This is a genomic window from Micromonospora sp. ATLC20, from assembly GCF_057196585.1.
The window spans coordinates 1-57671 of the sequence record NZ_JBXUOV010000014.1; the positions used below are offsets into that span (position 1 = coordinate 1).

Here is a 57671-nt window from a genome sequence, read left to right on the forward strand (position 1 = left end):
CGCGCAGGCCCAGCAGGACGGCGGCGAGCGCCGCCAGCCCGGCGAGCGCCAGCAACGCCGCCCGCCGGCCGATCCCAGCGGTGGAGCCGGACGTCTGCTCGGCCGCCTCCGCCCGGGGTGCCTCCTCGGGCAGCACGGCGGTGACGGAGGCGGTCAGGTCGATCTCCGGCGCGAGGCCGCCGGTGGTCTTCGCCGTCTTCAGCACCCGGTTGCGGACCTGCGCCGGGTCGAGGTCCGGGTACGCCGACCGGATCAGCGCCGCCTGCCCCGCCACGTACGCGACGGCGTGGTGCGTGCCGGTGCCGGTCACCGGCCGGGTGCCGGTGATGCCGAGGCTTGTCACGTCGACGCCCGGCGCGACCACGTCCACGCCGCCGGACCGGTAGCTGCCGGCGGTACCCCCGTCCGGCCCGATCCCGCCCACGCGCAGCACCGCATCGCGCAGCGGTACCTCCGGATCCGCCGGCTCCTGCTCGCCGGCGGCGCCCACCACGACCACCACGCCCGCGTCGACCGCCTCGTTGACGGCGGTCACCACCTCGGCCTGTCCGAGGTCCACCTGCGGCCCGACCGCGATGACGGAGGCGCCGGAGCCGACCGCCGCCCGGATGCCGGCCGCGCTGGCCGCGGCGGAGGCGCCGGCAGTCCTGCCCGCCACGCGGACGGGCATGACCGCCGCGTCCGGCGCGACGCCGGCGACCGCCGACCCCTTCACCGGCTGCGCCACGATCAGCCCGGCCATCGCCGTACCGGTGCCGAGACAGTCGGTGTCACCGCGGGTGCCGCCGGTCGCCCGGTCGACGCCGGTCGTCACCCGGCCGGCGAGCGGGGCCAGGCTGCCGGCGACGCCGGAGTCGACGACTGCCACGAGCTGGTCCCGGCCCCGGCTGTGCGCCCACGCCTGGTCGGCGGCGACGCGCGGGCCGGCCCACGACGAGGTGGCGCGCGACGTCGCGACGGTGCGGCACCCCTTCGGCGGGCGGGCGGCCGCGTCACCGTCGGCGGTGCGCTGCCCTTTGTCCGGTGTGGATGTACCCGGTGCCGGCTTCGGGGCCGGCGGGACGCCCTGGCGGACCTCGCTGCCGTACGCGTCCCACGGCAGCACGAGCACCCAGCCGGCCCGGAGCCGGGCGCCGTCGGTGAGGGTGCCGCCGTCCGGCTGGATCCGCCCGCTGTTGAGCGCGAACAGTTCGGCCGCTCGCGCGCCGTCCCCGAGGAACCGCTCCGCGATCTCGGTGAGGTTCTCCGGCTCGCCCTGGTGGGCCGCCTCGACCGTGTAGAACTTGACGGGCTCACCGTCAGGGCGGGCCGCCGACGCCGGAAGTGGCGTCAGCGCGAGCACCGCCGACGCGACGACGGCGGCGAGCGCGGCCCGGACGACGGCCGGTGCGGTACGCGTCATCCGCGGCCACCTCGGGTGCCGGTCACGGGCGTGGTCCCGGACGTCGCGTGGTGCCGCGGACGCCGGGCGTCCGAACCATCCGTCATCGATCCACTCTTGAACCCGGTCGAGAAGACTGTCCATACCAGACGGGCAGGCTAGCATCGCGGATCCCCGATGCACGAAGCGCCGCCGGACGATCCGGGCCGGCATCCCCGCGGCCCGCATCCGCCGCGAGACGCAGACCTCCTCCACCAACGTGCTGCCGTCGCGGCCGACACATCCTCTCGACCGTCCTAGGACATCAGCCCGGTCCGGGCAGGCTGTTCACGAGGGCGTGCAGGTAGGCGGCGTCCCCCGGCACGCTGCGCAGCGGGTTCGCGACGGCGGCGGAGTTGCGTAGGTCTGCGGTCAGACGACCGCGGGAACGCGGTCGCGGGTGGCGCCGTTTAGGCGGGCGGCGTCCTCGCGGGGAGGCGCCCCGAACTGGCGGCGGTACTCACGGCTGAACTGCGACGGGCTCTCGTATCCCACCCGCGCGCTCACGCCGGTGACGTCGCGGGGATGCGTGGCGAGCAGGAGCCGCGCCTCCTGCAACCGGATCTGCTTCTGGAAACGGATCGGGCTCATCGCCGTCACGGCCTGGAAGTTGCGGTAGAAGGCCGACACGCTCATTCCGGACAGCCGGGCCAGCTCCTCCACCCGGAACGACTGCGCATAGTGGTCGCGGATCCACCGCACCGCCCTGGCGACGTGGCTGAGGCTGCTGTCGGCCAGGCCGAGCTGCCGGACGGCCCCGGTCTGTTCCCCGGTGAGCAGATGCCACAGGATCTCCCGCTTGACCAGGGGCGCGAGCACGGCGACGTCCCGGGGCCGGTCCAGCAGCCGCAGTAACCGGATCACCGCGTCGACGAGTTCGTCCGGCGCGTCGCTGACCACCAGGCCCGAGGGCGTTGCGCCGGGCACGGGCGGGAGGTCGCCCGGCGCCGCCTGCAACAGCAACTCCGCGACCGTGGGCGGGTGCAGCACCAGGCCGAACCCCAGTGCCGGCGAGTCGGCGCCGGCCCGGGTGAAGCGGCCGGTGACCGGCAGATCGACCGACGCGACGAGGTACTGACCGGCGCGGTACTCGTACACGCGGTCGCCCAGCGCCATCTGCTTCGCCCCCTGGGCGACGAGTGCCATGACGGTGCCCGACATCGACGTGGCCGGCGGACTCTGCCGCTCGACCTTCGAGATCAGCACACCGTCGATGGCGGTGCTCATGTCCGGCCGCGCGTGACGGGCCAGCAGCGCTCGCAACTCAGCCAGATCCACCCACCGATTAAAGCACGACCGATCCTCGCAAGCTGAGTAGGATCAGGCAAGTCTTCGCGAGCATGCTTCTAACGTTTCACCTGCTCAAGCTGCTTCCATTGAGTCGTCGGATTTCCGGGACGAGCCCGGATATGACAATTCAGGAGGCACTGCGATGACCGTCCGCCACGGGTTCCACGCCACCATGACCGCCCGGCCGGGAAGGGCTGACGACCTGGTCGGCCTGCTGCTCGGCGCGCCGTCCCTGCCCCATCCGGACTGCCTCGTCTTCCTCGTGTCCCGCTCGGCCTCCGACCCCGATGTCGTGCACGTCGTCGAGGGCTGGACCAGCGCCGAGGCACACCGCCGGTTCTTCGCCGGGGCGCAGGCCCAGGATCTCGTCGCCAGGCTCCAGCCGCTGCTGGCCGGCGAGTCGACGTACACGGACGCGGTTCCGGTCGGCGGGAAGGCGCGTTTCTGAACCGGCTGCCGCCGCCGGCCCGCCCCGATCCCCGCCACCGGAAGGACCCTCTGATGAACTCCCCTCGACCGGGCCTCGACCCCGAGTTCCTGGCAGCCCTGGCCGAACTGCCGTCCATGCCACCCCTGGGCCCCCAGGTGATCGAATTCGTACGCCGGCTCCCTGAGCCACCGATCGAGACCCACCTGCGCGACCGCGCGGTGCGACGGCGTGAGGTCACCGTCCCCGCCGCGGACGGAACGCCGATCCCGCTGTCCGTCCTCAGCCCGGCCGAGCAGGCGGCCGGAGCGCCCTGCGTCTACTGGATCCACGGCGGCGGGATGATGTGGGGAGACCGTTTCTCGAACATCGACATCCCGCTGGAGTGGCTCGACCGGTTCGGCGCGGTCGTGGTCACCGTCGACTACCGGCTGGCCCCGGAGGCCACCGGCACGACCCTGGTCGACGACTGTTACCACGGCCTCCGCTGGGTGGCCGACAACGCCGCCGCCCTCGGCATCGACCCCGACCGTGTCGTCGTGGCCGGCGCCAGCGCCGGTGGCGGCCTGGCGGCCGGGGTCACGCTGATGGCACGCGACCTCGGTGGACCGGCAGTCGCCGCCCAACTGCTGTCGTGCCCGATGCTCGACCACCGCAACGACACCACGTCCAGCCGGCAGTTCACCGGCCCGGACGGCGTGTGGACCCGGGAGATGAACGAGTTCGGGTGGCGCAGCGTCCTCGGCGACCGGACCGGCGCGGAGGTCTCCCCCTACATCTCCCCCGCGCTCGCCGGGGACCTGTCCGGCCTGCCGGCCACGTACATCGACGCCGGGACGGCGGAGGTCTTCCGCGACGAGGACGTCACCTACGCGAGCCGGATCTGGGCCGCCGGAGGCCAGGCCGAACTGCACATGTGGGCCGGCGGCTTCCACGGTTTCGCGGCGCTGTTCCCGCACGTGCGCGTCTCGGCCGCGGCCCGGCGGGCCCAGGCCGACTGGCTGGCCCGGATCCTGGAGCCCGGCCCCGGGCACCGGGACTGACACCCGGGACGCACGGCCGGCGCGAACCGCTCGCGCCGGCCGTGCCCCGGTGGGGCCACGTCACGGACAGGGGCCGCCCGCGCAGACGTCGATCACCTTGCCGGTGAGCAGGAACACCGCCTTCTGCCGCTGTGCCCCGGGCTGGGCGCGCGGGAACTCGTGCGAGTCCTCCCCGTACTCCGGTCCGGCGGGCGCCAGGTTGGTCGGCGGCGGCGCGTACGCGGCGCCGCTGTTCCACACCACCATCGCCGAACCGGCGTACGGGTACCGGCGGATCGGCGCGATGCCCCAGAACGGCCGCACGTCCGGTGACCAGCCGTCGGCGAGCGCCGGGGTGTGCAGCCGGGCGCCGACGGTGCGCGCCTGCACCTCCGCCGCGACGGTCGACACCTGGTGGTCGCCGAACGCCACGTGCATCAGCACCCGGTGCGCCGGGGTACGCGGCAGCGGCCGGTCGGTCATGTGCTGGGCGTACCCGTTGGCCTCGGACCGGTCCCACAGCATCTGCAGCAGGCCGAAGACGATCTGCTGGTCGATCCGGTCCGGGTAGTAGCCGTCCATGACGGTCTGGAACGGGGCGAAGTCGACGCTGCGTTGCAGCAGCGTGGAGTAGTTCATCGCGGGCACCCCGAGGACCGAGCGGGTCCAGTCCTGGGCGATGGCGGTGAGCGCGCCGCCGTTGATGCCGCCCTGGCTGTTGCCGTCGTAGTGCAGCCCGCCGGCCACGTCGATCAACGGCCGACCGGCGGCGTCGCGGAACGCCGGGTGGGCCGCGAACCCGTTGCGGTGGATCATCGTCCGGCCCAGGAACAGGAAGTTCAGGAAGCTCTGCTGGAGCCGGTCGGCCACCGCGGGGAAGGCGCTGAGGTCGGTGAACGCGCCCGCCACGTACGGGACGTCGGCGGCGGCCATGCCGATCCAGCTCGTCGCGCAGAAGGTGAAGTCGTACGTCTGCGACATGGTCTTGACGTTGCCGGCGTTGATCTCGGTCGGCCGGCCGAGCAGGCCGTGGCCGTAGAGCGAGAGGTGCGCGGGCCTCGTGGCGGACGCGCTGCGCGGGATGTTGCAGACGAAGTCGGCCGCCACCGTCGTGCCGGACGGTGTGGGCAGCGCGTTCGGCGTCGGCGGGGTGCCGTCGCCGCCGGGCGGCCCGTAGTGCAGCCGGGAGCCCGGTCCGCCGTCGCCGGTCAGGTAGGACGGTACGGCGACGGTGCCGGTGACCTGCCGGGCGATCAGCGGGTCCTGCTCAGGCGTGTAGTCGGTGACCTGGGTGACGGTGAACGAGGGCGCGCGGCGGCCGAGCGCGGCGAACGCGCCGTCCCGGACCGCCAGCATCCGCCCGGTCAGCCCCTGCCGGCTGGCGACGGTGAAGTCCCAGGCCAGGTAGAGGCTGTGCCGCTTGACGCCGGCCCGGCTCAGGTCGGCGAGGATCCGCTTCATCTGCGGCGCGCGCGGGTCACGCCGGTCCAGGCCGGCACCGGTCACATACGCGCGGAACTCCTTCGGGGCCGGGATCAGCGCGCCGTCGCCGTCGCGCATGCCGCGCAGGCCGACGACGTACCGGGCGCCCTCGGTCAACGCCACCGCCGGCCGGATGATCAGCGCCTGCCGGTCCGGGTTGCCGGCGGCGTGCGCGTCCAGCTCGGCCCAGTACGGCGTACGCCGCCCGGTGCGGGCGTCGAGCAGCACGATCGGCGCGTCCGGCGCCAGCGAGCGCGCGACGTCGGTGACCGGCGCGATCCGGGTCCGCGTGACGTCGAGGCCGGGTACGCGCGCCAGGATCGGCGAGCCGGGGCTGAAGCCGTCCTGCCGGTTCCACTCGGCCGGGTCGATCGGCACGCCGAGCACGTTCGCCGGCATCGCGGAGGCCGCGAACCGCACCCGCTTGCCGGTCGGCGTGCTGCGGTCCGGCACGGTGAAGTAGTCGTTGGGGAACGGCAGCAGGCAGGCCGCCGGGTCGATCGGGTCGCAGGACCGCTGCCCGGCCGGCGCCGGGGGCGCGGACGGCGCCGCGGCGGCCCCGGAGCCGAGCAGCACGGCCGATGCGGTCACCAGCGCGGACACGGCGAGACGGAGCCGTCTGGGGGTGGGCACGCGTGTCTCCTTCGACATCGGACGGTGGTGTTCTTCCTACGCCCGTGAACTGATCTCGGCAAGGCCCCGCACATCGACACTGCCGGATCAACGACGAAGAATCCGCAGGTCAGGCGCGCAGTCCTACGGTGGGTCGCGAAGCACTCACGTCCAGTGGAGGACGTCATGACCACTCCCGCCCCCACCCCACCGCCTCAGCTCCAGGTCGCCCTCGGCACCCCCGGGGACCCCGGCTCGGTGCACGCCGTCACGGACACCGGCACGACGCTGCTCGTCGCCCACTACCCCGCGTCCGGCGCCGGCCGGCTGCACGTCCTCGATCCCCGTACCCTCGCCCCGGTCCGCCCGTCCCTCGCGGTCGGCCATGAGCCCCGCGCGGTGGCCTGGCACCCCGGACGCGGGCAGGCGTACGTGATGAACCGGGGGGTGCAGAGCTACAGCGTCTCCCGGTGCGACCTGGCCACCGGGACGGTCACCGACATCCCGATCGGCTTCGGGCTGATCGCGATCGCCGTGGACCCGGTGGCCGACCTGCTGTACGTCGCCGACTGGGCGCACCGGCGGCTGCACGTCATCGAACTGGCCGACACCACACAGCGGAGCGTGGTGCCGCTGCCGTCGGCGCCGAACCGCCTCGCGGTGGCCCCGGACGGCACCGTCTACGCGGCGCTGTACGTCAAGGGCCTCGTGCCGGCCGACGACGCGCTCGCCGTGCTGCGCCCGGACGGCACGCTCACCGTGGCGCCGGTCGAGCCCGCCCACCTCCAGCCGGGCGGGGTGGCGGTCGCGCACGACGGGATGATCTACCTCGGCTCGCTCGGCGGCGGCACCGTGCACCCGCTGTTCGGCGTGCACGACCCGGACACCGGCGCACGGCTGGGCGCGGTGGTGAGCGCCGCAGGCGTCCGTGACCTCGCGGCCGTGCCGGGACTGTCCCGGGCCTGGCTGGCGACCGACAAGGGCGCTCAGCTCGTCGACACCACCAACCCGTACGCGCCGCGCACGCTCGATCCGATCACCACCGGTCACGCCCCGTACGCGGTGGCGGTCACCGCCGACGGCACGGCGTACGTGGGTGACGTGGTGGACGGCACGGTGTCGCTGATCCGGCCGGACGTGGCGGACCTGCCCCTGGACGCCGTCGCCACGCTGCTCACCGAGGCGGGCTTCGCCCCCACCACCGGGCTCGGCGCGGCGATCCGGGCGTACCAGACGTTCCACGAGCTGCCGGTGACCGGGCGGCCCGACGCCGTCACCGCCGCCCACCTGACCGCACCGGGCTGCGGCACCCCGGACCGGACGACCACCACCGGTTTCGTCCTCCAGGGTGGGCACTTCCGGCACACGAACCTGACCTACCACCTCGGTGACATGACGATGCCGTACGCCCGCGACGAGTTCACCGACGCGCTGAAGCACGAGCTGATCCAGGTGTCGTTCGACGTGTGGCGCGAGGTGCTGGGCGAGAACTGGTACGGGCCGTTCGAGTTCACCCGCGTCTTCGACCCGGCGCAGGCGGACATCGTCTTCTCCGTCGGCGACGACCCGGTCTTCCACGACACCGGCTGGTTCCGGACCGTCTACGCGGTGACCAAGTGGGGGGCCGCTCCCGGCTGGCCCGACGCGGGCGGCCAGCTTCCGGTCATCTTCAACCGGAAGATCAACTGGGACGCGCACGGGTACTTCGACGTCGACCTGCACGGGCCCGACTTCCGGCACGTCGCCACGCACGAGATCGGCCACGCGTTCGGGCTCAACCACGGCAAGAGCGGCAACGTGATGCACCGCAACGCGAGCTGGTACCGGGTGCCCAAGTCCGACGACCGCAACGGCCTGTTCGCCATGTACGGGCGGCTGCCGTTCACCGACGGCGTCGGCATCCGGGTGCTGCCCGGCGTGGACCACGTCGCGTACTCCGACTGCGAGCGGCACCTCGTGGTGCACTACCCCGAGGGCGACGGGTGGACGTGGACGCGGCTCACCGCGGACGTGGGTGCGCCCCGGATGGCCCGCGGCAGCGCCCCGTCGCCGTTCTTCGCCCACGACGGCGTGCCGTCGTACGTCTACGCCGCAGACGGCGGCCACGTCCACCAGATCTGGTACGACCAGGGCCAGTGGTGGTGGGGTGACCTGACGCAGGACAGCGGCGGCCCGCCCGCCATGCGGTACGGCCCGCACGCCTACCGCAACGGCGACACCCAGCGGGTCGTCTACAGCGCCACGGACGGCCGGACGATCCGGCTGTCGCAGGCGCCCGGGCAGGGATGGGTCTGGCAGGACGTGTCGGTGGAGGGCGCGGTCGCGGCCGACGGCACGCCCTACGGGTACGTCGACGGCGTCACCGGCCTCGACGTGATCGTCTACCGGGACGCCGAGGAGCACCTGCGGATGCTGTGGGAGGGCCCCGAGGGCTGGGGGCAGATCTCGCTGACCTGGGCCACCCAGGCGGAGAACCCGCTGCCGCTGACCATGATGCCGGTGTGGGGCGAACACCGGGCCGGCGAGCGGCACCGGGTGTTCGGCCTCGACCACCGGCAGGACATCCGGATGTACGCCGTCGGCGACGACGGCGCCTGGCACACCCGGTCGCTGACCGCGGAACTCGGCCTGCCCGAGTGCAGCGCGTCGGCGGTGCAGCGGCTGCCCGGCGTGGACGGCGCGCCCGACGGCTGGCTGCTGGTCTTCGCCGACTTCGACGGCGGCCTGTGGGAGCTGACCGGGGACGGTGACACGTGGCAGGCCGAGCGGGTGCAGATCGACGGGATGCCGCCGGTGGGGCGCAGCCTGCTGTCGGTGTGGCTGGGCGGCGACCGGCTCCAGGTCACCTACACGGCCGCGAACGGCAACATCCAGTTGCTGTCCCGTTCTCTCGGCGACCACGACTGGCAGCGCACCAACCTGACCCGGGTGTCCGACGTGGTGTGACGGGCGCCCCCTCCCGCCGTCCGCCCTTTGCCGGTGGCGGACGGCGGGAGGGACACCGGGCTAGCCGACGACCACGACGCGGCCCTGGTTCAGCGGTTGCAGGTGAGACGGGTCGAGATCGTCCGGTGCGCCCCGGCCGCTGTCGTAGACGACACGCCCTCCGTCGCTCTCCCAGATCCTGATCCGGAACCGGTCCACGTCCCGTCCGTCCGGGGCGTCAGCGACCGTGAGCTGGTACGCGTACCCCGGCCGGCCGTTCACCGTGCCCTCACCGCCGTACCGTCCCACCGATCCGGCGACGGTCAGGCGCTCGTGTGTCGTACCGGCGAACGTGAACTCGCGTCCCGGCAGCCGGAAGGTGGTCGCGCCGAACGGCGTGGGCGAGCCCTTCACCAGGCCCGCGACGAAGGCGAACTCCCCCGGCCCGGTGGCGGCCACGTCGGCGCTGAGCGCGCCCGCCGGTGAGACGATCGCGCCGGCGCCGGCGACCGTCACGTCCGACGGGTCGTAGACCACGATCCGTACCGTCTGCTGCCCGGTTCCGCCGTCGTCACCGGTCACTGTGAGGCGCGCGACGTGCACGCCGGGCCGCAGATCGCCGGTGGCGACGCAGCCGCCCTCGTTGCGGTCCTCGCTGACCACGCCGGGCGTGGCCGGGGCCGGACCCTCGCCGTCCCAGTCGACAGCGCACCGGTGGGTGTCCGGCACGCCCGGGTCGGTGAACGTGGCCCGCACGGTGACCGGACCGGCCACCCGCAGCTCCTCGTCGAGCGCGATCGGGCTCACCTCGACCGGCCGGTTCGCCACGGTGACGGTCACCGTGTCGGTCGTGGTGCCGTGGCGGGCGTCGGTGGCGACCAGTTCCAGCCGGTACGTACCGGCCCGGTCGGCGCGGAACGACGGCGTGCGGGCCGGGCCCTCCAGCCGCAGGCCGCCGCCGAGCCCGCCACCGTCCGGCTGGGCGAGCACCGCCCAGGAGAGGGTCACCGGGTCGCCGTCCGGATCCGTGGTCCGGGTCGCGTCGAGGGTGACGGTGTCGCCCTCGACGGCGGCCCGGTCCGGCCCGGCGTCGGCGGTGGGCGGGCCACCGGGCGGCAGGACCCGGCCCACGGTCACCTCGGTACGCGCGGTGGCCCGCAGGCCGTCGGCGTCGGTGACGGTGACGGTGACGACGTGCCGCCCCTCGCTGAGCTGACCCGGGGTACGGGTGGCGCCGGTGCCGAGGTCGCCGTCGCGGTCGGAGGTCCAGCGCACCGCCGACCCGTCCAGGTCGCCCTGTTCCGGGTCGGTGACCGACGCGGCCAGCGTGACCGTCTGCCCGGTGGCGAAGAACGTGCCGCCCAGCGGAGCGGTGATCCGCACCGCCGGGTTCTTGCCGGCGACGGTGAGCGGGCCGCTCGTCGCGTCGGCGGTGTTCACCCCGTCGGTGACCCGCACCCGCAGCCGGCCGGTGGCCGCGCCGCCGGTGCCCGCGAGCTGCGCAGCGTCCACTGTGTACGACGACCCGGTGAGCCCGGAGGCCAGCACCCGCCAGTCGTCACCGCCGTCCGGGCTGTACAGGATGCTCGCGGTGACCGGGCCGCCGTCGGCGTCGTCGGCGCTCCAGCCCACCGTGACCGGCCCGGTGGCCGGTACCGACGCGGGTGGCGCCTCACCCGCCAGCGCCACGACGGGCGGGTTCGCCGACACCGCGAGGGTGGCGAGGTTCCGCCCGGCGCGGGTGTCCACGAGCGTCACCCGGCGGGTGCCGGGGACGAAGTCGACGACCTCGTGGAAGGGACGTGTCGCGGCGTGCTCGGTGGCCGCCCCCGGGGTGAACGGGTGCTCGGCGAGCGTCGTCCCGGCGGCGTCGAGCAGCCGCAGCGCGTACGGGCCGGGCGTGGTGGCCGGACGCTCGGTGGTGCGGGTCAGCCGCTGCCCGGTGAGGGTGGCGTCACCGTCGCCGACGGCGCCGGACAGCGCCAGCAGGTCACCCGTCGCGCCCTGCTGGGCGGGCGGGTTCTGGACGCGGCTGCGCCACAGCCGCCACAGGTCGTCGGAGATCCACTTGTTCCGGCAGTAGCTCATCATGTCGGCGACCGGCGGGCTGGTGTCCGGCGCCCAGACGACCCGGCGCGGAGCCCCGACCGAGTAGTCGCCGATGTCGTAGCCGGCGAAGCGGGGATCAGCCGGGTCCGGCCCGCCGATGGTGCCGCGCGGGTACGGGTAGGTTCGCCGCCCGGTCTCGTCGTCGGGGTCGTCGGTGCACTCCACGTGCTGCGCGCCGAGCAGGTGCCCCAGTTCGTGCAGGATGATCGTGGGATCGTGCGACCCGCCGACGGCCACCCATCCGGGGATGCCCTCGGCCCGGCCGCCCATCTGGGGCCGGTTCACCATGACCAGGTGGTAGACGCCGGGTTCCCGCGTCCCCGCCGTCGCGGTCAGGTAGTTGTTCAGCACCGGGAGCGTGTCCGAGGCGTCGCGGTAGTAGCTGTCGTCGCCGATCCAGCGGAACGGCTCGTCGGTGCGGTAGTCGGCGCGGGTGACCTCCAGCCGGCTCGTCGGCAGCGTTCGCCGCAGCAGCGACTCGGCCCGGTCCAGGTCGGACTCGGGAGGCAGCACGGTCTGCCCGTCGCGCTGGTAACCGATCCGGATCAGCTTGACGCGTACCGGTTCGGACGCCTGGAAGCGCACCGTGCGCTCGGCCACGTTGTCCAGGTAGTCGGGTTCGGTGACGCGGCGGTCCGGGTTGATCTCGACCCGCAGCCTGACCTCTCCCTCGCTCGTCCACGTGGTGGGCAGCTCGAACAAGAACCCCCCGCCCAGCTGTCCGCGCCGTACCGTCCGGTCCGGCACCAGCAGGCGGCCCGGGTTCGCCGGGGCGAGCGGCGGGCCCAGCGACGTACCGTCGGCCCGGAACCCGTGCAGGGCGGCCGTCACCGCGGGCGTCGCCGCGTCGGTGCCGACGTACGCCCGCACGACGGTGCGGCGGTCGGCGACCAGGTCGACGGAGTTGCCCAGGTCCTGGATGACCTGGGTGGCCTCCAACCCGTGCACCGTCAGGTTCGGCCCGGGCGCGGTGCAGGTGTTCAGGTAGACGCGCAGGGTGTTGTCGACCTCGTCCAGGACGGCCACGTCGAGGGACTGGTTGTTGTCGAACCGGCCCACTGCCGCCTGTACCGGCCGGCTGCCCGCCGCGAGCACCGCCGGGCTGCCGAACGTGCCGTCACCGTTGCCGGGGAAGACGTAGACCGCCCGGCTGGCGTAGCCGACCACCACCAGGTCCGGACGGCCGTCCCGGTTGACGTCGGCGACGTCCACGTCGTGCGGGCCCTCGCGGCCCGGGGTCAGCGGCCCCAGGTCCAGCGACGGCAGCTCCCGGGGAGCCGGCGGGAAGCCGCCGGCCGGTGGGTCGCGGAAGTCGCTCCACAACCGGATCCGGTCCTCGCCGAGGATCGCGACGGCCGCGTCGAGCCGGCCGTCGAGGTCGAAGTCGGCGATCGCCGGCTGCAACGCCTCGCCCAGCCCTTCGAGCCGGGGCGCGGGGCTGTTCTTGCCGTCACGGATCACCGAGACCGTGCCCTGCCCGTAGCTGCTGAGCAGCACGTCGGGCACGCCGTTACCGGTCAGGTCGCCGGCGGCGAGGAAGTCGGGCCGGACGTATGACGGCTGGTCGCCGAGGAGGAACCGCTGGTCGAAGCTGCCGTTGAGGTTGCGGAACACCAGCACCCGGTCGTCGTCCGGATCGGACTGGATCCGGGGGTCGACGACGGCGAGGTCGGGCCGCAGGTCGCGGTCGAAGTCGGCCACCGCGACGTCCGCCACGCTACGACCGTCCAGCAGGAGCCCGCCCGGCCCGAATCTCGAGTCGGTACCGGCGTTGCCGTACCACATGCTCACCCCGTCGGTGGTGGCGACGGCGTAGTCCGGTTTGGCGTCCCGGTTGAAGTAGCCGACAGTGAGGCGACGCGGCGTGCCCGACGCCGGATACACCTCCGGCGGGACGCCGGGTCCCACCGACGTGCGGAACGTCCCGTTGCCGACGGCGATGAGCTGGTGCACGTCGCCGTCGCCGCTCGCCGACGCGACGAGCAGGTCGTCGAAGCCGTTCTGGTTGGTGTCGACCGCCTCGACGTCACGGGGCCCGGCGACACCGGCGACCGCCGGCATGGCCGTGAACCCGAACGTCTCGCAGCCGGCGACGAGGCCCGCTCCCGGCGGGCCGGCGACCCGGACCGGTGCCGCGGCGCCGGGCACCGTCGCCCCGGGCCCGAGCAGGACCACCGCCAGAACGGCCGCCGTCGCGGCGGCCCACCGGCCTGATCTTCGTGAACGCATCACTGCCACCTTTCCGCGCGCACGACCGTCCGGCGTGAGGCCGGACGGCGACGCACGATCGTCGTAGGAGAGTGGGAGGTCTCGATCGGATCGACCGGGAGACGGCCGGCCCGGGCCGGGTGCCGCACACGGGGCACCGCCGGTCCGGTACGAGTCTCGTCCCCCGGGGACGTCCGGCTACAGGGTCGGCGGTCCAGGGCGGCGCCACGGCGTGCCGGATCTTTCTGTCCGCACGCAAGACAACCCCCTGCCCATCCGGCCACATCGGGCGGTCGAGTCGGGAAGACGATTGCGCGCGGCGGTGGACGCCGAGCCGGCTCGGCTCCGCCGGCCGGCGGAGCACCGGGGCCGGGACCGCCCGCCGGCACCCTGCGACGGTGGACCGGGGAGATCGGCGCGGCTGCCGATGAGTGCGGTCACGACGACGAGGGCCCTGCCGGGGCCGCCGCGAGTCCCGAGGTGTCGGCCCCGGTCCGGTCTCCGTCCGGCGGCGCACCGAGGGCGGCCGACAGGTCCCGTGCCACCTGCTCGACGTCACCGGCCGTGACCAGGGCGAACACGAACCGGTCCGGCCGCAGCACCACCAGGTCGGCGCCGTGCCGCCGCAGCCACCCGCCGAGCACCCCGTCGGCGTCCACAACGTCGACCCGGTCCGGACCGCCGGTCGCCGGTGCGTCGGCGGACGGACCCGGCAGGTCGGCGAGCGGCGTGCCGGACGGGTGGACCGCGACGAACCGCACCGGCAGCCCCGGTCGCCACGCGCCGAGCGGGTCGGCCACACCGGCGCGACCGAGCACGGCGAAACCGTCGCCGAGCACCTCGTCGAGCAGACGCTCCCCGGGCGTGCCCGGAACGAGGACCCGCGGCTGGGGGAACATCGTCCCGACCACGCCGTCGCGCCGGCCGCCGGCCATCAGGCCCCGCCGGTACGCCGGCACCGGCTTGAACTCGAACCGTTCCACGAACCGCCGTACCCGGGGGATCGTCTGGACCGCCCGCAGCGCGGCGTCGCGCATCCCGGCGGTGACCCGGTTACGGGCCAGGAAGACGCGGCCCAGCCGGACGCTCGTCTGCGCCATCTCCACCGTGTGCGGACGCCGCTCGGTCTCGTACGTGTCGAGCACGGCGGAGCCGGCGGCGCCGGACAGCACCAGCGACAGCTTCCACGACAGGTTCGCCGCGTCGCGCAGGCCGCTGCACAGTCCCTGGCCCATGAACGGGGGCATCTGGTGGGCCGCGTCGCCGAGCAGGAACACCCGTCCCTCCCGCCACCGCTGCGCGACGAGGTGGTGGAAGGTGTAGACCACCGCCCGGGTGACGGCGAACCGGTCCGGGTCCACGTACGGCGAGACGAGCGCGGCGATGGTCTCCGGCCGCCGCACCTCGTCCTCGGTCTCGCCCGGGCGCAGCATGAACTCCATCCGGTAGCTGCCGGCCGCGCCGGGGGACACGAAGGCCGGGCGCCGCCAGTCGCAGACGAACGTGGTGTCGGGTACCCGTACCGCGTCGGGCGGCACGTCGCCGGAGACGGCCAGCCACGGCTCGGCGTAGCTCGCCCCGGACAGCGGGATCCGGACGGCGGCGCGGGTGGCGCTGCGGGCGCCGTCGCAGCCGAGCACGTACCGGGCGCGGACCGCCCGCCGCTGCCCGGTGACCACGTCGGACAGCAGCACCGTCACGCCGTCCTCGTCCTGGGTCAGGCCGACCAGCTCGGTGCCGAGCGCGAGCCGGACGTGCGGGAAGCGGTCCAGCCCGGTGCGCAGCGTGTGTTCCAGTCGCGGCTGGTCGAAGAAGCGCAGCGGCGCGTGCCCGTACCCGAAGTCCGTCTCGGACAGCCTCATCCGGGCGAAGACCCGGCCCGCGCCGTTGACGTACTCGACGAGCGGCGGCGCGATCGTCTCGTCGCGTATCTCGTCGAGCAGGCCCGCCTGCTGGTAGATGCGCAACGCCTCGTCGTCGCAGGAGAAGGCACGCGGCTGGCCGTGCGGCGTGGCGCTGCGCTCCACGACCAGCGTGGTGACGCCGCGGGCGCCGAGCAGGTTGGCGGTGAGCGCGCCTACCGGCCCGCAGCCGATGACGGCGACCTCGACCTCCTGGACCTCCTGGTGAGCCGGCGGCTGAACTGTTTCCATCGTGGTGCCCCTTCGGAACGTGGTCCCGGACGGTTCTCCGCCGTCCGGCACCGGTCAGGGCACCAGTCCGCTGTGGAAGGGGTGTGGAGACGGCGTGGAGGCGGGCCTCCACACCGGTCAGAACGCGGCGAACCGGGGCAGCAGCAGGCCCGCGCCCTGGTCGGCGGCGATCCGCGCGCCGAGGTCCCACTCGGCGCGGTCGCGCCGGGCCGCGCCGCGGATCCGGTGCAGCTCCGCGACGAAGACGCGCTCGCCGACCCGGTCCGCCACCGCCAGCGCCTCACCGGCAAGCGTCGCCGCGGTCTCCGGACGACCGGCGGTCAGGTACGCCTCGGCCATCGCGCACAGCGTGATGGTCCGGGTGGACCGCAGTCCGGGCCGGTAGAACTCGTCGGCGGCGGCGCGCATCGCGTCGAGCCGGCCGTGGTCGCCGCCGCGTGCCGCGGCCCACTCCAGGAAGTACGCGCCGGTCGCGGTCATGTGCGGCAGGCCGGTGTCCCGGCCGATGTCCCGGCACCGCCGGCCCGCCGCGTCGGCCGCTGCCACGTCGTGTTCCTGCATCGCCAGCCAGGCCGCGTAGAGCGCCGCGTTGGCGCGGCCGTACGGGTCGTCGAGTTCCTCGGCGAGGGCCTCGGCGGCGGCGATGTCCGCCCACGCGCCGGCCGGGTCGCCGCGCATCGAGCGTACGAGCGCCCGGAAGTTGTGGCAGGCCAGTACCGGACGCCGGCCCACCTCGCGGCGCAGCAGCGCCCGGTCGACGGTACGCAGCCGCTCGATGCCGGCGGTGAGCCGCCGCTCGCCGTCGGCCTGCCGGCCGGTGAAGTAGCCGACCGCGCCCAGCAGGTACTCCCCGGCGACGGCGATCAGCCCGCTGCCGTCGTCGGGCGCCCGGACGAGCCGCCCGGCGAGGTCGGCGCAGATCGCGAACTCGGCCCGGTTGGCGGCCAGCTCACCGAGCGCCCAGAGCGCGTGGCGGATGTCCGCGTCCGGCCCGACGAGCGTCAGCAGCTCCCGGGCCCGGGCGCAGACCCGGTCGACGGCGTCGCTGCCGACGCCCACTGTCATCTGGAGCAGGGAAGCGCGGTGCAACTGGACGGTCAGCTCGGTGTGCGCCACGTCGGGCGACACCCGTGCGGCGGGGGCGAGCCGGAACGCGGCGCGTTCCAGGTGGCCGAGCGCGTCCTCGTAGGCGACCCGGCGGGTGGCGTCGTCGGCGGCGCGCAGCGACCACCGCAGGTGGTCCTCGCCGAAGCCGAGCCCGATCGCCTCGCCGTAGTGGTGGGCCAGTTCTGCCGGTGCGGTGCCCGCGGTCCGCTCGTACGCGGCGGCCAGCCGGGCGTGCAGCGCGGCCCGGCGCGGCGGGGCCAGCTCGGCGTAGGTGACCTCGGCGATCAGCGGATGGCGGAACGCGAGCGCGCCCGGCCCGGTCTCGACCACCAGCGCGGCCGGGTACGCGGGTGCGAGGTCCTCGGCGACCGCCTCGGCCGTGCCGTCCAGCGCCGCCGCCAGCACTGCCAGGTCCAAATCGTGTCCGGCGACGCTGAGCAGGTCGAGGCAGCGCCGGGTGGCAGCGGGCAGCCCGGCCAGCCGCAGCCGTACCGTGTCGCGGATGCTCGGCGGCAGCTCCGCGTCGGCGCCCGCGTCGGCCCGGGACCGCAGCAGCTCGGTGAGGAAGAACGGGTTCCCGCCGGTGCGGGTCACGAGCCGGGTCACCTGCGGCTGCGGCGGCGCCACGCCGGTGCGGTCCCGGACCAGGTCGGCGACCGCCGCGGCGTCCAGCCCGGCGAGCCGGACCTGGCCGAAGCCGCGTCCGCGCGCCAGTTCGGCCACAGTCGCCACCAGGGCCGGATCGTCGTCGTACGGTCGCAGCGTGGCGACCACCAGCGCCCGCGACGCCGGCAGGGCGGTGGCGAGGAACCGCAGCAACAGCAGCGAATCCGGGTCGGCGGCGTGCAGGTCGTCGAGGACGACGAGCAGCCCGCGCTCCCGGGCCGCCGCGTGCACCAGGTCCGCCACCGCCTCGTACACCTGGAACCGCGCCGTGGGGTCCAGGCCGCGACCGTCCGCCGGTCCGCTCGGCGCGCCCGTGGCGAACCCGTCCAGCCGGCTCGCCGAGCCGGCGGCGCGGGCGTGCGGCAGCGCCAGCAGCGCGCGTACCACCTGGCTCCACAGCCAGAACGGCGGCGCCTGCCCGACGTCCGGGCAGCGACCCCAGACCACCGGGACGCCGTTCGCGGCGGCGCGGGCGCCGAGCGCCGCGGCGAGGCTGGTCTTGCCGATGCCGGCCTCCCCCACCAGCGTCAGCACCCGCCCGCCCTGCCCGGTCGCCGCGTCCAGCGCCTCCCGCAGGCGGTCCAGCTCCGCGTCCCGCCCCACGAGCGCCTCGACGTCGCGCTCCGAGGCGGTCCCGGCCGCCGGGCCGCCGGTGTCCGCGGGGCTGCCGGCGTCCTGCGGTACGGCCTGCTCCAGGATCAGCCGGTGCGCCGCCCGGATCTGCTCCCCCGGGTCGATCCCGTACTCGCCGGCCAGGATCCGGCGGCCCTCGTCGAAGACGGCGAGCGCCTCGGTCTGCCGCCCCGACCGGTACAGCGTCAGCATCAACTGCGCCCGGGCACCCTCGCGCAGCGGATGCGCCGACACGAACCGGCGCAGCTCCGGCAGCAGCGTCGCGTGCCGGCCCGCGGCGACGGCCGCTGTGAACCGCCCCTCCTCGGCGCTCACCCGCAGCTCGGCCAGCCGGGCTGCCTCCGGGCGCACCGTGGTCAGGTCGGCCACGCCCGCCAGCGGCTCACCGCGCCACAACGCCAGCGCCTCGGTGTACGTCCGCTCGGCGGACTCCGGCCGCCCGGCCGCGAGCGCGTCCGCCGCCCGGTCCACCAGGGCGCCGAACCGGGCCGCGTCCACCGCGTCGGCGTCCACCCGCAGCTCGTACCCCCGGGGGTGGCTGCGCAGGACGCGCGCCGGCTCGCGGTGGGAGCGTTGCGGTTCCACGGCCCGGCGCAGCCCGGCGACGTAGGTGCGCAGCGTCGTCTGGGCGCTGGTCGGCGGTCTTCCGTCCCAGAGCGCGTCGACAAGCCAGTCGGTGGCAACGAACCGGTTCGGGCGCAGCAGGAACAGGGCCAGCAGTGCCTGCTGCTTCGGGCCGCCGAGGGGCACCACCCGGCCGTTCCGGACGACCTCCGGCGGACCCAGCACCCGGAACTGCACAGTCACCTCGACGACGTCCCTCGTGCCCGGCGCCGGGTCAGGCCGCCGCCATCTCACGCAACTTCAGCACCGAGCGCCAGTTGCGGGTCGTGCCGACCACACCCGTCTTCTTCTCCACGAAGGCGTTGCCGAGCTTGCTGCGCCCGTACCCGTCGGGCACGTGCACGAACACGTCCCGGCCGACGAGCGTCAGCGTCCCGGTCTCGCCGGGCGGGGACGCGAGCGCCGCCTGCTTGTCCGCGCCGGGGTCGCTGCTGAGCATCGTCACCAGCAGCTTCGTCAGATCGGTCTGCGCGTCGACATAGGGATTCGCGGCGATCATCGCGTCCAGCTCGGCCAGGCTGCGCAGCAGCACCGGCACGTCCCGGCCCCACCGCCGCGTGATGCCCCGGCCGATCTCGGCCAGGATCGCGGCCTCGTCGGTCTCCGGGCAGCCGAACACCACGTTGCCGCTCTGGATGTAGGTGGCCACCTGGTCGAAGCCGCAGGAGACGAAGACCTCCTTCAGCTCCGCCATCGCCATGGAACTGGCGCCACCGATGTTCACCGCGCGCAGCAGAGCGACGTATCTCGCCATGACTCGGGATGGTAACCGGCCGTGGCGTCACCGTGGTACGTCCGTGACCTCGACGCACCGGCCCCAGTCGCCTGCGTACGCTGTCCGGGCAGGCCGGCGGCGCGAGCCGGCCGCCTCCGCGCCGGTCCCCGGCACCGACATCGAGGTGGAGATGCCGCAGCTGAACCCCGTCACGACGCAGCGCGTCGAGGCCGCCGTCGTCGCTGTCCTCGCCGTCGTCGTGACCGTCGCGGCCGGATACCCGTGGTGGTCGCTGCTCGCCCTCTTCCTCGTCTTCGACCTGTCCATGCTCGGCTACCTGCGCGGGCCGCGCGTCGGCGCCGTCTGCTACAACCTGGCGCACTCGTACGCGCTGCCGGCGGCGCTCGGCGCGTTGGCCGTGGCGGCGGCCGCGTCCGGCGAGCGGATCGACTGGCTCGGCGTCCTGGCCGTCGCGTGGGCGTTCCACATCGCCGTCGACCGCGCCCTGGGTTACGGCCTCAAGACGGGCGAAGGGTTCGAGCACACCCACCTCGGCCTGATCGGGAAGGCCCGCCGCGCCCGGACCACCACCGACGGACGCTGACCGCCCCGGTCACTGGCGCGGCGGCGCGCAGTTCGCGCTCGTCAGCCGCACCGAGTACTCGCGGTCGTCGGACGTGATCCCGGAGGGCACGCCGTCGAAGTGGGCCTCCACCTTCTCCCAGCCGCGGCGCTGCTCGTAGTGCAGATGCGGGGCCCCGGAGTTCCCGGTGCTGCCGACCCGCCCGAGCTGGTCGCCCCGGGCCACCCGCTGACCGGCCTGCACCGACGGCGGTTCGAGCAGGTGCAGGTAATGCGTCTCCCACTTGCCACCGTGATCGATCTTGACCCAGTAGCCGCCGCCGCGCCCGCGCGGCCCGTCCGGATCCTGCGGGGTACGGCCACCCAGCGAGCCGTTGATCCCCGCCACGGTGACGGTGCCGTCGGCGGAGGCGAGCACCGGCCGCCCCCACGCCTCCCCGGAGGTCGGGAAGAGGTCGACGTCGTAGTCGTCGTGGCCCGGGTAGGTCGACAGCCGCCACGTCTCGCCGCACGCCACCGGGAGCTGGAAGTCCGGTCGCGGGCCGGGTGGCCGCACCAGCGGCACCACGATCGCCGCGACGGCGGCGATCGACCCGAGGACGCCGACGATCAGCAGGACGCGCGGGAGACGGGAGCCGCGTGGGCGCTCGGTGGTCATCGTTTCGAGCATGATAGGCGGTGCTCAACTGCCGCTGCTCCCCCACCATTGGACAGGACCTGCCCTCTGGTGGAGGCCGCTGGAACCCATGCTCGGATGATCTACGCTGTCGTCCGTATGGCTGGAAGGCGTGGGAGGGTGAATGCCTACGGCGGCGGACTATTTCGCGATCAGCCCGAACGCGGCCCGTGCCCAATGGCGTTCGATTCTCACGCGCCCATGGGCGCTCAAGGGTGGGCGGCAGGTCGCTTTCGCCCCGGTGGAGACGCTGCTGTGCTTGGCCGCGAGTCTTCTGGTCAACCATCGCCGCTACGGCGGGTCGACGGCACACCGCGCCGAGGAGCCCGTCCCTAGTCTGGCCCAGTTGTTCAAGCGCCCGAACAGCAGCATCTTGGCGAAGATGGCCAATCTCGACGGCAGCCGCCGCCACGGTGCTCGCCACGAGATGGAGGTTGCCGCACGCCTGCTCGGCGACCAGGACGAGCTGGCGGCCGTATATCGGATCGTCATACGGGCGGCCCGGGACGTCGGGATCACGGGGGACGACCTGCCCGACTTCCTCTACCTGGAACACGACGACGCCCCGCTGATCCTGCTGGGCCAAGACGAGCTGAGTACCACCGATATCGCCGACGCCGTCCAGACGGAACACCCCGACGTCACCGACCAGCTGACCGAACTACTCCTGATCACGGCGGCACGTGTCGGGCAGCACCGCTTCGCCCGCGATGTGCTGCGCAATCACGGCCACCGCTGCGTCTTCTGCGGTCTTGCCGTAACTGTTGAGGACCGACGAGCGCCGCGGATGCTCGTCGCTTCTCACATCAAGCCATGGCGAAAGAGCAGTCCTCAAGAGCGCCTTGACGTCACCAACGGCCTCACTGCCTGCCCGACCCACGACGTCGCGTTCGACACCGGTCTTCTCACTGTCAACGGCGGCTTGCGGATTCATATCCACAACGACCTCCACCGACGGGTGGACGCGGACCCAGCCCTTCACGCCGCGTTCGGCCGGCCGCCCCTCGCCGAACGGCTACTCCTGCCCGACGGCGCTCTGCCGCCCCAACGCACCTACCTCGACTGGCACCGGGCCCACGTGTACCGCGAGACGCGACCAGTCTGAGCGTATCTGTCAACATCGCGTCAGGTTCCTTTCCAGTCATTGCATCGAGGCGCTCCATCGGGAAGAGTCGTTCAACAGCGGCACCGTCGGTTGTTCCTCGTTGCGGAGGTCAGCATGGGTGTCACCTGGGCCCAACTGCTGCTGCTACTGCTCCCAGTCCTTGCTGGCGCGGTCATCGGCATCTTTCCGACACTGTTGCTGGAACGAATGCGGATCGCATCCGCTCTGCGCACGCGCTGGGATCAGGATCTGCAGCGGTCGTGTGCTGAGTTCGCTGCGTGTACGCGACGCATTATCGATCTGGCCGAGGAGCCGGCCGACAACGAAGATGCCCTCGAAGCGGAGCACCGCATGCTTCAGGTACACATGGCGGAGGTCCGTATCCTTGGAGGGTTCGATGTGCAGGCGGCGGCCCGCCGCATCGTGGCATCCACCCACGGCCTACGGATGACGGCGTCCACGAAGCCCGAAGACGCCGCCCAGCATCGCAGCCGGACGCTCGAAAGCTTATTCGCCTTCTACCGTGCCGTACGCCACCAGCTCAGGATTCCCGACGCGGACAAGCTTGCCCCAATGAACCCGGGGACGGCCATCTGATGAAGGCCTTCATCAGCTACGCGCACGAACCGGACGACCGACGATTTGCCTCCTGGCTGTATGACAAGCTCAAGGAGAAGGATTCTGTCCTTGATCCGCTCATCGACCGCAAGAACCTCGCACTTGGACCGCCGTGGCGAGAGAGCCTGCCCGTGCTCATCCGAGGCTGCGACATCCTTCTCTTCGTTCGGTCACGCTTCAGTCTTAGTTCGCCGTACTGCCGCTTCGAGGTCGAAGTCGCCGATCACCACGCATTGTTGATCGCGGTCCTCGACATAGAGGCCGATACGCCGCCGTACGAGTACACCGACCGATACAGCAGCATTGACTTCAGTCAGGGCCGCGAACTGGGCCTCGCCACGCTGCACGACCGCGTTCGGCAGTGGCAGAGCCCTGAGGTGCAGGACCAGCTGAAGACCTACCGTCTCCACCGGGCTCAGGACCGGAAGCTGCGCGGACGGTCAGGAGCCTCCGCAAGGCCGGGAGGGGAGGCCGGTGAGGTGCGCGGCGGTCCCTGGCCGATCCGAATACATGGCCACGAACGGCCGCGCCAGGACCTACGAGGCTTCCTTGCCAGCGACAACGCAGGCATCATCGTCGTATCGGGGCCTGAGGGAATCGGCAAGTCCGCGATCGTCCGGAGCGAACTGGCAGAGCTCGAAAGCGTAGATGGCCCGGCAATCCATTACCACGTGGCTCGGCCCGGCAGGATGCTCGGCGCCATGATCTTGGAGTCAGCCATCACGAATCCGACGCGTGCTCGGGAGCGAGATGGTTCCGAAGGCATTTACCTACCTCTAGACATCGACGAGCTCATCGACCTGGCCCGCGACACGGACGCCGTTCTCGTCATCGATTCCTTCGAAAACCTCGTCGACCGACGCGGCACGGGCTTACTCGACCTCGACCTCGAAGAGGTGCTCGAGCGGATTTCCAGACTGCATAGCCATCGCCTCAAAGTCGTAGTGGTTACCCGCGAGCTGCCACGGCCGCGTGACCGCAGCAACTGGCTGCTCACTGCCCGGCATGTCCGCGTCGACAACGGCCTCGATCCGGAAAGCTTCGGCCGACTGTTGCAGGACCTCGACCGCCGGTCAGACCTGGTGCCTCCCACGACACCGGATACTCTCATCGCCGACGCTTGCCGACTATTGCACGGGCGCCCCCGGCTCGCTGAGTTCGTCTACGCCCGGGCCTCTCGCGGCTTCGACACCATCTACGAAGTCGTCACGGAACTAGAGGCAATCGATCCGTCCGGTACAGCGGAGTACGTCTTCGACGAGTTCATCGCCGCTCTCGACGGTGACGCGAGGATCGTCCTGGAGTCGCTGGCGGCATTGGGAACGCCGGTTGACGAGGCAACGATCGGTCACATGATCGTTGAAGCCGCGACGATCACGCTAGAGACACGCCGGCTGAACAACATCCTCCGCTGGTTGGTCTCGCGCAACGCCGTCAGCACCGCCGCGGGCCTTTTCTATCTCGAGGAGACGGACCGGCAACGGGTACTGCGATGGATGCCGCTTGAAGACGACGACACTCGAGACACGCCGCGCCGGGGACGCTGGACCCTGCTGACCACGGCTGCCGATGTGCTCTGGCGGCGGCGCCCGGAGCGCCCCGGCGGAGCTGACGAATTCGATCATCCCATCGCCGCGATCAACGCGCTGATCACAGCTGGGGAGTACGAAGACGCCGCCAAGCGCATTGACGAGATCGACCGGCATCTCGTCCAGTGGAATCGCAGCTCTCTGCTGCTCCAGCAACGACTGCGGCTTCGCGGCCGCCTCCCACGGGATTTCCTGGAGTTCGTCAACGACACAGCAGTTGGAGAAATATACCTTGAGAACGGCCTGTACCGGGAGGCGTTGATGGTCCTGCTGCGGGCCAAAACTCTGGCGGCCTCAATCCCGTCTGAGGAACTGACCTGGGCAACCAATGTCAATCTCGGCGCGGCGCTAATGCGTGTCGGGCGGACGAAGGATGCTCTCGCCCGGTACCAACAGGCTCTGGCGGTTGCGGAGACGAGGCCTGACCCAGCAGAACAGGTACTGGCCCTGGAAGGAATCGCCAACTGCCACCGCCGCTGGGGTGACTTCGATGCAGCGTTCGACCACTTACACCGAGCCTTGACCCACGCTGGCGACGATACGCGGTTCCGGCTGAACCTTCGCCTGGCACGCTGGTACGCCATGGAGGGCGATCCGCGGGCCCAAGAGCATCTTGCGGCCGTGGCGGAGGAAAAGACCGGGGACCGGGCACGCGCGGCGTACCTAGACGAACTCGGTGACCAGCTACTTACCGAGGGGGACGTGGAGGCGGCATTAGCCCGCGCGACCGAGGCGGAAATCATCGCCCGGCGTCTTGGTGACCCGATCCTGCTCCAGCGCACGCGAACCACACTCGCCTTCGCCTCGCTACAGGCCGGCGCCCTAAAGGAAGCCCGACAATGGGCGTTGTTGGCGGCCCGGGACCGTCCGGGAGGGCGTAACCTGCTGGTCCTTGCCCTACGCGCCCTAACCGCCCTACGCGAAGGGGATAGGTTCTCGGCACGCGAGGACTTCAGTCTGCTAAGGGAGGAGGCCGCAGATCGGACTAGACAAGACCCGCGCGACTTCGCCGCCGAGGGATTCCTGGGCCTTGCACTCTGCGGTCGCCACGTCTGCGCCGACGAACCACTCAAGCACGCCGTTCGCTCACTGAGCCGTTACGCGCACCCGGCGTCCAAGAACGACCAGGCAGCACCTCGACGGATCCCGGCTCAACTCACCGCCCGCCTGCGGATCCTGCTCACGTGCCTCGCCGACTGTGCGCACCCCCCGGGCAGGCTTGATCAAGCGCTACAGGCTCTCGATGCCTAGCCACGCGACACTGGCTACTCGCGGCCCTCCGTGGTCAGCCAGCCGAACGTCTGGGCACGGATTAACGCCTCAGTACGTGTCTTGACTCCAATTTGAGCGTAGAGGCGCTGAAGCATGCGATACATCGCACGTTCTGAGTAACCCTCCAACTCAGAAAGCCGCGCAACCGTGCCACCGGCCGCAAGCGTGCGTAGCCACGAGAGCTGACGCGGCGTCGGTCGCTGGGGAGGGTTAGTCAACGCCGCAGCGACCCGCAACTCGCGAACCACGCTGACCGGGAGCTGGGCCAAGCCATCTGCTGCGGCTTCGATTATCCGCTGCAGCCCGGCAGGCGACGCATCCCGTCGAAGTACCGAATGGGCGCCAGCCCGCACCGCCTGCGAGCCCAGCGCGCTGTCTTGTTCTGGTAGCAGCGCCACGATGAAAGCATCACCGTCGATCCTGGCGATGTCGGAGAGCAGCAGCCAGTCCGACCCAGCGGCCAAGGTAATCACGACGATGCATCCGCCGCGAGCCCGGACCCAGCCGACGAGGTCTGTGGGCGCCTCTACCTGGTGGCCATCCGCAGTCAGGGTGGCCGATACCCCTGCCCGGAACAGCGGTAGAGGATCCGCGACGGCTATCCAGACCACGTCGTCGTCAGAACCCCTTCCACCCCAATTGGTCGCTCGCCGAAACAGGGTCTCACAACACGCTGTCCGTCCTAGGCGACGCGGCGGTGATCCGCTGAAACGGCTGTGGGAACGACATGATCCGGCCGCTTGGCGGTCAGGTCTACGCTCGCATTCATGTCGTGGACCTGCCAGCAGACCACGCCTAGCGTCGAATGGACCGACGTTAGGGAGCGGCTATGGTCTTCGACGATGAACGGGGTGACGACCCGTACCGGCGGCTCTGGTTCGATGACGAGGCGCGGCTGGACCCGAGACGGGCAGGGTTGGATCCTCCGGAAAAACTCCCCGAAGACATTCAAAAACGGATCCTCGAGGTCTATCAGGAAGACCGAAGCAGGCCGCCGCAAGACATCGGTCGTGCAATGAAGCGCCGGTACGGCCTGAACGTCACGGCCCAGCAGGTAGAAGCCGTCATACAACAAGCCCTCTGAGGTAGACCGCTAGTCACGCTCCGCGGCTGACATTTCGATTCGCTCTCGACGGCCGCTCAGCAGGTTCAACGCCACGGAGCCAATCGGCTCGTCAAGCCAGGATCTTCCAGGTCTGCTCCCGCAGCCATCGCGCGACGGCCTGGTGGTCCGCGTCGGTGAGGCCTCGATGCGCATCGACGCGGTGCAGGAGCGCCGGCGCGCCGTGGTTCCCTGCCACCCACCTGCGGTCGGCGTCGGTGATCTCGTCGTCCAGCCACACGAACCGGCGTCCGGCGGCCCACTCGACGAGCCGCCGCGTCTTCCAGTGCAGCCGACCGCCGTCGTCCTCGTCGTCCGGCCAGTCGACGACCGGCAGCGGAGGCAGGCCGAGCCGTGGCGCGAGCACCTCGTTGGCGTCGTGCATCCAGGTCGTGGCCCACACGAGATCGCACGGCAACGCGGCGAGCCGGTGGCCGTGCCCGGCGTCCAGACCGGCCAGCAGCGGGTTGACGCCGTCCGCCGGCGGCCCGGCGGAGCCGCCGAAGGGCAGGAGCGTCCCGTCGACGTCCAGGAACAGCAGCGGACGATCAGTCATCGCCCACCGTGCGGAAGGGTTCGCCGGTCCTGGCGTCCATCCGGGCCTCAGCCCAGCTCGATGACGGGCCGGGTCAGGATCTCGTCGGCGTACCCGTCGTCGGAGGCGGCCCACCGGCCGAAATCCTCGTCGCGGTACGTGGTCGCCAGGGTGAGTCAGCCCAGGAAGAAGCCGCTGCCGCCGCAGGTGGCACCGCCGCCGTCCCCACCGCACACGACGGTGCGCTCGGTCGTCGCCTCGTGCCGGTAGGGATCCTGCCCGATCGCCAGACCCCAGAGGTTCTCCTGCCGGTGCGGGCCGGTCCTGTGGTCGTACGGGTAGCCGTCGCCGGGGCAGTCGTCGCCCCAGCGGAACAGCGTCGCCGCACCGGCGCCACACGCCCACTCCCACTCGTCCGGAGTGGTCGTGCGCAGGCCGAGGTCGGCCAGCCCGGCCATCGAGTCGACGTACTCGGTCAGCGACGGGAGGCCGAACTCGGCGGCGCTGTCGGCGTAGTCGGCGGTCTGGTGCGCGGCGGGACGGAACCGGGCCGCGTCGTAGCCGAGCGCCGGGCGGCCGCCGGGCACGAGCGCGAACCGCATCCCGCCGCGGTCGAACAGCACCGTGCGGTGCGACCGGCCCGCGTACGCCCTGTTCTCCACACCGGCCACTGTCAGCTCGTGCCGGCCGGCGATGTCCTGCGCCAGCCGGCCGGCAGCGCTGTCGGAGAGGTCGTTCCACTGCGCGGAAGTGAGATCGGCGTACGACACCGCGAAAGGATAGCCACGGCCTCCGACAACACCGGATCGACGCCGAGCTGTCCGGCTGCACGTCAGCGCGCGACCCGTCGACGAGACGGTCAGGCGCCGTCGACGTCAGTGGTGAGCGCGAGTTCGCGGCCTGCCTCGATGTCGGCGAGCAACGGGCGAGCAGGACCGAGCCCTCCAGCCCCGCCTGACGGCGGCCGGGGCCGATCTCAGACGTCCACGGCCCGAGATGCCCCGGCCAGCCGGTCGCGGCAGAAGTCCCGGAACGTCCGGGGTGGCCGGCCGGTCACGTCCGCGACGGTCGTCGTGACCCGGTCCTCCGAGCCCGCGGCGACGGCCGTGTCCAGGCCCGCGAGGAAGCGGGCGTAGTCGGGCGCGAGGCCGTGAGCCTCGTGGTACGCGGTGAGCGCGTCCTCGTCGACCGCGCGGTGCCGGACCGGGCGGCCGAGGAGGTCGGTGAGCGTGGCGGCGACGTCGGCGTAGCTCAGTCGCTCGGGACCGGTGATGACGTGCTCGGTGTCGTGGGGCGCCGGGTCGGTGAGGGCACGCACCGCCACCTCGGCGATGTCGGCCGGATCGACGAAGCCCACGCGGGCGTCGCCGGTGGCGCTGACGATCTCGCCCCGGTCCCGGGCGCTCGCGGCGTGCGGGTGCTCGCCGACGAAGTTCTCCATGAACCAGGAGGGTCGCAACACCGCCCACTCGGGGATCATCTCGCCGAGATGGGCCTGCACCTCGCCCAGTCCCGGGGTGCCCGCCTCGATCGCCGAGGAGCTGAGCAGGACGGCCCGTCGTACCCGGGCGCGCCGGGCCAGGTCCAGGAACGGCAGCATGGTCGGCGCCGGGTCGGCGTCGCCGAGGGGCGCGATCAGGTAGAGCCCTGTCACACCGTCCAGCGCCGTGTCGTGCGTGCTGCGGTCGTACCAGTCGAAGCGGACGCCCTCGGCGGACGCCCGGCGGCTGGCGACGCGGGTCCGGCGGCCGGCGGCGGCGAGTCTCGCGGCGACGAGTCGGCCCGTCGTTCCCGTGCCTCCGACGACGAGGATCATGCCCGTACCCCCTCGCCGAACAGTTCCCGCACGGCCAGGGGATTCCAGTAGTCGCGGTAGCGCACGATCCGCCCGGCCCTGATGGTGAGGACGGCGATGTAGCGCAGCCGGTACGGCTCGCCGGTGGCGACGACGACGCCGGTGGCGGTGAACTCGGCGACGATCACCTCCGGGTCGGCGGTCTGGTGCACGGTGACGTCGGCGATCTCGCGGATGTCCAGGGTCCGCGGGTAGTCGATGAGGTAGTCGTGCAGCTCGGCGCGGCCGGCCACCCGGCTGGGCCGCCCGGGCGGCGCGAAGGGGAACTCCATGACGGCGTCGTCGGCGAACAGGGCGATGAAGCCCGGCATGTCCTTGACGAGCAGAAGATCCAGGGCCTGGTGGAACACATCGGTGGCGGTACTCGGCACTGCTGTTCCTTCCTGTCGGCGGGGCGCCCGCGGTGATCTACGATAAGCGGACGGCCGGTCCGCTTCACCATAGCGGACTGACGGTCCGTTTGCGATAGGGGGCAGGAGTGCGTGCTGACGCGGCGCGGAATCGGGAGGCGGTGCTCGCCGCGGCCGACCGGCTGTTCGAGGCGGCGAACGACCCCGACCGGATCTCCATGGACGACGTCGCCGCTGCCGCCGGCGTGGGCAAGGGCACGCTGTTCCGCCACTTCGGCGACCGGCTGGGCCTCATCCAAGCCCTCTACGGCGCACGCGGCGAACAGCTCCAGGCGTCACTCGCGGCGAGCCTGCCCGGCGATCCGCCGGCGGACCGGGCCCTGCACCTGCTGCGGGGACTGGTCCGGTTCAAGCGGGCCAACCGGGTCCTCACGCTGGCCTTGGAGAACGCGGGAAGCGGAAGCCCCTATCGCAACGAGTCGTACGAGGAGTGGCACGTGACGCTGACCGCCATCGTGTCCGAGGCCCGGGGCCCCGAGTCGGCGGAGTTCCTCGCCCACGCCCTGCTGGCTGCGGTGCGCAGCGATCTCGTCGAGCATCTCCGCGACTGGCCCGACGAGCGCTGGGATGCCGGGCTGGCGGCGCTGACCCGTTCGGTGCTGGCCCCCGGGCGGTAGTTCTTCCCGGCGGGCGTGAGCGGTGCCGCGCTCACGCCCCCACCCTCACCTGGTCCGCTCGATCACGGCGGTGAGGCGGAGCCCGGCTGTCGACACCGTGCCGCTCCCCCAGAACGACGAGGTCCCCGGGATGTTCGCCAGGGCGTCCAGGCTCGGATCGTTGCCCTCGACCTTCGGCCCGTACGCGACGCTCCATCGCCCGCCGGTGTAGCGCAGCAGCAGCGTGCCCGGGTACTCGACGTACGGCGGGATCGGGTTCGTGCCGCTGATCCAGACGTTTCCGTTCGCGTCACCGGCGACCGCGTAGACCCAGCCGGCCGGCGCCGGCCCGGCCACCCGCTGCCACGTCCGGCCGTCCCAGTGCAGGATGACCGGCTTGGGGGCGGAGTCGTAGTCCTGGGTGCCGACCGCCCAGGCGTCGGTCGACGAGCGGGCCCACACGCCGGTCAGCCGGGCGCTCGGGATCGACGGCAGCGGCGCCACCCGCCACGACCCGCCGACGCGCTGCGCGATCATCGGCTCCGGGTAGGGCGCGTCGGCGACGTACCGCTCCCCGGCGGCGAACACGCCACCGTCCGCAGTTCGCGAGACCGCCCGCAGGACACCGTTGACTCCCTCCGTCCCCGGCACCGCGACCCGGCCGAACTGACCGGTGCCGCCCTCGACGACCAGCGGCCGGCCGCCGTCGTGGCCGACGAACACGGCCCGTCCGCCGCCGGTGGCGGCCACGTCCAGCAGCTCCGAGGTCCCCGCCGGGGCGGGCCACGGCGCGTGCGCCGTCCAGGTCACGCCGTCGAAGTGCCCGGCGTACGACTCGCCGAGGCGCCGGGAGCCCACCGTCCAGACGTCCCGGGCGCCCGCCGCGTCCACCTTGTACAGCAGGTACGCCTGGTGCGGCAGGCGCCGTTCCGTCCACGTCCGCCCGTTCCACCGCAGCAGGGCGTACGGCTGGTCGATCGAGTACCCCGTGTATGTCGACGCCTGGTAGCCGACGGACCAGGCGTTGTTCGGGCCGGTGGCAACCACGTCGGTCAGCCGGCTCTCGTGGATCAGCGCGGGGATCGTCGCCGTCCACGTCGAAGGCGTGGCGGCCGCGACCGGTGCGACCGGCGGGAGCAGCACACCCGCCGCCAGAGTGGAGACTGTCGCTGCCGACAGCCCGTACCGTGCCAGTGATCCCATGGTGGCCCTCTTCCCCGATCGGTGGTCGGACCTCAGCATCGCGTTCCGCGACGCTGCGCGTGCGCCCGAGCGCGGTCCCGTAAGAGAGCGGTAAGAACGGCTTCTCCGATCGGGAGTCGACTGCGGCCGCGACGGCGTCGCCCGTGGTCAGGCGGCGCGGCGGGCGCGGCGACGGGCTCGGAGGAAGACGGCGTCGTGCCGCTCGTCGCCCCACCAGGCCCACGGAACGCCTGTCACGTACCGGCCGATCGACGCGAACACCGGCGCGGCCTCCGCGTCGCGGCCGGTGCGCACCAGCCCGTACGCCAGGAAGTTCGCGTCGTCGAGCCAGTGGGCGTGCCGGGTCGCCGGCTGGTGGAACCACCGGTTCAGCGCGTTGTCGAGATCCGCCTGCATGACCGGATCCTGTCGCCACCGCTCGCCGATCTCGTCGGCGGTACCGCCGTGGGGTTCGCGATCCTGCTCCCACAGCGCCCACTCCGCGGCGGCCCGAACCGGCAGCACGAGCAGTGGTGAGCCGGTAGGCGCCGTGGCGGCGACCGAGCGGGCGAAGTCGAACATCGCCTCGTGCGAGCCGCTCCACTTCCGGCAGTGGTAGGTCAGCCGGAGCACGTGGCCCTGGTGATGCCAGGGATCCCGCTTGGTCAGCTCACGCCACGTCTCCTCGACGTCCTCCAGTGGCGCACTCTCGTCGATCATGAGGCGCAGCCGGTGCGCCCACGGCGTGGGGTCGTCCGGTGCGAGCCGCATCGCGAGATCGTTCACCTGCCGGGCCAGGTCCAGCAGGCGGCTGAACTCGACCCACTGCTCCCGACGTACGTTGGAGGCCCAGTCGCCGCCGCGCACCTCCCACGCCCGTGCCATCAGCGAACCGGCACGGACGAGCTGGGCGTCCGGATCCGCGGGCGCGCGCGACACCCAGCGGTCGGTCCACGCTTCCGTGGTGTCGACCCGGCCGGTCGTACGGTCGATCCGCGATCCCAGCCCACGAGCTGTCGATTCGGCGAGCACACCGACGTACCGGGCCCGGCGGTCGTAGTCGTTGCGGGTGGCGATCAGCGCCTTCCGGGCCGGTCCGATGTCGGAGCCGTACCGCGCCTGCGTGCACGCCTCGCGCAGCACGGCGTCGTCCTGCGCCGGGTTGGGGTCGATCTGGCGGGTGAGAATCCGCCACACGGTCGAGATCATGATCAGGGATGGTAGATGTCAGCGAACCGGGGTGGGGGCCGCAGCGTTGCCGTTCTGCCGCGAGCTAACCTGCTTGTCGCGGTCCGGGGCGCCGGAGAGGATCGGTGGATGGATCTCCGTGCTGCGGAACGGCGGCTCCAAGCCGCTCAGCGTGCCGCCGATGTCGAGTCCCTCGACGCGCTTCTGCACCCCCGGGTCGTGGGTGCCGGACCGGACGGCACGGTCTTCACCAAGGAGGACGATCTGGAGAGCTACCGCTCGGGCGCCCTGCGGATCACCGACCTGGTGGAGGAGTCGCTCGACGTCCAGGACGACGGTGCGACCGGGGTGACCCGCACGGTCGCTGCGGTGGATGGGGTCCAGGGCGGGGCCGTCGTGTCCGCGCGGTTGCGCTACACCCGGCTGTGGGTGCGTGAGGACGGCAACTGGCGGGTGCTGGCCGCCACCTTCGTCCCGGTCCAGTGAGCGCTCGGACCGCTCAGGCTCCGGCGTGCACCAGTGCGGTCGCCGCTCCGATCAGGAGGGTCACGCCGGTGCCGGCACCGACGACGGCGCTGGGGGTGAGGTCGTACCGCCGGGCGACGGCAACGCTGACGACCGCGACCAGGGTGACGAACGCCGCCCAGATCGCGAGGGCCGGATACCCCAGCAGCGGCGCCAGGGGGAAGAAGTGCAGGCCGACGATCAGGGCGATCCAGGCCGGAACCAGGGACGCGCGGCCGGTCCGCCGGAGCCAGATCGCGCCGGCGGCGCAGAGGACCACCTCGATCAGGACGATCACACCGAAGACCGGCCCCGTCCTGTCGTCCACGGAGCTGCCCTCGTCCCAGGTGCGTACGGTGACGACGCCGCCGGCGATCGCCGCGGCCAGGGACAACACCGAGCCGACGCCGAGCCACGGACGCCACGCCTTGGGCGGCGCCTCCTGCGCCCAGCCGAACCAGGCCATCCCGAAGACTCCGAAGATCGCGGCGGTGGCCGCGGCGTTCGCCGCGAATTCAGCATCCATCGGCGCAGTCTAGGGGCGGACGACAGTCGCTCCGGACGGTGCCCGCGCGGGCGTCACGACGCCTGCTCCGGGACGCCGGCCCGGGTCCAGGCGCTGCGCTGGGGGCATCCGGTGAGGTCGTCAGCCGGCCGTCGTCCCGGCGGTACGGAGCACCGTGTCGAGCCAGCGCAGCTGCCGCCGGACGTGGACGGCCTCCCCGCCCTCGTGGCCGTTGAACGGGTACGTGTGCATCTCCCGTAGCGGCACGATCGATCCGCTGGCGGCGGCGTACTGGTTGTAGGCGGCGAAACCGGTGCTCGGTGGGCAGACCTCGTCCCGCAGGCCGATCCCGAAGTGCGCCGGGGCGGTGGCCCGCCGGGCGAAGGTGACGCCGTCGACGTACGACAGCGTGCGCCGGACCGGTTCCTCGGCCTCGCGGTGCACCGCCAGGTAGCTGGCGATCTCGCCGTACGGGGACGCCTCGGTCAGTTCGATGGCGCGCTGGATGTCGCACAGGAACGGGGCGGTGACCAGAAGCGCGGCGAGGTCGTCGACGAGGCCCGCCGCCGCGAGTGCGAGCCCACCGCCCTGGCTGTTGCCCACCGCGGCGACGCGGGCCGGGTCCACCCCGGGCAGGACGCGGACGGCGTCGATCGCGCGGACCGCGTCGGTGATGAGGCGGCGGTAGTGGTAGTCGTCCGGGGACAGGATCCCCCGCGTGGCGGGGCCGGGCCCGCCGGGCGCGTCGTGCGGGTCCGGGGTGTCGCCGCGGCTGTAGAGGCCGGCCTGTCCCCGGTTGTCCACCAGCAGGTGGGCGTAACCGGCCACCGGCCAGGTGAGCCGCTCGCCCGGCAGGCCCCGGCCGCGTCCGTAGCCGGGGTACTCCACCACTGCCGGCAGCGGCGCCGGTACGCCCGCGGGCCGGGTGTACCAGGCCCGGACCGGCTCGCCTGCGTACCCGGCGAACGTCACGTCCCATACGTCGACCAGCCGCAGGTCGGTGGGTTCGGGACGGACGTCGACGAGCACCGGGGTGGCCGCGGCGGCGGTGAGGGTGGCCCGCCAGAACCGGTCGAAGTCGGCGGGCTCGGCAACGGCCGGTGCGTAGCGGCGGAGCTGCTCGAGGGAGATATCAATCGACGCTCTTGACACGCTGATAACGATACCCATAAATTTCCGAAAGGCTTACGACGTATTACCGGAAAGTTCCAGCCGACGGTCAGGCGGGAGGACGAGTTTGGCAGCCCCGATCCCGCGCAGTCGTCGTACGCCCTGGCGGCGGGCCCTGCGCCGGGACTGGCAGCTCTACTCGCTCGCCGTCCTGCCGCTGCTGTTCTTCCTGACGTTCCGCTACCTGCCGATGCTCGGCAACGTGATCGCGTTCCGGCGCTTCCAGCCGGGCGGCAGCATCTTCGGCGAGTACTGGACCGGCCTGCGGTACTTCCGGCTGTTCTTCACCGACCCGACCTTCTGGAGCGTGTTCACCAACACGCTCGTGCTGGGCGCGCTGACCCTGCTGTTCTGCTTCCCGCTGCCGATCGTGCTGGCGCTGCTGCTCAACGAGGTGCGCAACCGCGCCCTCAAGCGGTTCGTCCAGTCGGTGTCCTACCTGCCGCACTTCCTGTCGATCGTGATCGTGGCCGCCATGGTCCTCCAGTTGCTGTCGGTGGACGGCACGGTGAACCAGATGGTGCGCGCCGTGGGCGGTGAGCCGATCCCGTTCATGCAGCAGGCCGGATGGTTCCGGACGATCTACGTCTCCTCCGAGGTCTGGCAGACCGTCGGCTGGGGCACCATCCTCTACCTCGCCGCGCTCACCACGGTCGACGGTGACCTGTACGAGGCGGCCCGCATCGACGGCGCCAACCGGTGGCGGCAGACCTGGCACGTCACGCTGCCGGGGATCCGGCCGACGATGGTCACCCTGCTGATCCTCAACATCGGCACCTTCATGGCAGTCGGCTTCGAGAAGATCCTGCTGCTGTACAACCCGCTCACCTACCCGACGGCGGACGTGATCTCGACCTACCTGTACCGGGTGGGCATCGTCTCCGGGAACCTCAGCTACGCCGCCGCGATCGGCCTGTTCGAGTCCGTGATCGGGCTGACGCTGGTGCTGTCGGCGAACGCGATCTCCAGGCGCACGGTGGGGACGAGCCTATGGTGAGCACGCAGGCCCGCACCCCGGCCCGCACCCGGGAACCGGTGGCCCGGCCGCGTGGCCCCCGGCCCACCCGGGGCTACCGCGTCTTCCAGGTCGTCAACGCCGTCGTGCTGACCGGCGTCGTGGTGGTGACCCTGTATCCGTTCCTCACCATCGTGGCCCGCTCGCTCAGCGACAACGCGTACATCGTCGCGGGCGAGGTGAACCTCGTGCCGCGGGGGTTCAACCTCACCGCGTACCGCGTGGTGACGTCGGACCCGACGTTCTGGATCAGCTACCGCAACACCGTCTTCTACACCGTGGTCGCCACGCTCATCTCCGTCGTGCTGACCACCTGCTACGCGTACGTCCTGTCGAAGCGGCACCTGCGGGGCCGGACCGCGCTGGTCGGGATCGCCGTGTTCACCATGTTCTTCACCGGCGGCCTGATCCCCAACTACGTCCTGGTCACCAGCCTCGGGCTGAAGAACACCGTGTGGGCGATCGCCCTGCCCAACGCCATAAACGTGTTCAACCTGCTGGTGATGAAGGCGTTCTTCGAGAGCCTGCCGGTCGAGCTGGAGGAGGCCGCCGCCGTCGACGGGCTGAACACGTACGGCACGCTGCTGCGGATCGTCCTGCCTCTGTCGAAGGCGATGGTCGCCACGATGGTGCTGTTCTACGCCGTCTCGTTCTGGAACTCCTGGTTCGCCGCGTTCCTCTACATGGACCGCCAGGACCTGCTCCCGGTGACCGTCTATCTGCGCAACCTCATCGCGGGCGCGACGGACGCCACGCAGACCGGCGGCGGCCTCGGCAGCGCGGGCGACGTCGTCCAGTCCGCCGCCACCATCCAGTCCGTGACCATCGTGCTGACGATCCTGCCGATCCTCGCGGTCTATCCCTTCATCCAGCGGTACTTCGTCTCCGGGATCATGCTCGGCGCCGTGAAGGGATAGCCGCCCGCACCACACCCCACCACCGGAAGGAAGAATCCATGGCCCAGCTGTCCCGGCGCCAGGTACTGCTCGCCAGCGGCGCGGCCGCCGTCGTCGCCCTGGCGGGTTGCGGCGACGACACCCCGGACAAGAAGGACCTCGACCGCAACCGTGCGGGCGCGATGGAGAAGTACGGCATCGGTGACCAGTTCAAGGCCACCGAGCCGGTCACGTTCTCGATCCTCTACAACAACCACCCGAACTACCCGCTCAAGCCGGAGTGGCTGTTCTGGACCGAGCTGGCCGGGCGGACGAACGTCAAGCTGGACCCGGTCGCCGTGCCGCTGAGCGACTACGAGCAGAAGCGCAGCGTGCTGGTCGGCTCCGGCGACGCCCCGATGATCATCCCGAAGACCTACCACCCGCAGGAGAACTCGTACGTCTCCTCCGGCGCCATCCTGCCGGTCAGCGACTACCTCGACCTGATGCCGAACTTCAAGGACAAGATCGAGCGGTGGAAGCTCCAGCCGGAGATGGACACGCTCCGGCAGGAGGACGGCAAGTTCTACCTGCTGCCCGGACTGCACGAGAAGCCCTGGCAGGACTACACCCTCGCGGTCCGCACCGACGTGCTGGAGCAGTTGAAGATCCCGTCCCCGACCACCTGGGACGAGGTGTACGCCATGCTCAAGGCGATGAAGGCGGCCCACCCGGACGTCATCCCGTTCTCCGACCGGTTCGGCAAGCCCAACCCGGCCGGCAACCTGCTGAACATGCTGGCCCTGGCGCACGGCCTGCCGGGCGCCGGCTGGAACTACCAGCCGACGAGCTGGGACGCCGGTGCCGGGAAGTACGTCTTCACCGGCGCCTCGGACGGCTACCGGCAGGTGGTGGAGTATCTCCACAAGCTGGTCGCCGAGGGATTGCTCGACCCGGAGACGTTCACCCAGACCGACGACCAGGCCCGGCAGAAGCTCGCCAGCGGCAAGTCCTTCGTGATCAGCTCGAACGCGCAGACCCTGGTGAACGACTACCGCCCGGACATCGCGAAGATCAACCCGAACGCCCGGCTCGGCAAGATCCTCTTCCCGATCGGGCCGGCCGGCCCGGTCAACGCGGCGAGCCGGCTGGAGAACGGCGTGATGATCTCCAGCAAGGCCCGCGACGGCAAGAACTTCGTGGCCATGATGCAGTTCGTCGACTGGCTCTGGTACTCCGACGCCGGCCAGGAGTTCGCCAAGTGGGGCGTCGAGGGCACCACGTACACCAAGGACGCCTCGGGCAAGCGCAGCCTCGCCCCGGACGTCAACGTCATCGGGCTCAACCCCAAGGGCAGCAAGCATCTGCAGAAGGACTTCGGCTTCTACAACGGCGTCTTCGCCTACGGCGGCAAGCTCGACCTGGTGCAGTCGTTCTTCTCACCCGAGGAACTGGAGTTCCAGAAGGAGATGAACGCCCGCAAGGCCGCGCCCTGGGTGACTCCGCCGCCCGCGCCGCTCAGCGACGAGGAGCGCGAGCAGACGACGCTGTGGGCGACCGCGCTGAAGGACCACGTCACGCAGAACACGCTGAAGTTCGCCCTCGGCCAGCGGCCGCTGAGCGAGTGGGACGCCTACGTCTCGGAGCTGAAGGGCAAGAACGCGCAGGCCTACATCGACCTGGTCAACAAGGCGTACGAGCGGTACCGCAAGAGCCACGGCTGACCGGCGATGCGCGGCACCGTCCCCGAGCGGCCCGTCGGCCGGCTGACCGACGCCTGGCGTACCTGCGTGGGCACCGGCCGGTTCGACCTGGCCCTGCGACGCGACTATCAGGACTCGCTGGCGCTGGTGCAGCGGGACATCGGCTTCCGGCACATCCGCGGGCACGGGCTGCTCAGCGACGGCGTCGGCGTGCACCGCCCCTACGACTACCAGGGCGAACGCCGGGTGCGGCACGCCTTCACCTACGTCGACCAGGTCGTCGACGCCTACCTCGCGATGGGCATCCGGCCCTTCGTGGAGCTGGGGTTCATGCCCTCGGCACTCGCCTCCGGCGACCAGACGGTGTTCTGGTGGCGGGGCAACGTGACACCTCCCCGGTCGTACACCGAATGGGGTGACCTGGTCCGCGCCACGGTGGCCCACCTGGTCGACAGGTACGGCCTCGACGAGGTGCGCGGCTGGCCCGTCGAGGTGTGGAACGAGCCCAACCTGACGGCGTTCTGGTCCGGCGCCGACCAGGACGCCTACCACCGCCTGTACGAGGTGTCGGCGCACGCCGTCAAGGACGTCGACGCGGCGCTGCAGGTCGGCGGCCCGGCCCTCTCCCCCGGCGCCGACGAGTGGCTGAAGCCGTTCGCCGAGTTCGTCACCGACCGTGACGTGCCTGTCGACTTCGTCAGCCGGCACGCCTACACCTCCGGCCCGGCCCGGCACCTGCCGTTCGGCACCCGGCAGACCCTCGCCCCGGCCGCGGACCTGCTGGAACAGTTCGCCGCGCCCCGCCGGCACCTGGCCGGCACCGCGCTGGCCGACCTCCCGGTGCACATCACCGAGTTCAACTCCTCCTACCGGCCGGACAACCCGATCCACGACACGGCCTTCCACGCCGCCTACCTCGCCCCGGTGCTGGCCGGCGGCGGGGACCTGGTCGACTCCTTCTCCTACTGGACCTTCAGCGACGTGTTCGAGGAGGAGGGGGTGCCGACCGCGCCGCTGCACGGCGGCTTCGGCCTGCTCACCCACCGGCAGATCAAGAAACCCACCTACCACCTGTACGCGTTCATGGCCCGGCTCGGCGACGAGGTGCTCGCACGCGGACCGGACCACCTCGTCACCCGGCACTCCGACGGCCGGGTCGCGGTGCTGGCCTGGGCCCCTGTCGACGTCACCGGCCGGGAACCGGCACCCGAGCGGCACACCCTGTCGCTGTCGGTTCCGATCGGCCCGCCGGGCACCGTGTCGGCGTTCCTGCTCCGCTCGTCGGTGGGCGAGGACGCCGGCAACGTCTGGGCGGCCTGGCGGGAGATGGGCAGCCCGCACTCGCCACGGCCCCGGCAGCTCGACGCGTTGCGGGAGGCCGCCGAGCCGGCCCGTACCCATCGCGCCCTGCCGGTCGCGGCCGGGCGGGCCGACCTCGACCTCGTCCTCACCCGGCACGAGGTGACCCTCGCCGAACTGACGCCGGTGGTGGACGAGACCCCGCCGTGGTGGGACGACAGGTTGCTCGACCCGCCCGGGGACCGACGGTGACCGGCGCGACCGGCGGGCTGGGGGAGTTCGGCGACGGGCCGTTGTCGCGGGCCGCCGCGAGGGTCCACACCCTGCTCGTGGTGGAACTGCTGCTCCTGGTGAGCGTCCTGCCCGGCCTGGCCGTGCTCGTGCTGCTCGACCGCGACAGCAGCAACCTCCCGCTGGTCGCCGCCGCCGCGCTGCCGGTCGGTCCGGCCGTCTCGGCCGCGCTGCACACGCTGCGGCACCAGCGCCCCGACCTGACCGATCTCCGTCCCGCCGCCGCGTTCCGCCGGGCCTACCGGGCCAACCTGCCGGGCGTGCTGCGCGTCTGGGCGCCGACGCTGCTGTGGCTGGCCGTCATCGCTGTCAACCTGGCGAACCTGCCCGCCGCCGCCGTCCCCGGCTGGTGGGCCGTGCCGCTCGTCGTGGTCGGGGCGGGGGTGATCCTGGTCGGGGTCAACGCGCTGGTGATCGTCTCGCTGTTCACCTTCCGCACCCGCGACGTGCTCCGGCTCGCCCTCTACTACGTGGCGCGCAAGCCCGGCGTCACAGTCGGCAACGTCGCGCTGCTGGCCGCCGCCGCCGGCGTCACCGCGGTGTTCTCCGAGGCGGTACTCGCCCTGCTCGCCGCGCTCCTGGTGCTGGCACTGCTGCGGATCGGCAACCCCATGATCGACGAGATCCGGGCGGAGTTCACCGCATGAGCGTTCCGGTCACCGGCCGGGCGTCCGCGGACGCCGGCGAGTCCGCCTGGCACGCCGCCTGGCACGCCGCCTGGCTCCCGCCCGTGGCGTTCCGCGAACTCGGCTCCCGCGGGGTGCTGGTGCACGGCGACGGGCCCCTGGTCGACACCGTCCTCGACGAGGTGAGCCGGGCCTGCGGCCGGTACGGCGGACGGCTCTGGCACGGTCCACCGTGGCAGGTCGACGCCGACCTGGTGCTGGCCCTGCGCGGGGCCGGCCCGGTGCCGAACGCGGCAGCCGAGACGGCCCGGCTCGGCGCGACACCGGCGGTGAACGGCACCGGTGACGGCTCCCTCGGCGACGAGGGGTACCTGCTGACGCGGGTGGACGGCGTGACAGTGGTCCTGGCCGACGCGCCGGCCGGCCTGCTGTACGGGATGTTCCACGTGGTCCGGCTCGGCGCGGCGGCCTTCGACGACGACCTTCCGGCGCGGCGGCACCGGCCGGCACTGGACCGGCGGATGCTCGACCACTGGGACAACGTGGCCGTACACCCGGTGTCGGGCCAGGTCGAGCGGGGCTACGCCGGTGGCTCCCTGTTCTGGCGCGACGGCGCCGTCCGGCGGGAGACCGCCCGGCTCCGCGACTACGCCCGCCTGCTCGCCGCCTGCGGCGTCAACGCGATCTGCGTGAACAACGTCAACGTGCACGACACCGAGGCACTACTGCTGACCGACCGGCTCGGCGACATCGCGGAGATCGCCGGGGTGCTGCGCCCGTACGGCATCCGGGTGCATCTGGCGGTGACCTTCGCCGCCCCGGTGGTCCTCGGCGGCCTGCCCACCGCCGATCCGCTGGACGAGCGGGTACGGGCCTGGTGGGCCGCCGTCACCCGGCAGGTCTACCGGCGGATCCCCGACTTCGGCGGCTATCTGGTGAAGGCCGACTCCGAGGGCCGGCCCGGCCCGTTCGCGTACGGGCGCGACCACGCCGACGGCGCGAACCTGCTCGCCGAGGCGCTCGCCCCGCACGGCGGCGTGGTGCGCTGGCGGGCGTTCGTCTACGACCACCACCAGGACTGGCGGGACCGGTCGACCGATCGGGCCCGAGCCGCCCACGACCACTTCGCGCCGCTGGACGGACGGTTCGCCGACAACGTGATCCTCCAGGTGAAGTTCGGCCCGATCGACTTCCAGACACGCGAACCGGTGTCCCCGGTGCTCGCCGCGATGCCTGCGACCCGGCTGGCGGTGGAGGTGCAGGCGACGCAGGAGTACACCGGCCAGCAGCGGCACGTCTGCTACCTCGCACCGTGGTGGAGCGAGGTGCTGCGGTTCCGGCCCCGGGGCGAGCCCGGCGGCACGATCGCCGACGTCGCGGCCGGCCCGGCGGGCACCGGAGGCGGCCTGGTCGCCGTGTCCAACGTGGGCGACGACCCGTTCTGGACCGGGCACCCGCTGGCCCAGGCGAACCTGTACGCCTTCGGCCGGCTCGCCTGGGACCCGCTGCTGGATCCCGGCGCGATCCTCGACGAGTGGATCGACCTGACCTGGCTGCCGGTCACCACCGGCGACCCGGAAGCGGTACGGCGGACGATGCACGCGATCATGGACGATTCCTGGCGCACCTACGAGCGCTACACCGCCCCGCTCGGCGTCGGCTTCATGGTGCGGCCCGGCCACCACTACGGCCCGGACGTGGACGGCTACGAGTACACCGCGTGGGGCACCTACCACTTCGCCGACCGCGACGGCGTCGGGGTGGACCGGACCCGGGCGACCGGGACCGGCTTCACCGGCCAGTACCCGCCGCCGTGGTCGGAGGTGTACGAGTCACGCGAGCGCTGCCCCGACGAGCTGCTGCTGTTCTTCCATCACGTTCCCTACCGGCACGTGCTGCACAGTGGCCGTACCGTGATCCAGCACATCTACGACACGCACTTCGCCGGGGTCGAGGAGGTGTCGGCGATGCGGGAACGGTGGCGGCTCCTCGCCGGGGCGGTCGACCCGGCCGTCCACGACCGGGTGGCCGAGCGCCTCGACGAACAGTTCCGCTGCGCCGTGGAGTGGCGGGACCAGATCAACACCTACTTCTTCCGCAAGTCCGGGGTGCCGGACGCGCACGGTCGCCGCATCCACTGAACCGGCGAGCGCTCACCAGGGGTGCACGGTGCCGTCCGCCAGCCGGTTCACCGGCAGGTAGGCCGGCGCGTACGGGTAGCGGGCCGCGGCCTGCTCGTCGATGTCCACCCCGAGCCCCGGAGTCTCGGCCGGATGCAGGTACCCGCCGTCGTAGTGGTAGCCGTGCGGGAACACCTCGTCCGTCTGCTCGGTGTGCCGCATGTAACCTCGTCGACCGTCTCGCCGTTCGCGTGTCCGTACACTGTCACGCCCTCGCGGGACCGGCCGCCGAGCAGCTGGTAGACCGGCAGCCCGGCGACCTTGCCCTTGATGTCCCACAGCGCGGTGTCCACGGCGGCGACGGCGCTCATCGTGACCGGCCCGCGCCGCCAGTACGACCCCTGGTAGAGGTACTGCCAGGTGTCCTCGATCCGGGCCGGGCCGCGCCCGATCAGCAGCCGACGATTCTCATCCGGTCTCCGCTGCGGTCGGCGCGCCGGCCACCACAGAATTATCCATAATCGTCGATCTCCCGGGTGCCCCGGCGCCGGCCGGTCAGGCCGGTTCGGGTACGCCCCCGGGCTCCCCGTCGTCGGGCATCGGCTCGACCGGCGGCTCGGGCAGTTCGCCGGGCGTGTCCGGGAGGAGTTCGCCGGGGTCGTCCGGCACGTCCTCACGGGGGTCGATCGGCGGGTACAGCTCGGGATCGAGGTCGGGGTTGGTCATCGGCTCAGTATCCGACGCCTGAGCCGGGACCGCCCGCCGAGCGCGCTCGCCGGCGTTCAGCAGTCACGGGCTCTCAGCATCGCCGGCCGAGGGCGCGGACGACCGGTCCGCCGGCTTGCGCCACCACAGCCAGACCCCTACCAGCAGGCACGCCGCGCCCCCGATCGCGACCGCCGTCTCGGCCAGTTCGGAGAGATCGTCGAGGAACGGGAAGGTGTGGGTGGCCGCCATCGCCAGCAGCCCGATCAGCAACAGGAGACCGGCCGCGATGCGCTGGAGAATCATGTGCTTCATTGGATCATGACCTCGCCACAGCCGGCGGACACGGTGCCGCTCCCCCAGAAGGACGAGGTCCCCGGGACGTCGGCCGGCGCGGCTGTCCCGTAGGACAGAGGAAAGAACGGCTCGTCCGACCTCGGCCGCCGGTGGCGCGGGGCGCTGACCGGAGCGCCGGCCCAGCCGTACGCCGGCCCCGTGGTGGCCGGCCGCGGCCGGGAGCCGGTCATCGGCGGAACGGCCCGGTGACGCAGTAGGTGATGCCGCCGGACGACGAGCCGGTCGTGCCGCGCTGCGAGGAGAAGTACAGCCGGTCCCCCGCCGGGGTGAACGCCGGCCCGGTGATCTCCGAACCGCTCTGCCCGGTGATCCGCAGGAACACCGAGATCTTGTCGTCGGGCGTGATCATGCAGATCTCCATGTTCCCGCCGTCCTCGGCGACGTACAGGTCACCTGCAGTGGACCCGGTGATGTTGTCGACCCCGGTCAGCGGAGCGGTGCCGGGGCTGACCAGGTTGTCGTCGTAGGCGAGTTCGTACGTGCCGGCAGCCAGGTTGACCTGCCAGACGCGGTTGTCGCCCTTCGTGGTGAACCAGACGGTGTCGTCCGCGTAGTGACAGCCCTCGCCGCCGTTGAACGTCTTCGCGCCGGACACCTGCCGCCGGGTCGGGGTGGGCGAGCCGTCCGGGTCGGGCACCGTGGCCCAGGTGAACGTGCCGGAGGTCGCCGTACCGGCGCGGAAGACCTGGAGGGTTCCGGCGGACAGGTCGCCCCAGCTGGTCGGCACGAACCGGTAGAACTTGCCGTCGGTCTCGTCCTCGGTCAGGTAGACGACCCGGCGGACCGGGTCGGCCGCGGCCGCCTCGTGCTTGAACCGGCCCATCGCGGGACGCGCCACGGCGGTCCCGCCGAGAGGGTACGTCTCGAAGACCCGGCCCAGGGACACCTCCTCGCAGGAGAGCCAGGTGTTCCACGGTGTCTTCCCGCCGGCGCAGTTGTTGTCGGTGCCGGCGAGGATCCGCGACGCCCCGATCACGGCACCGCTGGAGTCGAAGACGAGGCGTGAGGCACCGCCGCCCGCCCCGGCTGACACCTCCGAGTTCGACACGTAGATCCAGCCGGTGCCGTTCGGGAACACGGCGCCACCGTCCGGAGCGTCGTGCCAGGTGTACGACGTCCCCGGCACCGTCCGACGGGATCGCGCGACGATCGAGCTGGTGAAGCCGGCCGGCAACTGGATGCCGTTGGCGTCGGCGGGCTGGAGCCCACCGTAGGGGCCCGCCGCGTTCTGCGCCGGGGCTCCGTACGCGGCCGACCATGCCGTGAACGGCAGGGCGACAGCGCCCGCACCGACAACAGTGGCCCGCAACATCGTTCGACGATCCATGGAACCTCCTCGGTAGGTTCCCCAGATCCGACCGTGCGGAGCTTACGCGCGCCGATCTGTTGGATGAACGTCGATGGACGACTCGGTGTGCGACGTCGTGCTCGCGCCGCTACGGGCGCAGATCCGTCCGCGCCGTCCCGGTCGAGGGGTCGTACGGGTAGGAGAGGTGCTGGTGTGTCATCAGCCAGGCCCCGTCGCGTCGCTGGAAGACCCGGGTGCCCCGGGACCAGCTCTCGATCGACGGACCACCGTTCGGGCGTACCGAGACGTGGTTGAGGCCCCACGCGACGGCGAGGTCGCCGTCGACCACGATCGTCAGGTCGGGCACGTCCCAGGCGACTGATCCGTCACCCGACGCCGCCAGGCCCGCCGCGCAGATCTCGCGGACCGCGTTCACGCCGACGTGTCGCAGCGGCTGGTCGTGCTCGTACGAGACCACGTCGTCGGCGACGGCCTCCATCAGGGCATCGAGATCCTTGGCCGCGGTGCCGTCGAACCAGCGCCGGTGGAGCCCGCGTACCTCCGCCTCGGCGACGGCCGCGTCCGGAGCCGCCTCGGCGGCGGGATCGGCGAGCGGGAAGGAGTGGTGTTCGTGGGTGACGACCCACCGGCCCTCCCGCCTCCGCAGGCCGAACGTCACCCGCAGGCGGTTCGCCGGACGTGCGGCGAAGTCGGCCGCCGTGCCGCAGCGCACGAGCGCGTACGCGAAGGCCACGTCCTCGCCTGCGACGACGTCCAGCGACTCGACCTCGAACGACGCGCCCTGTGCCTGCCACCTGAAGAAGGGCGGCCAGATCTCCCGGTAGGCGTCCAGCCCGCGTACGCCCTCGTACGGCGGCGGCACGTCGAACATCACCAGGTCCTCGGCATGGTCGGCCAGGACGCCGGCGAGGTTCCCGTCGTGAACCGCGGCGGCCCAGCGCTCGACCAGGGCGCGGATCTGTTCTTCGTTGCTCGGCATGTCGGCTCTGCCCTTCGTGGCTGGTGAAACCCGTCAGGACTACAACCCCGACCGGACCGCGAACTCATCGCGTCCGCGCGAACTTTCCGGCAGCCGATCCGGCAGGTCGAAGGCGGGCAGGCGCGCGTCGAGGAACGAGACGACCTCGGCCACCCGGCGCCCCCGCAGCACGAGCAGGTCCAGCCCCGCCGGCAGGTAGGCGGCAGCCGAGTCGTCCCACAGGTACGTCCCGAAAGCGAGCTGCCCGTTGGCGCTCGCCGGCCGGAACCGCCACCTTCGCCCCGCGGTCACCTCAGCCAGGAAACCGCGGATCTGCGCATGGCCCTCGTACCAGATGGTCAGCGGCGGCATCGAGTACCGCGCGTCCTCCGTCAGCATCGCCACGATCGTCTCGACGTCGCCGGACTCCCACGCCTCGGCGTACCGCCTGGCCACCTCCCGCTGCCCCGCGTCGCCCAGGTCGGCGAGGATCCGCTGCTGACTGTCCGGCGGCGTCAGCCCGGCGACGATCCGGCGGGCGCGCTGCATCGCGCTGTTGACCGCGGCGACGGTGGAGACCAGCATCGCGGCGGTCTCCTCGGCGGAGTACCCGAGAACGTCGCGCAGCAGCAGAACGGCACGTTGTCGCGGTGGCAGATGCTGCAACGCGGCGACGAACGCGAGTTCCATGGCCTCCCTCGCGATCACGTGGGCCTCCGGGTCCGGCTGAACGGACGGGGCCGCGAGGCGGTCCGGGTACGGTTCGAGCCAGCTCACCTCGGCCCGGGGCACGCCCTGGGCGGTGAAATCGGTGGGCAGTTCACGCCGCCCGCGCGAGTGGAGGAGAGACAGCGCCCGGTTGGTGGCGATCCGGTAGAGCCATGGCCGGATCGAATGCCCCTCGAACCGGTCGACAGCCCGCCACGCCCGGTCCATGGTGTCCTGGACCGCGTCCTCCGCGTCGTGGAAGGAACCGAGCATCCGGTAGCAGTGCGCACGCAGCTCGTCCCGCAGCGGCGCGACCAGACGACTGAAGGCCGCGCCGTCGCCCGCACGCGCCGCAGCCAGCAGCGTTGCCGTCAGGTCCTCGCCCGACGGACCGGCCTCCACCGATGGTTCGCCCCGGCTCACCGCCTCAATCTAGTGCCGGGCACCGTCCTGCGTGCCTGTTCTCTGCCCCCGGCGGAGGCCGGTGGGCCGGTGCCCGATTGAACGACCTTGGTCGATGCCTTGACTCTCCAGATGAGACCGCTAACACTTGTCCGCAACACGCACGTCACAACCAGAGCACATCCGCCCGCCTCACCATTACGCGCCGGAGCTGCCCGGATTGCAACGTCGACGACGCCAAGACCGCGAAGTCCTGGCTTGAGTGCGATTCAGCGATGTTAGCGCTAACGATCAGCCTGATGTCCGAACCCAGAGAGGCCAGATCGGTGACTCACCACTTCTTGACGCGGACCAGGTGGTCGCGGAGCGCCCGGTCGTTTCGCCGGCTGCTGATCGCGCTGGTGGCCGCGACGACGGCAATGGCCGGCGGCGTCGTCATCTCGTCGCCGGCCATCGCCGCCACGAACCAGTTCCGAGGCATGAACTGGGCCGTGCTGGGTGACAACTTCAGCACCGGTCCCCTCGTCGTGCAGGGGCCTGAGCTCCTCCGACAGCAACGCGACGGTGCGGGTCAAGGCCAACGCCCTCTATGACGACATGGCCTCCACCATGGGGGTCAACACCGTCCGGCTGCCCATCAACACCCACACGGTAGGGACGGCGTGGTGGGAGGCCTACCGAGGCGCCATCGACGCCGCCACCGCCCGCGGGTTCAAGGTCATCCTCGCCTACTGGGAGGACGGTGCCGCCTCCGGCGGCAGGATCACGAACCTCGCCGCGTGGAACACGATGTGGTCCACTGTGACAAACACGTACGGCTCGAACCCCAACGTCTACTTCGAGCCGATGAACGAGCCCCACGGTTACAGCTCGACGGAGTGGCGCAACGTCGCGGCCGACTGGCTCAGCTACCACTACTCGGCGGTGCCCAGCCGGGTGCTGATCGGGGGCACCGGGTTCAGTCAGGACCTGCGGGACATCTGCAACGACACACGGTTCGCCTCGACGCTGCTGTCGTTCCACCACTACGCCTTCTTCTACGGCGAGATGACCTACGACGCCTTCCGGAGCCACATCCAGACCCGCCTCGGCAACTGCGCGTCGCGGGCGGTCGCCACCGAGTTCGGCGCCCCCATGAACGACGGCCGCAACTACGCCGACGCGAACAGCACCGACAACTTCGTGCGCCACATCCGCGCCATGGCCCAGGTCATGCGCGACAACCGGATGGGCGGCACCTACTGGCCCGCGCTCGGCGGCAAGCCCGGCACCATCGGCTACGACTGGTACTCGATGTACTCGCTCAGCGGTAGCGGCACCGACCTCAACCTGACCGTCCGCAACAACTCCGGCGCCGACCAGATCCGGTACGCGTGGGGCGACACCATCGGGGGTGGCCCCACGACGCCCCCGCCGACTGGCACGTTCTACCGGATCACCGTGCGACACAGCGGCAAGGCCATGGACGTCCAGCAACCGAACACCGACAACGGCGCGCGCGTCGGCCAGTACACGTACAACGGCAATGCGTGGCAGCAGTGGCAGTTCCAGGACGCCGGCAGCGGCTACTGGCGACTCATCTCCCGCAACAGCGGGAAGTGCCTCGACGTGGTGAGCGCGTCCACCGCCGACGGCGCCGAACTGATCCAGTACACCTGTGGCAGCGGCACCAACCAGCAGTTCCAGATGGTCACAGGCGGCAGCTACTTCCAGCTCCGGGCACGGCACAGCGGCAAGTGCGTGGACGTACCGGCCGCATCGACAGCTGACGGTGTGGTCCTCAAGCAGTACACGTGCAACACCGGCGCCAACCAGCAGTGGTCGCGTACGACGGTCTGACCAGCTCACCGACTGCCGATGAGGCCGGTCACCGGCGCAGGTGGCCGATGCCGTGCCGATCGAGCCAGGTGACCGTCCGCGGCACGAACGTCGGCGCTCCCGGGCCGGCGCTGACGTCGGTGGCGATCAGCGGTACCTGGGCGGCGACCGGGAGCAGGGTGGACTGCCAGCAGGCCGGCGTGGCGCAGGCCGAGCGGTCGTCGACGCGCCAGGCGGCGGCCACGCTGCGGCCGTCCGGGTCGGCCGGGCGGTATTCCAGCCACCGCCGCAGGTCGTTGCCGCCGTCGATCCCGGCGGCGAGGACCAGGTTGAACGAGCCGTGGACGCGAAGCAGGCGGATCTGCTCCTGCACGCCGAAGGCCGGCAGGCCGGTGCCCAGGCACGCGGGGCCGCCGTCGCGCCAGCAGGTCCAGACCGCCGCGGGGTCGGTTCCGCCGGCCGCCGGGAAGTCGTACGGCGAGGCGTCGAAGACCACCGCGTTGTCGTCGCCGAACACCTCCGCCGCCGCGTTCCAGAAGGAGCGGGTGACGAGGATGTCGCTCTGGCGCAGCGACACGACGGGTGTGATGCCGGCCCGGACGAGCCGGTCGACGTACCGGGCCGCCTCGTCGAGGTAGCCGACCCGGTTCTGCCTGTCCGTGGGGCTGCCGGTGTAGACGTAGCAGGCGTCGCTCAGCACGACCCGCACCGCGTTGACGCCGCGGGCCCGCAGCGCGCCCACTGACGCGTCGTCGACCGGGCCGTCCCAGCGGATCGGTCCCCATGCGCACTCGCCGGGCGCGGCCGACCGGATGATTCCGCGTGGCCGGTACGGCCTCGGATCCGCGGTGACGGTGAGGATGCGGTTGCCGAACGCCTTCAGCGCGGGTGCGGCGCCGGGTGCCTGCGGCGGGAGTACCCGGATGCCGCGGACCTCGGCGGTGGCCTGGGCGCCGCTGCTGTCGTAGGCGGTGGCGGTGAGCCGGGTGCCGCTGTTCGGCGGCACGCCACGCCAGTCGAACGCGTACGGCGCGGTGGTGTCCACGGCGAGCAGCGTGCCGCGCTCGCGGAACTCGACCCGCTCGATTCGCCGGCCGGGCGCCGCCGCGGCCTCCGCACGGATCGGGATGACGCCCGGCGCGGCGAAGAAGTCGTTGGGCAGGGGCGAGGTGAGCGCCACCGACGGCCCGCCAGGCAGTGGGCTGGGCCGCGGGCTCCCCGAGGCCGGCGGCGGCGACGAGCCGGTCGGGTCGGCGACGTCCGCGTCGCACGACTGGCCGTTCAACACCCAGTCGGTCGGTTCGGGGTCGGCACCCTGGTAGTTGCCGCCGAACCGCACAGTCACCGAGGCGCCGGTCGGCAGCGTGGAGCCTGCCGGCGGACGGAGCGTGGTCATCGGGTACATCTCGCCACTGCCGAGCGTGTATCCGTCCGGCAGCCGATCGAGGCCCATGGTGATCGTTTGACCGCCCGCCTGCCGGAACCGCAGCCACCAGTCGGTGACGGGAGAGCCCAGGTTGGTGACGGTGAGCTCGGCCCAGAAGCCGCTGGACCACTCCCGGGTGATCGTGTAGTCCACCGTGCATGCCGTCGCGGCGTAGGCCGGCCGCAGCACCATCGTCGTGGCCCCGCCGACGACGACCGCGGCGGCTGTAGCCAGCGCGAAGATCCTGCGTCGCATCATGCCCCCCGCACATCGACACACATCACTTCATGCAGCCTCGGCGCTCGGGGCACGGTCTGTCAAGGGCTGAACCGGGTCCGGGCCGGGCGGAACGGCGCGGCGTTCCGCCCGGCCCGCCGACTCAGCGTCCGCGCAGCTCGACCGCGGCGGCGACCAGGTGCTGGAGGGACGCCTCGACCTCGGGATAGCCGCGCGTCTTGAGGCCGCAGTCGGGGTTCACCCACAGCCGCTCGGCCGGCACCGCGGCCACGGCCCGGCGCAGCGCGCCGACGACCTCGTCGTGGGACGGCACCCGGGGTGAGTGGATGTCCCAGACGCCGGGCCCCACACCCCGGCGGTATCCGATCGCGGCGAGGTCGTCGAGGACCTCCATCCGGGAGCGGGATGCCTCGATGCTTGTGACGTCGGCGTCGAGGGCGTCGATGGACGTGATCACCTCCCCGAACTCCGAGTAGCACAGGTGGGTGTGGATCTGGGTGTCGTCGGCGACTCCGCAGGTGGCCAGGCGGAACGCCCCGACTGCCCAGTCCAGGTACGCCTTCTGGTCCGCCCTGCGCAGTGGCAGCGTCTCACGCAGCGCCGGCTCGTCGACCTGGATGACCCGGACACCGGCTGCCTCGAGATCACGGCACTCGTCGCGCAGCGCGAGCGCGACCTGGTCCGCGGTGTCTGCCAGTGGCTGGTCGCTGCGGACGAACGACCAGGCCAGGATCGTGACCGGGCCGGTGAGCATGCCCTTGACCGGCCGGTCGGTCAGCGACTGCGCGTAGGTGGACCAGTTGACGGTCATCGGCGCCCTGCGTGCCACGTCGCCGTAGATGACGGGCGGACGCACGTATCGGGAGCCGTAGGACTGGACCCAGCCGTGTTCGGTGGCGGCGAACCCGTCCAGCTGCTCGCCGAAGTACTGGACCATGTCGTTTCGTTCCGGCTCGCCGTGCACGAGCACGTCCAGACCCAGCCGCTCCTGAAGCCGGACGACGTGCTCGACCTCGGCGCGCATACGCCGGGTGTAGGCGGTGTCGTCGAGGCGGCCGGCTCGATGCTCGGCACGCGCGCGGCGCAGCTCGTCGGTCTGCGGGAACGATCCGATGGTCGTGGTCGGCAAGGGCGGCAGATTCAGCCGGGCCTGCTGTGCCGCCGCTCGCTCCGGGTACGCGCCGCGCTGCCGATCTGTGGCGCGCAGTGCGGCGAGCCGGCCGCGTACGGTGTCGTCGCGCCATGCGGCGGGGGTGGGCGGCAGCGGCTCGGGCAGGGACGTGGTGCCGTTGCGCAGCGCGCGGCCGAGCCGAACGACCTCATCGACCTTCTGCCGGGCGAAGGCGAGCCGCTGAACCAACGCCGGGTCGAGAGCGGCCTCGGCGGACAGGTCCTCCGGCACGTGCAGCAGCGAGCACGAGGTGGACACGGCGACGTGGTCGGCGAGGGCGGTGACGGCGGCACCAGCCGCCACGGCGGCGCGCAGGTCGGTACGCCAGACGTTGCGGCCGTCGACGAGGCCGGCCACGATCGTCTTGCCGCGCAGCGGTCCCGCACCGGCCAGCCGCCGCAGGTTGCCGGGCCCGGCCACCAGATCCACGCCGACCGCTTCGACCGGCGTGTCGAGCAGGGCGGGCAGCGCGTCACCGAGCTCGCCGAAATAGGTGGCGACGAAGATCGCCGGCCGCTGTTCCACCGCGCCGAGCCGGGTGTACGCCTCCCGCAGCGCGTCGATCTCGGCGGCGCTCCGGTCGGCGACGTAGGCGGGTTCATCCAGCTGCACCCATCGCACGCCCGCCGCGGCGAGGGATCGCAGGATGTCGGCGTACACGTCGACCAGGTCGGTCAACCGGTCGAACGGTTCGCCGCGCGCCTCGGTGGGCTTGGCCAGCAGCAGGAATGTGGCCGGCCCGACCAGCACCGGCCGGCTGTCGATTCCCAGCTCGCGGGCCTCACGGTACTCGCGCAGCGCCTTGTCGGGATTCGCCGCGAAGGCGGTGTCGGAGCCGATCTCGGGAACCAGATAGTGGTAGTTGGTGTCGAACCACTTCGTCAGTTCGAGCGCCGGCTCGGCATCGACGCCCCGGGCCATGGCGAAGTAGGTGCCGAGATCGCCGAGGCCGAGACGGGCGAACCGGTGCGGGATCGCGCCGACGGCGACGGCCGTGTCCAGCACGTGGTCATAGTAGGAGAACGTGTTGGACGGGATCGCGTCCAGGCGCGCGTCGCGCAGCGTCCGCCAGACCTTCGCCCGTAGCGCGGCAGAGGTCGCCGCCAACTCCTCGGCGTCGATCCGGCCCGCCCAGTAGGCCTCGACGGCCTTCTTGAGTTGCCGGTTGCCCCCGATACGCGGATAGCCCAGCACGGTGCTCTGACCGAATGCGGTACTCATGGAGATCCCTTCCCTCGAAGCACACGAGGCCGATCGGGGCGGGGAGGGAAGGGGTACAGGCGGCGTACCGGCTTCCGCACCGGCCGTCCCGAGCGACCGTCGGCGGCGCACACCGGACGGTGCGCGCGGTGCGGGCAGGTCTTCGGACTCGCGGGCGCGACCGGATCCACCCGGTCACCTACTGGCCGTCGCTTCCCAGACCTCACGGTCCAGTGCTTCGATGACGGCTGTCGTTCCCACTCACCGCTGCGGGGCAGTCCCGGACTCACACCGGGTTCCCTCTTACGACGCCATACCCGTCACGGGCGCGGCGAACCAGCACCGTTGTCTATCGTATGGGGCGGTGAGCCGACGTGGTCGGCGCGTCCGTCCTGCGGGACGGCGAGCCGTCGCGGGGCCCAAGCCCGGTCGCGGAGGCCGGCGTCCCGTTGGGACAACGGCCTCCGCCGGCTCGCCCGGTGCTTGACGCGCGTCGTCCGTCGCGCTGGCGGGTGGCGGGAGCGACTCGCGGTCGGCCCCCGCCCCCGTCGCAGGGCCGGTCAGCCCTTGCGCCACTTCTGGTTGGCCGTGCCCCCGCAGTCCCAGAGCTGGAGCCTCGCGCCGTCGTTGCCGTTCCAGTCCTTGATGTCGACGCACTTGCCAGCCTGGAGGTTGACCAGGTCTCCGGCCGCGTTCAGGGTGAACTGCTGCGCGCCGGTGCCGTTGCAGGTGTAGAGCTGCACCGTCGCCCCGTTCGCGGTGGACCCGGCGTCGATGTCCATGCACTTGTTGTTCTGGCTCTTGAGCGCCGTGCCGCTGAACGTCCACTTCTGCGCGTTGGTGTTGTTGCAGTTCCACATCTGCAGCGGCGCGCGGTCGACGAAGTTGGAGCTCGGCACGTCGATGCACTTGTTGTTCCAGTTGCTGACCACTGGCACCCCGGTGGCCGGGGTGCCGCCGCCACCGCCGGTGAACGGGCTGAGGATCAGTCCGGCCGAACGGGGGTCGCCGTCGTGCACCAGCGACTCGAATCCGCCGACGTCGTCGAAGGCGAACGCGTACGCCCGGCCGTCGGTCATGTTGGCGTGGATCAGTCGGGCGTACTGGTTGGTGGGGTTGCTGCGGTAGAAGTCGGCGGCGTTCGTGCTGGGCTGGGTGTCGATGGTGCCGAGTGTGCCGCGGTTGAGGGCGGCGCAGAGCGTACGCGAGATCGGGCCGACCACCTGGTCGTTCGGCGCGGGCAGGTCGCCGTCGCAGCCCCAGACGCTGGCCGAGGAGGGCCGGTTGAAGGAGGCGACGACCTGGCCGCTGCCGTTGGTGAAGGTCATGGTGTTGCCCGAGGTACGGCCGTAGTACCGGATGGCCGGCTGGTCGGCGAAGGGCGCCACGGTCAGGGTCTTCGTGGTGTACGCGTTCCACGCGGACGCGATGTACGAGTCCAGGTACGTGGTGCTGAGCAGACCGGCCCCGGCCGCCTTGCCCGGAGCCAGGACGCGCAGCACGGTCCCGTCGGAGCGGGTGTGGACGGTGCCGGCCCAGCCCGGCTGCGCCCGGATCCCGTCGATGACCGCGTTGCGTCCGTTGGCCACCACGTCGCCGGTGCGCTTGGTGACGCCGTTGGCGCCGGTCACGGTGACCGCGTGCGGGATGGCGAACATGTCGACCTGGGAGCTGTTGAGCCACAGCCCGGAGTCGTTGTAGGTGAACTCGCTCCAGTCGAACAGGATGTCGCGGTTCGCGTCACCGGCCGCCCAGGGCGCGGGCTGCACCAGTCCGTCCGGGGTGAGGAAGAACGTCAGCTTCTGCCCGAGGGAGAAGTAGGCCCGGCCGGAGAAGCCGCGGGGGAACTGGATCGTGGTGCTGCCGCCGTTGCCGGGGCCCGGTATGGAGACGTCCGGCGCGGGTGACGGCGGGATCTGCCCGCCGGTCCACGGCACGAAGGCACCGCCGGAGGTGACGTAGCCGAGCCGGCCGGAGGACAGCTGGACGCCGATGACGTAGAGGTAGACCGGGTCGCTGCGGCCGGTGGTGTTGGTGACGGTGACCGGTAGCAACGCCGGTCCGACCGCCTGGGCGGGCGTGGCGACGACGGCGCCGGTGAGCCCGGCGAGCAGGGCGGACGCGGCGGCGAGCAGCCTTCTTCGGAGACGCATGGCGACACCTCGCTGGAGACAGGGGGACGGGAGAGCGCTCTCTCGGCAGGGTCCAATTGTTAATATTGTTTGTCAATAGGTGGTTGCCTATGGATTGGGGCCACCGTGAAGGTCACCGGTTGATTAAGATCCACTCCGGAACAGTCGACTGTGGATTGGGTAGTTCATGAGACGCATGCTTTCGGCGCTGACCGCGCTGGTGACCGTCGCGGCCGGCCTGACTGTCGGCGCCCCCGCCGCCCACGCGGCCGGCTCCTGCTCGGGGACCATCACCTACAGCCAGGTGCAGTCGTCCGGGCTCGGTGAACTGGTGATCTACTACAACAGCAGCAACGGCGGCACCAACAGCGCCTGCTTCTACCACCGCGGCGCGGCGTACGGGAAGTCGGCGCCGACCTTCGTGCAGATCTACCGCTGCGCGGAGCGGTCGGGCGAGGGCGCGCACTGCACCCGGTCGGGCGGCGCGGACACCAATTCCGGTGACTTCAGCTATTACGCCGGCCCGGTCGCCGTCACCGGCACGGCGAACTACTGCGTCGAGGCGGTCGGCTACATCGGATGGGCCGGTCAGCGCCACCAGATCTACAGCCGCCGCCAGGGCTGCTGAGCCCACTCCCCTTCCCCGGACCGGGGCCGGCGCACGACGAGCGCCGGCTCCCCGGCCGGGCCGGGTCAGACGGCCAGCGCCCGGCGGCACCGGGCGAGTTCCGCCCGCAGATCCCGCCGTAGGGCCCGGTCCAGGCCGGGCTGGGCGAGCGCCCGGGCGAAGTCGCGGGCCGCCTCGTCCCACCGGCCCAGCCGGGCCAGGGCCGTACCCCGGTTGTAGCGCGGCACGGGAGCCTCCGACAGCGCCACCGCCCGGTCCAGGTCGGCGAGCGCGGCGGCCACGTCGCCGCGCTCGAACCGGGCGGCGGCCCGATTCGTCCACGCCTCCACCAGCTCGGGGTCACCGCTCAGGGCCCGGGTGAGCAGTTCGTCGGCCTCGGCGGCCCGGCCACGCTCGGCGAGGACCAGGCCCAGGGTGCACAGCAGCGCGGGCTCCTGCGGAGCGCCGGCCAGCCCGGCCCGCGCGCCCGCCTCGGCGGCGTCCAGCGCGCCGCGCTCCACGTGCAGGTTGACCAGGGCGATCCGGGCGTCGAGGTGCCCCGGTTCGATGGCGAGCACCCGCTCCAGGTCGGCGCGCGCCCGCTCGGGGCGGCCCCGCTCCTGCTGGAGCGCGGCCCGGTTGTAGTACGCCTCGGGCAGGTGCGGTCCCAGCCGGATGGCGGCGTCGTAGTCCCTGATCGCGGCTCGGGTCCGGCCCGCCGCCCGGTAAAGGGCGGCGCGGTCCACGTAGTACTCGCAGTTGCCGGGGTCGTGGGCGATCACGGTGTCCAGGTCGGCCAGCGCCCGCGCCGGGTCGCCCAGCGCGAGGTACACCTGCGCCCGGTTGTGGCGCAGCCGGGCCAGGTCCTGCGGGCGTTCACCGGGACCGAGCGCGGCCGTCAGCCGGGCCAGCCCGTCGTCCACGAGCCGCAGCGCCCGGTCGGGCCGGCCCGCCCGGCTGTCCAGCAGCGCCAGGCCCTGCTCGTAGAAGACCGTCGACAACAGCCGCTGGCGTGGGTCGGCCAGCTCGGTGGCGAGGTACAGCGCCCGCTCCAGCCACTGCCGGGCCAGCGCCGGGTCCTGGTCGGCCGCCGGCAGGTGCCGGGCGTGCAGCATGGCGGTGGCGTACGCCGCCGACATCGTGATCTTCGGATCGTCGGTGGCGGCCCGCGCCTCGTCGTAGAGGTCGAGCGCCTCGGCGGCCCGGTTCAGGGCCGCCAGGGCGGTGGCCAGGCCGGTGGTGAACGCCCACCAGTGCCGCAGGTCGCCGTCGGGGGTGACCGCCGCCCGCCCGCGCCGGGCGACCCGGGCCGCGTGGTGGTAGTAGCCGCTGGCCAGGCTGTCGCCCAGGGCCCGCCGCAACGCCTGCGGGGTGCGCTCGTCGGGCGCCGGGTCGGGGGCACCGTCGTCGCGCAGGTCGAGGCGCACCGGGGAAGGCCCGAGCCGGCGGGCCAGCGCGCCCAGCAGTTCGGCCGTCGTCTCGTCGGCGCTGGCGACGTGATCGAACCGGACGGTCACGGGCCGCCGGAGCGTGCCGGCCCAGGCTGCCACCAGCTCCGCCGCGCCGTAGGCCAGACAGGCGGTACGACGGGCCGGGTGGAAGCGGATCGGCTCCTCCTCGGCGGCCGGCCGGGCCGCCGGATCGAGCCGGGGAACGATCGCGTGCAGTTCGACCGCGTGCCGGGCCGCCAGGCGGGGCCGGTCGGCGGCGACGCGACCGAGGAAGGCCGAGACCCCGGCGTACGGTCCGTGCTCGCGGTGGCAGTCGTAGCGCTCCGCGCCGTCCGTCACCGCAGGGCCCGGCGCCGCAGGGGCGGGCGCCCGGGAGCGCCCGCCGGGCCGGCAGTTACCAGCACCACTCGATCCACAGCCGGCGTGCGCCGGACACCAGACGGAGTGCAGTCGTGCGACGGATGGTCATCGTCCTCATAGGAACCTCCGATGTGATGCACCTCAGGGCTGGCCCAGAGCGTAATGCCGGTCGATGGGAATAAGAAGGGTTCTCGCGATTCGCGGCCGGCGAAGCCTGCGCAGGCGTACGACGGTCAGCGCGACAGCATCCGGCGGACCCGGCCGCCCACCGCCTGCTTGACCTGCTCGCGCAGTGGCTGCGCGCGGCGTGCCTTGAGCTTCTGCTGCAGCGCCTGGTTCTCGTCCCGCAGCCACTGCATGCGCGCCAGCAGTTCCTCGGCGGTGTAGGCGGAGGCCGGCCGGACCGCCGGCGGGTAGACGGTTCGGCGGACCTGCTCGTCGAAGCGGGTGGCGCTGTCCCCGTCGGCGAACGACAGGCCGAGGTCGTGCCTGGCGAGGAACGCGGTGATCCGCGCGAACCGCTCCTTGTGGCCCTCGTTCAGGGCCGTGTAGTCGGCTTCCTCGTAGAGCTGGGCGGCGTCGACGTCGGCCGGCACGTCGCGCATCAACCGGTGCGGGA

At 72.0% G+C, this 57671-nt stretch carries 47 protein-coding genes, 1 pseudogene and 1 riboswitch (1 of these 49 running past the window's edge); of the genes and pseudogenes, 18 read left to right on the forward strand and 30 right to left on the reverse strand.

Annotated elements, in window-relative coordinates:
- A partial coding sequence (locus tag AC2CHG_RS05435; RefSeq protein ID WP_484524274.1) for a S8 family serine peptidase occupies positions 1-1402 on the reverse strand: 1402 nt, incomplete at its 3' end.
- A gap of 390 nt (positions 1403-1792) precedes the next feature.
- The gene (locus tag AC2CHG_RS05440) at positions 1793-2698 is read right to left on the reverse strand and encodes an AraC family transcriptional regulator (protein ID WP_402813503.1); all 906 of its coding nucleotides are present in this window, start codon (positions 2696-2698) and stop codon (positions 1793-1795) included.
- A 154-nt stretch (positions 2699-2852) separates the two neighbouring features.
- Between AC2CHG_RS05440 and AC2CHG_RS05445 the strand changes: the two genes are divergently transcribed.
- Positions 2853-3158: a putative quinol monooxygenase gene (locus AC2CHG_RS05445; RefSeq protein ID WP_366623369.1), complete on the forward strand. Its 306-nt coding sequence runs from the start codon at positions 2853-2855 to the stop codon at positions 3156-3158.
- Between the two features lie 53 nt (positions 3159-3211).
- Positions 3212-4180 (forward strand): alpha/beta hydrolase, encoded by a 969-nt coding sequence (locus tag AC2CHG_RS05450; RefSeq protein ID WP_484524275.1) that lies wholly within the window; start codon positions 3212-3214, stop codon positions 4178-4180.
- 60 nt (positions 4181-4240) lie between these two features.
- Here the strand turns inward: AC2CHG_RS05450 and AC2CHG_RS05455 are convergent, their stop codons facing one another.
- Complete coding sequence (locus AC2CHG_RS05455; RefSeq protein WP_262015042.1) at positions 4241-6274, reverse strand: hypothetical protein; 2034 nt, start codon at positions 6272-6274, stop codon at positions 4241-4243.
- A gap of 165 nt (positions 6275-6439) precedes the next feature.
- On the opposite strand from AC2CHG_RS05455, the gene AC2CHG_RS05460 reads away from it, so the two are divergent.
- Positions 6440-9199, forward strand: coding sequence for a matrixin family metalloprotease (locus tag AC2CHG_RS05460; RefSeq protein WP_484524276.1), 2760 nt, complete (start codon positions 6440-6442; stop codon positions 9197-9199).
- A gap of 60 nt (positions 9200-9259) precedes the next feature.
- Here AC2CHG_RS05460 and AC2CHG_RS05465 read toward each other — a convergent pair whose 3' ends face one another.
- From AC2CHG_RS05465 to AC2CHG_RS05480, 4 genes are all read right to left on the reverse strand, one after another.
- Entirely contained in the window at positions 9260-13516 is a 4257-nt protein-coding gene (locus AC2CHG_RS05465) for an FG-GAP-like repeat-containing protein (protein ID WP_484524277.1), read from the reverse strand.
- A gap of 416 nt (positions 13517-13932) precedes the next feature.
- Positions 13933-15648, reverse strand: coding sequence for a bifunctional 3-(3-hydroxy-phenyl)propionate/3-hydroxycinnamic acid hydroxylase MhpA (gene mhpA / locus AC2CHG_RS05470; protein ID WP_484524278.1), 1716 nt, complete (start codon positions 15646-15648; stop codon positions 13933-13935).
- 117 nt (positions 15649-15765) lie between these two features.
- Positions 15766-18861: an ATP-binding protein gene (locus AC2CHG_RS05475; protein WP_484524279.1), complete on the reverse strand. Its 3096-nt coding sequence runs from the start codon at positions 18859-18861 to the stop codon at positions 15766-15768.
- Positions 18862-18892: 31 nt separating this feature from the next.
- Positions 18893-19432: a DUF1697 domain-containing protein gene (locus AC2CHG_RS05480; protein WP_355510757.1), complete on the reverse strand. Its 540-nt coding sequence runs from the start codon at positions 19430-19432 to the stop codon at positions 18893-18895.
- A gap of 151 nt (positions 19433-19583) precedes the next feature.
- On the opposite strand from AC2CHG_RS05480, the gene AC2CHG_RS05485 reads away from it, so the two are divergent.
- Entirely contained in the window at positions 19584-19997 is a 414-nt protein-coding gene (locus tag AC2CHG_RS05485; protein ID WP_484524280.1) for a DUF4260 domain-containing protein, read from the forward strand.
- Positions 19998-20006: 9 nt separating this feature from the next.
- On the opposite strand, the gene AC2CHG_RS05490 is transcribed toward AC2CHG_RS05485, so the two are convergent.
- Positions 20007-20633 (reverse strand): M23 family metallopeptidase, encoded by a 627-nt coding sequence (locus AC2CHG_RS05490; RefSeq protein WP_366623385.1) that lies wholly within the window; start codon positions 20631-20633, stop codon positions 20007-20009.
- Between the two features lie 142 nt (positions 20634-20775).
- On the opposite strand from AC2CHG_RS05490, the gene AC2CHG_RS05495 reads away from it, so the two are divergent.
- The 3 genes from AC2CHG_RS05495 to AC2CHG_RS05505 all read left to right on the forward strand — a co-directional run bounded on the left by AC2CHG_RS05495 (position 20776) and on the right by AC2CHG_RS05505 (position 25214).
- Positions 20776-21756 carry an HNH endonuclease gene (locus AC2CHG_RS05495; RefSeq protein WP_484524281.1) on the forward strand — a complete coding sequence of 327 codons (981 nt, stop codon included), beginning with the start codon at positions 20776-20778 and terminating at the stop codon, positions 21754-21756.
- A 114-nt stretch (positions 21757-21870) separates the two neighbouring features.
- A complete protein-coding gene (locus tag AC2CHG_RS05500) occupies positions 21871-22353 on the forward strand; it encodes a hypothetical protein (RefSeq protein ID WP_208576428.1) in 483 nt (160 codons plus the stop codon).
- Entirely contained in the window at positions 22353-25214 is a 2862-nt protein-coding gene (locus AC2CHG_RS05505) for a TIR domain-containing protein (protein WP_484524282.1), read from the forward strand. The genes AC2CHG_RS05500 and AC2CHG_RS05505 overlap by 1 nt, the downstream gene beginning before the upstream one ends.
- A 14-nt stretch (positions 25215-25228) precedes the next feature.
- On the opposite strand, the gene AC2CHG_RS05510 is transcribed toward AC2CHG_RS05505, so the two are convergent.
- Complete coding sequence (locus AC2CHG_RS05510) at positions 25229-25708, reverse strand: hypothetical protein (protein ID WP_402813467.1); 480 nt, start codon at positions 25706-25708, stop codon at positions 25229-25231.
- Between the two features lie 356 nt (positions 25709-26064).
- On the opposite strand from AC2CHG_RS05510, the gene AC2CHG_RS05515 reads away from it, so the two are divergent.
- A complete protein-coding gene (locus tag AC2CHG_RS05515; RefSeq protein ID WP_208576425.1) occupies positions 26065-26319 on the forward strand; it encodes a hypothetical protein in 255 nt (84 codons plus the stop codon).
- Between the two features lie 91 nt (positions 26320-26410).
- On the opposite strand, the gene AC2CHG_RS05520 is transcribed toward AC2CHG_RS05515, so the two are convergent.
- The 4 genes from AC2CHG_RS05520 to AC2CHG_RS05535 form a co-directional block, all read right to left on the reverse strand.
- The gene (locus tag AC2CHG_RS05520) at positions 26411-26893 is read right to left on the reverse strand and encodes an HAD domain-containing protein (RefSeq protein WP_484524283.1); all 483 of its coding nucleotides are present in this window, start codon (positions 26891-26893) and stop codon (positions 26411-26413) included.
- A 155-nt stretch (positions 26894-27048) separates the two neighbouring features.
- Positions 27049-27642: a hypothetical protein gene (locus AC2CHG_RS05525; RefSeq protein ID WP_484524284.1), complete on the reverse strand. Its 594-nt coding sequence runs from the start codon at positions 27640-27642 to the stop codon at positions 27049-27051.
- Positions 27643-27848: 206 nt separating this feature from the next.
- The gene (locus AC2CHG_RS05530; RefSeq protein ID WP_366623393.1) at positions 27849-28688 is read right to left on the reverse strand and encodes a Rossmann-fold NAD(P)-binding domain-containing protein; all 840 of its coding nucleotides are present in this window, start codon (positions 28686-28688) and stop codon (positions 27849-27851) included.
- Entirely contained in the window at positions 28685-29098 is a 414-nt protein-coding gene (locus AC2CHG_RS05535) for a nuclear transport factor 2 family protein (protein ID WP_262015053.1), read from the reverse strand. The genes AC2CHG_RS05530 and AC2CHG_RS05535 overlap by 4 nt, the downstream gene beginning before the upstream one ends.
- 107 nt (positions 29099-29205) lie before the next feature.
- Here AC2CHG_RS05535 and AC2CHG_RS05540 point away from each other — a divergent pair, with 107 nt between their 5' ends.
- Positions 29206-29754 carry a TetR/AcrR family transcriptional regulator gene (locus tag AC2CHG_RS05540; RefSeq protein ID WP_366623395.1) on the forward strand — a complete coding sequence of 183 codons (549 nt, stop codon included), beginning with the start codon at positions 29206-29208 and terminating at the stop codon, positions 29752-29754.
- A 45-nt stretch (positions 29755-29799) separates the two neighbouring features.
- Here the strand turns inward: AC2CHG_RS05540 and AC2CHG_RS05545 are convergent, their stop codons facing one another.
- Positions 29800-30936, reverse strand: a complete 1137-nt coding sequence (locus AC2CHG_RS05545; protein ID WP_366623397.1) for a hypothetical protein — start codon at positions 30934-30936, stop codon at positions 29800-29802.
- A 147-nt stretch (positions 30937-31083) separates the two neighbouring features.
- Positions 31084-32124: a DUF4034 domain-containing protein gene (locus AC2CHG_RS05550; protein WP_262015056.1), complete on the reverse strand. Its 1041-nt coding sequence runs from the start codon at positions 32122-32124 to the stop codon at positions 31084-31086.
- A gap of 108 nt (positions 32125-32232) precedes the next feature.
- Between AC2CHG_RS05550 and AC2CHG_RS05555 the strand changes: the two genes are divergently transcribed.
- On the forward strand, positions 32233-32589 hold the full coding sequence (locus tag AC2CHG_RS05555) for a nuclear transport factor 2 family protein (protein ID WP_262015057.1): 357 nt from the start codon (positions 32233-32235) through the stop codon (positions 32587-32589).
- Positions 32590-32602: 13 nt separating this feature from the next.
- Here the strand turns inward: AC2CHG_RS05555 and AC2CHG_RS05560 are convergent, their stop codons facing one another.
- The gene (locus tag AC2CHG_RS05560; RefSeq protein ID WP_484524285.1) at positions 32603-33133 is read right to left on the reverse strand and encodes a hypothetical protein; all 531 of its coding nucleotides are present in this window, start codon (positions 33131-33133) and stop codon (positions 32603-32605) included.
- A gap of 120 nt (positions 33134-33253) precedes the next feature.
- A complete protein-coding gene (locus AC2CHG_RS05565) occupies positions 33254-34282 on the reverse strand; it encodes an acetylxylan esterase (protein ID WP_262015059.1) in 1029 nt (342 codons plus the stop codon).
- Between the two features lie 67 nt (positions 34283-34349).
- On the opposite strand from AC2CHG_RS05565, the gene AC2CHG_RS05570 reads away from it, so the two are divergent.
- Genes AC2CHG_RS05570 through AC2CHG_RS05595 form a run of 6 tightly spaced genes read left to right on the forward strand, consistent with a single transcriptional unit; the run spans position 34350 to position 42232 of the window.
- Complete coding sequence (locus tag AC2CHG_RS05570; protein WP_262015060.1) at positions 34350-35279, forward strand: ABC transporter permease; 930 nt, start codon at positions 34350-34352, stop codon at positions 35277-35279.
- Positions 35273-36214: a carbohydrate ABC transporter permease gene (locus AC2CHG_RS05575; RefSeq protein ID WP_262015061.1), complete on the forward strand. Its 942-nt coding sequence runs from the start codon at positions 35273-35275 to the stop codon at positions 36212-36214. The genes AC2CHG_RS05570 and AC2CHG_RS05575 overlap by 7 nt, the downstream gene beginning before the upstream one ends.
- A 38-nt stretch (positions 36215-36252) precedes the next feature.
- Positions 36253-37896, forward strand: a complete 1644-nt coding sequence (locus AC2CHG_RS05580) for an ABC transporter substrate-binding protein (RefSeq protein WP_355510782.1) — start codon at positions 36253-36255, stop codon at positions 37894-37896.
- Positions 37897-37902: 6 nt separating this feature from the next.
- A complete protein-coding gene (locus AC2CHG_RS05585) occupies positions 37903-39426 on the forward strand; it encodes a GH39 family glycosyl hydrolase (protein WP_484524286.1) in 1524 nt (507 codons plus the stop codon).
- Positions 39423-40112 carry a hypothetical protein gene (locus tag AC2CHG_RS05590; protein ID WP_484524287.1) on the forward strand — a complete coding sequence of 230 codons (690 nt, stop codon included), beginning with the start codon at positions 39423-39425 and terminating at the stop codon, positions 40110-40112. Before AC2CHG_RS05585 ends, AC2CHG_RS05590 begins: the two co-directional genes overlap by 4 nt.
- Positions 40109-42232, forward strand: a complete 2124-nt coding sequence (locus AC2CHG_RS05595; protein ID WP_484524288.1) for an alpha-glucuronidase — start codon at positions 40109-40111, stop codon at positions 42230-42232. The genes AC2CHG_RS05590 and AC2CHG_RS05595 overlap by 4 nt, the downstream gene beginning before the upstream one ends.
- Positions 42233-42244: 12 nt before the next feature.
- On the opposite strand, the gene AC2CHG_RS05600 is transcribed toward AC2CHG_RS05595, so the two are convergent.
- The 8 genes and pseudogenes from AC2CHG_RS05600 to AC2CHG_RS05635 form a co-directional block, all read right to left on the reverse strand.
- A complete protein-coding gene (locus tag AC2CHG_RS05600; RefSeq protein ID WP_484524298.1) occupies positions 42245-42433 on the reverse strand; it encodes a hypothetical protein in 189 nt (62 codons plus the stop codon).
- A gap of 125 nt (positions 42434-42558) precedes the next feature.
- Positions 42559-42726: pseudogene (locus AC2CHG_RS05605) on the reverse strand (hypothetical protein); the annotation flags it as partial.
- A gap of 40 nt (positions 42727-42766) precedes the next feature.
- Complete coding sequence (locus AC2CHG_RS05610) at positions 42767-42937, reverse strand: hypothetical protein (RefSeq protein ID WP_484524289.1); 171 nt, start codon at positions 42935-42937, stop codon at positions 42767-42769.
- A 63-nt stretch (positions 42938-43000) separates the two neighbouring features.
- On the reverse strand, positions 43001-43231 hold the full coding sequence (locus tag AC2CHG_RS05615) for a hypothetical protein (protein WP_484524290.1): 231 nt from the start codon (positions 43229-43231) through the stop codon (positions 43001-43003).
- 208 nt (positions 43232-43439) lie between these two features.
- Positions 43440-44600: an alkaline phosphatase PhoX gene (locus AC2CHG_RS05620; protein WP_484524291.1), complete on the reverse strand. Its 1161-nt coding sequence runs from the start codon at positions 44598-44600 to the stop codon at positions 43440-43442.
- A gap of 109 nt (positions 44601-44709) precedes the next feature.
- The gene (locus tag AC2CHG_RS05625) at positions 44710-45561 is read right to left on the reverse strand and encodes an SgcJ/EcaC family oxidoreductase (RefSeq protein WP_355511401.1); all 852 of its coding nucleotides are present in this window, start codon (positions 45559-45561) and stop codon (positions 44710-44712) included.
- Positions 45562-45600: 39 nt separating this feature from the next.
- Positions 45601-46623 (reverse strand): sigma-70 family RNA polymerase sigma factor, encoded by a 1023-nt coding sequence (locus AC2CHG_RS05630; protein WP_410054945.1) that lies wholly within the window; start codon positions 46621-46623, stop codon positions 45601-45603.
- 358 nt (positions 46624-46981) lie between these two features.
- Positions 46982-47131 (reverse strand): hypothetical protein, encoded by a 150-nt coding sequence (locus tag AC2CHG_RS05635; RefSeq protein WP_262015069.1) that lies wholly within the window; start codon positions 47129-47131, stop codon positions 46982-46984.
- Positions 47132-47214: 83 nt separating this feature from the next.
- Between AC2CHG_RS05635 and AC2CHG_RS05640 the strand changes: the two genes are divergently transcribed.
- On the forward strand, positions 47215-48489 hold the full coding sequence (locus AC2CHG_RS05640; RefSeq protein ID WP_484524292.1) for an RICIN domain-containing protein: 1275 nt from the start codon (positions 47215-47217) through the stop codon (positions 48487-48489).
- A 28-nt stretch (positions 48490-48517) separates the two neighbouring features.
- Here the strand turns inward: AC2CHG_RS05640 and AC2CHG_RS05645 are convergent, their stop codons facing one another.
- The 3 genes from AC2CHG_RS05645 to AC2CHG_RS05655 form a co-directional block, all read right to left on the reverse strand.
- A complete protein-coding gene (locus AC2CHG_RS05645; protein ID WP_262015071.1) occupies positions 48518-50152 on the reverse strand; it encodes a cellulose binding domain-containing protein in 1635 nt (544 codons plus the stop codon).
- 121 nt (positions 50153-50273) lie between these two features.
- Complete coding sequence (gene metE, locus AC2CHG_RS05650; RefSeq protein ID WP_357209757.1) at positions 50274-52523, reverse strand: 5-methyltetrahydropteroyltriglutamate--homocysteine S-methyltransferase; 2250 nt, start codon at positions 52521-52523, stop codon at positions 50274-50276.
- A gap of 116 nt (positions 52524-52639) precedes the next feature.
- A riboswitch (cobalamin riboswitch) is annotated at positions 52640-52858 on the reverse strand.
- A 204-nt stretch (positions 52859-53062) separates the two neighbouring features.
- Positions 53063-54655, reverse strand: a complete 1593-nt coding sequence (locus tag AC2CHG_RS05655; protein WP_484524293.1) for a beta-1,3-glucanase family protein — start codon at positions 54653-54655, stop codon at positions 53063-53065.
- A 166-nt stretch (positions 54656-54821) separates the two neighbouring features.
- Here AC2CHG_RS05655 and AC2CHG_RS05660 point away from each other — a divergent pair, with 166 nt between their 5' ends.
- Positions 54822-55262 (forward strand): hypothetical protein, encoded by a 441-nt coding sequence (locus AC2CHG_RS05660; RefSeq protein WP_262015074.1) that lies wholly within the window; start codon positions 54822-54824, stop codon positions 55260-55262.
- Positions 55263-55327: 65 nt separating this feature from the next.
- Here AC2CHG_RS05660 and AC2CHG_RS05665 read toward each other — a convergent pair whose 3' ends face one another.
- On the reverse strand, positions 55328-57031 hold the full coding sequence (locus AC2CHG_RS05665) for a tetratricopeptide repeat protein (RefSeq protein WP_484524294.1): 1704 nt from the start codon (positions 57029-57031) through the stop codon (positions 55328-55330).
- Between the two features lie 254 nt (positions 57032-57285).
- A protein-coding gene (locus tag AC2CHG_RS05670; RefSeq protein ID WP_484524295.1) for a polysaccharide pyruvyl transferase family protein crosses the window boundary here: on the reverse strand, positions 57286-57671 show its 3' portion. It continues 940 nt past the right edge of the window; 386 of the gene's 1326 nt are visible here — the last part of the coding sequence; its start codon lies beyond the right edge, outside the window; it ends in the stop codon at positions 57286-57288.

Bases quoted from the DNA above. Each gene is read 5' to 3' on its own strand.
- AC2CHG_RS05445 (WP_366623369.1), top strand. From the start codon at position 2,853: ATGACCGTCCGCCACGGGTTCCACGCCACCATGACCGCCCGGCCGGGA.
- AC2CHG_RS05450 (WP_484524275.1), top strand. From the start codon at position 3,212: ATGAACTCCCCTCGACCGGGCCTCGACCCCGAGTTCCTGGCAGCCCTG.
- AC2CHG_RS05460 (WP_484524276.1), top strand. From the start codon at position 6,440: ATGACCACTCCCGCCCCCACCCCACCGCCTCAGCTCCAGGTCGCCCTC.
- AC2CHG_RS05465 (WP_484524277.1), bottom strand. From the start codon at position 13,516: ATGCGTTCACGAAGATCAGGCCGGTGGGCCGCCGCGACGGCGGCCGTT.
- mhpA (WP_484524278.1), bottom strand. From the start codon at position 15,648: ATGGAAACAGTTCAGCCGCCGGCTCACCAGGAGGTCCAGGAGGTCGAG.
- AC2CHG_RS05480 (WP_355510757.1), bottom strand. From the start codon at position 19,432: ATGGCGAGATACGTCGCTCTGCTGCGCGCGGTGAACATCGGTGGCGCC.
- AC2CHG_RS05485 (WP_484524280.1), top strand. From the start codon at position 19,584: ATGCCGCAGCTGAACCCCGTCACGACGCAGCGCGTCGAGGCCGCCGTC.
- AC2CHG_RS05490 (WP_366623385.1), bottom strand. From the start codon at position 20,633: ATGACCACCGAGCGCCCACGCGGCTCCCGTCTCCCGCGCGTCCTGCTG.
- AC2CHG_RS05495 (WP_484524281.1), top strand. From the start codon at position 20,776: ATGCCTACGGCGGCGGACTATTTCGCGATCAGCCCGAACGCGGCCCGT.
- AC2CHG_RS05500 (WP_208576428.1), top strand. From the start codon at position 21,871: ATGGGTGTCACCTGGGCCCAACTGCTGCTGCTACTGCTCCCAGTCCTT.
- AC2CHG_RS05505 (WP_484524282.1), top strand. From the start codon at position 22,353: ATGAAGGCCTTCATCAGCTACGCGCACGAACCGGACGACCGACGATTT.
- AC2CHG_RS05515 (WP_208576425.1), top strand. From the start codon at position 26,065: ATGGTCTTCGACGATGAACGGGGTGACGACCCGTACCGGCGGCTCTGG.
- AC2CHG_RS05520 (WP_484524283.1), bottom strand. From the start codon at position 26,893: ATGACTGATCGTCCGCTGCTGTTCCTGGACGTCGACGGGACGCTCCTG.
- AC2CHG_RS05530 (WP_366623393.1), bottom strand. From the start codon at position 28,688: ATGATCCTCGTCGTCGGAGGCACGGGAACGACGGGCCGACTCGTCGCC.
- AC2CHG_RS05545 (WP_366623397.1), bottom strand. From the start codon at position 30,936: ATGGGATCACTGGCACGGTACGGGCTGTCGGCAGCGACAGTCTCCACT.
- AC2CHG_RS05550 (WP_262015056.1), bottom strand. From the start codon at position 32,124: ATGATCTCGACCGTGTGGCGGATTCTCACCCGCCAGATCGACCCCAAC.
- AC2CHG_RS05555 (WP_262015057.1), top strand. From the start codon at position 32,233: ATGGATCTCCGTGCTGCGGAACGGCGGCTCCAAGCCGCTCAGCGTGCC.
- AC2CHG_RS05560 (WP_484524285.1), bottom strand. From the start codon at position 33,133: ATGGATGCTGAATTCGCGGCGAACGCCGCGGCCACCGCCGCGATCTTC.
- AC2CHG_RS05565 (WP_262015059.1), bottom strand. From the start codon at position 34,282: ATGGGTATCGTTATCAGCGTGTCAAGAGCGTCGATTGATATCTCCCTC.
- AC2CHG_RS05575 (WP_262015061.1), top strand. From the start codon at position 35,273: ATGGTGAGCACGCAGGCCCGCACCCCGGCCCGCACCCGGGAACCGGTG.
- AC2CHG_RS05580 (WP_355510782.1), top strand. From the start codon at position 36,253: ATGGCCCAGCTGTCCCGGCGCCAGGTACTGCTCGCCAGCGGCGCGGCC.
- AC2CHG_RS05585 (WP_484524286.1), top strand. From the start codon at position 37,903: ATGCGCGGCACCGTCCCCGAGCGGCCCGTCGGCCGGCTGACCGACGCC.
- AC2CHG_RS05595 (WP_484524288.1), top strand. From the start codon at position 40,109: ATGAGCGTTCCGGTCACCGGCCGGGCGTCCGCGGACGCCGGCGAGTCC.
- AC2CHG_RS05600 (WP_484524298.1), bottom strand. From the start codon at position 42,433: ATGCGGCACACCGAGCAGACGGACGAGGTGTTCCCGCACGGCTACCAC.
- AC2CHG_RS05610 (WP_484524289.1), bottom strand. From the start codon at position 42,937: ATGACCAACCCCGACCTCGATCCCGAGCTGTACCCGCCGATCGACCCC.
- AC2CHG_RS05615 (WP_484524290.1), bottom strand. From the start codon at position 43,231: ATGAAGCACATGATTCTCCAGCGCATCGCGGCCGGTCTCCTGTTGCTG.
- AC2CHG_RS05620 (WP_484524291.1), bottom strand. From the start codon at position 44,600: ATGGATCGTCGAACGATGTTGCGGGCCACTGTTGTCGGTGCGGGCGCT.
- AC2CHG_RS05625 (WP_355511401.1), bottom strand. From the start codon at position 45,561: ATGCCGAGCAACGAAGAACAGATCCGCGCCCTGGTCGAGCGCTGGGCC.
- AC2CHG_RS05635 (WP_262015069.1), bottom strand. From the start codon at position 47,131: ATGCCTCGGAACTGGTTCGTGGCGGCGATGGCCGGCGACGAGATGACG.
- AC2CHG_RS05645 (WP_262015071.1), bottom strand. From the start codon at position 50,152: ATGATGCGACGCAGGATCTTCGCGCTGGCTACAGCCGCCGCGGTCGTC.
- metE (WP_357209757.1), bottom strand. From the start codon at position 52,523: ATGAGTACCGCATTCGGTCAGAGCACCGTGCTGGGCTATCCGCGTATC.
- AC2CHG_RS05655 (WP_484524293.1), bottom strand. From the start codon at position 54,655: ATGCGTCTCCGAAGAAGGCTGCTCGCCGCCGCGTCCGCCCTGCTCGCC.
- AC2CHG_RS05660 (WP_262015074.1), top strand. From the start codon at position 54,822: ATGAGACGCATGCTTTCGGCGCTGACCGCGCTGGTGACCGTCGCGGCC.